Origin of the sequence: Bacillus stratosphericus, from assembly GCF_020524495.1 — a bacterium.
Taxonomy (GTDB): domain Bacteria; phylum Bacillota; class Bacilli; order Bacillales; family Bacillaceae; genus Bacillus; species Bacillus stratosphericus_B.
Window position 1 is genome coordinate 1 of the sequence record NZ_JAIVLB010000006.1, and the last position, 57,671, is coordinate 57,671.

Annotated in this window: 54 protein-coding genes and 1 riboswitch (1 of these 55 running past the window's edge); of the genes, 3 read left to right on the forward strand and 51 right to left on the reverse strand. The window is 42.6% G+C overall.

The features are described from left to right. On the forward strand, positions 1-79 hold a 79-nt coding region (locus LC033_RS17155), incomplete at its 5' end, for an IS3 family transposase (protein WP_326849188.1). A gap of 58 nt (positions 80-137) precedes the next feature. Here the strand turns inward: LC033_RS17155 and ftsY are convergent. The 13 genes from ftsY to LC033_RS03490 all read right to left on the reverse strand — a co-directional run bounded on the left by ftsY (position 138) and on the right by LC033_RS03490 (position 15,262). After that, positions 138-1,124, reverse strand: a complete 987-nt coding sequence (ftsY, locus tag LC033_RS03430; protein ID WP_226566871.1) for a signal recognition particle-docking protein FtsY — start codon at positions 1,122-1,124, stop codon at positions 138-140. Between the two features lie 21 nt (positions 1,125-1,145). Then, positions 1,146-4,706, reverse strand: coding sequence for a chromosome segregation protein SMC (gene smc / locus LC033_RS03435; RefSeq protein WP_226566872.1), 3,561 nt, complete (start codon positions 4,704-4,706; stop codon positions 1,146-1,148). 105 nt (positions 4,707-4,811) lie between these two features. After that, the gene (rnc, locus tag LC033_RS03440) at positions 4,812-5,555 is read right to left on the reverse strand and encodes a ribonuclease III (protein WP_226566873.1); all 744 of its coding nucleotides are present in this window, start codon (positions 5,553-5,555) and stop codon (positions 4,812-4,814) included. Between the two features lie 183 nt (positions 5,556-5,738). Further along, positions 5,739-5,972, reverse strand: a complete 234-nt coding sequence (gene acpP, locus LC033_RS03445; RefSeq protein WP_003212028.1) for an acyl carrier protein — start codon at positions 5,970-5,972, stop codon at positions 5,739-5,741. 81 nt (positions 5,973-6,053) lie between these two features. Beyond that, on the reverse strand, positions 6,054-6,797 hold the full coding sequence (gene fabG / locus LC033_RS03450; protein ID WP_226566874.1) for a 3-oxoacyl-[acyl-carrier-protein] reductase: 744 nt from the start codon (positions 6,795-6,797) through the stop codon (positions 6,054-6,056). Next, positions 6,797-7,741, reverse strand: a complete 945-nt coding sequence (gene fabD / locus LC033_RS03455; protein WP_226566875.1) for an ACP S-malonyltransferase — start codon at positions 7,739-7,741, stop codon at positions 6,797-6,799. Before fabD ends, fabG begins: the two co-directional genes overlap by 1 nt. Before the next feature lie 15 nt (positions 7,742-7,756). Next, complete coding sequence (gene plsX, locus LC033_RS03460) at positions 7,757-8,755, reverse strand: phosphate acyltransferase PlsX (protein ID WP_226566876.1); 999 nt, start codon at positions 8,753-8,755, stop codon at positions 7,757-7,759. Positions 8,756-8,770: 15 nt separating this feature from the next. Then, positions 8,771-9,337, reverse strand: a complete 567-nt coding sequence (fapR, locus tag LC033_RS03465) for a transcription factor FapR (protein WP_226566877.1) — start codon at positions 9,335-9,337, stop codon at positions 8,771-8,773. A gap of 112 nt (positions 9,338-9,449) precedes the next feature. Beyond that, a complete protein-coding gene (recG, locus tag LC033_RS03470; RefSeq protein WP_226566878.1) occupies positions 9,450-11,498 on the reverse strand; it encodes an ATP-dependent DNA helicase RecG in 2,049 nt (682 codons plus the stop codon). Then, the gene (sdaAA, locus tag LC033_RS03475; protein WP_226566966.1) at positions 11,476-12,378 is read right to left on the reverse strand and encodes an L-serine ammonia-lyase, iron-sulfur-dependent, subunit alpha; all 903 of its coding nucleotides are present in this window, start codon (positions 12,376-12,378) and stop codon (positions 11,476-11,478) included. The genes recG and sdaAA overlap by 23 nt, the downstream gene beginning before the upstream one ends. A gap of 20 nt (positions 12,379-12,398) precedes the next feature. Beyond that, on the reverse strand, positions 12,399-13,061 hold the full coding sequence (sdaAB, locus tag LC033_RS03480; protein ID WP_226566879.1) for an L-serine ammonia-lyase, iron-sulfur-dependent subunit beta: 663 nt from the start codon (positions 13,059-13,061) through the stop codon (positions 12,399-12,401). Positions 13,062-13,210: 149 nt separating this feature from the next. Continuing rightward, on the reverse strand, positions 13,211-14,884 hold the full coding sequence (locus LC033_RS03485) for a fatty acid kinase ATP-binding subunit FakA (RefSeq protein WP_226566880.1): 1,674 nt from the start codon (positions 14,882-14,884) through the stop codon (positions 13,211-13,213). Between the two features lie 15 nt (positions 14,885-14,899). Next, the gene (locus LC033_RS03490) at positions 14,900-15,262 is read right to left on the reverse strand and encodes an Asp23/Gls24 family envelope stress response protein (RefSeq protein WP_226566881.1); all 363 of its coding nucleotides are present in this window, start codon (positions 15,260-15,262) and stop codon (positions 14,900-14,902) included. Between the two features lie 243 nt (positions 15,263-15,505). Here LC033_RS03490 and rpmB point away from each other — a divergent pair, with 243 nt between their 5' ends. Then, on the forward strand, positions 15,506-15,694 hold the full coding sequence (gene rpmB, locus LC033_RS03495; protein ID WP_226566882.1) for a 50S ribosomal protein L28: 189 nt from the start codon (positions 15,506-15,508) through the stop codon (positions 15,692-15,694). A gap of 69 nt (positions 15,695-15,763) precedes the next feature. Here rpmB and spoVM read toward each other — a convergent pair whose 3' ends face one another. The 17 genes from spoVM to LC033_RS03580 all read right to left on the reverse strand — a co-directional run bounded on the left by spoVM (position 15,764) and on the right by LC033_RS03580 (position 33,328). Beyond that, the gene (gene spoVM / locus LC033_RS03500; protein ID WP_008354550.1) at positions 15,764-15,844 is read right to left on the reverse strand and encodes a stage V sporulation protein SpoVM; all 81 of its coding nucleotides are present in this window, start codon (positions 15,842-15,844) and stop codon (positions 15,764-15,766) included. Between the two features lie 71 nt (positions 15,845-15,915). Next, positions 15,916-16,560 carry a thiamine diphosphokinase gene (locus LC033_RS03505; protein ID WP_226566883.1) on the reverse strand — a complete coding sequence of 215 codons (645 nt, stop codon included), beginning with the start codon at positions 16,558-16,560 and terminating at the stop codon, positions 15,916-15,918. 60 nt (positions 16,561-16,620) lie between these two features. Further along, positions 16,621-17,271: a ribulose-phosphate 3-epimerase gene (gene rpe, locus LC033_RS03510; protein ID WP_226566884.1), complete on the reverse strand. Its 651-nt coding sequence runs from the start codon at positions 17,269-17,271 to the stop codon at positions 16,621-16,623. Between the two features lie 3 nt (positions 17,272-17,274). Beyond that, entirely contained in the window at positions 17,275-18,165 is an 891-nt protein-coding gene (rsgA, locus tag LC033_RS03515; protein ID WP_226566885.1) for a ribosome small subunit-dependent GTPase A, read from the reverse strand. Between the two features lie 12 nt (positions 18,166-18,177). After that, on the reverse strand, positions 18,178-20,133 hold the full coding sequence (gene pknB, locus LC033_RS03520) for a Stk1 family PASTA domain-containing Ser/Thr kinase (RefSeq protein WP_226566886.1): 1,956 nt from the start codon (positions 20,131-20,133) through the stop codon (positions 18,178-18,180). Next, entirely contained in the window at positions 20,127-20,897 is a 771-nt protein-coding gene (locus LC033_RS03525) for a Stp1/IreP family PP2C-type Ser/Thr phosphatase (RefSeq protein WP_264188623.1), read from the reverse strand. The genes pknB and LC033_RS03525 overlap by 7 nt, the downstream gene beginning before the upstream one ends. Positions 20,898-20,900: 3 nt before the next feature. Further along, the gene (rlmN, locus tag LC033_RS03530; RefSeq protein WP_226566887.1) at positions 20,901-21,989 is read right to left on the reverse strand and encodes a dual-specificity RNA methyltransferase RlmN; all 1,089 of its coding nucleotides are present in this window, start codon (positions 21,987-21,989) and stop codon (positions 20,901-20,903) included. Between the two features lie 3 nt (positions 21,990-21,992). Then, complete coding sequence (gene rsmB, locus LC033_RS03535; RefSeq protein WP_226566888.1) at positions 21,993-23,336, reverse strand: 16S rRNA (cytosine(967)-C(5))-methyltransferase RsmB; 1,344 nt, start codon at positions 23,334-23,336, stop codon at positions 21,993-21,995. Further along, complete coding sequence (gene fmt, locus LC033_RS03540; protein WP_226566889.1) at positions 23,323-24,273, reverse strand: methionyl-tRNA formyltransferase; 951 nt, start codon at positions 24,271-24,273, stop codon at positions 23,323-23,325. Before fmt ends, rsmB begins: the two co-directional genes overlap by 14 nt. Positions 24,274-24,278: 5 nt before the next feature. Then, entirely contained in the window at positions 24,279-24,761 is a 483-nt protein-coding gene (gene def / locus LC033_RS03545; protein WP_226566890.1) for a peptide deformylase, read from the reverse strand. A 15-nt stretch (positions 24,762-24,776) separates the two neighbouring features. After that, positions 24,777-27,185, reverse strand: a complete 2,409-nt coding sequence (priA, locus tag LC033_RS03550) for a primosomal protein N' (protein ID WP_226566891.1) — start codon at positions 27,183-27,185, stop codon at positions 24,777-24,779. Then, positions 27,182-28,399, reverse strand: coding sequence for a bifunctional phosphopantothenoylcysteine decarboxylase/phosphopantothenate--cysteine ligase CoaBC (gene coaBC, locus LC033_RS03555; protein ID WP_226566892.1), 1,218 nt, complete (start codon positions 28,397-28,399; stop codon positions 27,182-27,184). The genes priA and coaBC overlap by 4 nt, the downstream gene beginning before the upstream one ends. A gap of 117 nt (positions 28,400-28,516) precedes the next feature. Further along, on the reverse strand, positions 28,517-28,720 hold the full coding sequence (rpoZ, locus tag LC033_RS03560; RefSeq protein ID WP_226566893.1) for a DNA-directed RNA polymerase subunit omega: 204 nt from the start codon (positions 28,718-28,720) through the stop codon (positions 28,517-28,519). A gap of 3 nt (positions 28,721-28,723) precedes the next feature. Continuing rightward, positions 28,724-29,338: a guanylate kinase gene (gene gmk, locus LC033_RS03565; RefSeq protein WP_226566894.1), complete on the reverse strand. Its 615-nt coding sequence runs from the start codon at positions 29,336-29,338 to the stop codon at positions 28,724-28,726. 9 nt (positions 29,339-29,347) lie between these two features. Continuing rightward, entirely contained in the window at positions 29,348-29,617 is a 270-nt protein-coding gene (gene remA, locus LC033_RS03570; RefSeq protein WP_008344898.1) for an extracellular matrix/biofilm regulator RemA, read from the reverse strand. A gap of 76 nt (positions 29,618-29,693) precedes the next feature. Continuing rightward, positions 29,694-30,569, reverse strand: coding sequence for a YicC/YloC family endoribonuclease (locus tag LC033_RS03575; protein ID WP_226566895.1), 876 nt, complete (start codon positions 30,567-30,569; stop codon positions 29,694-29,696). Between the two features lie 83 nt (positions 30,570-30,652). Further along, positions 30,653-33,328, reverse strand: a complete 2,676-nt coding sequence (locus tag LC033_RS03580) for a calcium-translocating P-type ATPase, SERCA-type (protein ID WP_226566896.1) — start codon at positions 33,326-33,328, stop codon at positions 30,653-30,655. 165 nt (positions 33,329-33,493) lie between these two features. Here LC033_RS03580 and LC033_RS03585 point away from each other — a divergent pair, with 165 nt between their 5' ends. After that, entirely contained in the window at positions 33,494-35,203 is a 1,710-nt protein-coding gene (locus LC033_RS03585) for an Rqc2 family fibronectin-binding protein (protein ID WP_226566897.1), read from the forward strand. Positions 35,204-35,232: 29 nt separating this feature from the next. Here the strand turns inward: LC033_RS03585 and LC033_RS03590 are convergent, their stop codons facing one another. From LC033_RS03590 to ileS, 21 genes are all read right to left on the reverse strand, one after another. Continuing rightward, on the reverse strand, positions 35,233-35,736 hold the full coding sequence (locus tag LC033_RS03590; protein WP_226566898.1) for a precorrin-2 dehydrogenase/sirohydrochlorin ferrochelatase family protein: 504 nt from the start codon (positions 35,734-35,736) through the stop codon (positions 35,233-35,235). After that, the gene (locus LC033_RS03595; RefSeq protein ID WP_226566899.1) at positions 35,717-36,502 is read right to left on the reverse strand and encodes a sirohydrochlorin chelatase; all 786 of its coding nucleotides are present in this window, start codon (positions 36,500-36,502) and stop codon (positions 35,717-35,719) included. Before LC033_RS03595 ends, LC033_RS03590 begins: the two co-directional genes overlap by 20 nt. Positions 36,503-36,568: 66 nt before the next feature. Beyond that, positions 36,569-37,324 (reverse strand): uroporphyrinogen-III C-methyltransferase, encoded by a 756-nt coding sequence (cobA, locus tag LC033_RS03600; protein ID WP_226566968.1) that lies wholly within the window; start codon positions 37,322-37,324, stop codon positions 36,569-36,571. A 28-nt stretch (positions 37,325-37,352) separates the two neighbouring features. Continuing rightward, positions 37,353-37,946 (reverse strand): adenylyl-sulfate kinase, encoded by a 594-nt coding sequence (cysC, locus tag LC033_RS03605; RefSeq protein WP_226566900.1) that lies wholly within the window; start codon positions 37,944-37,946, stop codon positions 37,353-37,355. Between the two features lie 13 nt (positions 37,947-37,959). After that, positions 37,960-39,096, reverse strand: coding sequence for a sulfate adenylyltransferase (gene sat / locus LC033_RS03610; RefSeq protein WP_226566901.1), 1,137 nt, complete (start codon positions 39,094-39,096; stop codon positions 37,960-37,962). 57 nt (positions 39,097-39,153) lie between these two features. Next, on the reverse strand, positions 39,154-40,218 hold the full coding sequence (gene cysP / locus LC033_RS03615) for a sulfate permease (protein WP_226566902.1): 1,065 nt from the start codon (positions 40,216-40,218) through the stop codon (positions 39,154-39,156). Positions 40,219-40,231: 13 nt separating this feature from the next. Beyond that, positions 40,232-40,933 (reverse strand): phosphoadenylyl-sulfate reductase, encoded by a 702-nt coding sequence (locus LC033_RS03620; protein ID WP_226566903.1) that lies wholly within the window; start codon positions 40,931-40,933, stop codon positions 40,232-40,234. Positions 40,934-41,093: 160 nt separating this feature from the next. Further along, a riboswitch (SAM riboswitch) is annotated at positions 41,094-41,196 on the reverse strand. Between the two features lie 137 nt (positions 41,197-41,333). Next, a complete protein-coding gene (gene pyrE, locus LC033_RS03625) occupies positions 41,334-41,972 on the reverse strand; it encodes an orotate phosphoribosyltransferase (protein WP_226566904.1) in 639 nt (212 codons plus the stop codon). A 7-nt stretch (positions 41,973-41,979) separates the two neighbouring features. Then, a complete protein-coding gene (gene pyrF, locus LC033_RS03630) occupies positions 41,980-42,684 on the reverse strand; it encodes an orotidine-5'-phosphate decarboxylase (RefSeq protein WP_226566905.1) in 705 nt (234 codons plus the stop codon). Then, positions 42,656-43,588: a dihydroorotate dehydrogenase gene (locus LC033_RS03635; RefSeq protein WP_226566906.1), complete on the reverse strand. Its 933-nt coding sequence runs from the start codon at positions 43,586-43,588 to the stop codon at positions 42,656-42,658. The genes pyrF and LC033_RS03635 overlap by 29 nt, the downstream gene beginning before the upstream one ends. Continuing rightward, a complete protein-coding gene (locus tag LC033_RS03640) occupies positions 43,582-44,358 on the reverse strand; it encodes a dihydroorotate dehydrogenase electron transfer subunit (protein WP_226566907.1) in 777 nt (258 codons plus the stop codon). Before LC033_RS03640 ends, LC033_RS03635 begins: the two co-directional genes overlap by 7 nt. Then, the gene (carB, locus tag LC033_RS03645; RefSeq protein ID WP_226566908.1) at positions 44,355-47,570 is read right to left on the reverse strand and encodes a carbamoyl-phosphate synthase (glutamine-hydrolyzing) large subunit; all 3,216 of its coding nucleotides are present in this window, start codon (positions 47,568-47,570) and stop codon (positions 44,355-44,357) included. Before carB ends, LC033_RS03640 begins: the two co-directional genes overlap by 4 nt. Further along, entirely contained in the window at positions 47,555-48,649 is a 1,095-nt protein-coding gene (locus LC033_RS03650) for a carbamoyl phosphate synthase small subunit (protein WP_226566909.1), read from the reverse strand. Before LC033_RS03650 ends, carB begins: the two co-directional genes overlap by 16 nt. After that, positions 48,646-49,932, reverse strand: coding sequence for a dihydroorotase (pyrC, locus tag LC033_RS03655; RefSeq protein ID WP_226566910.1), 1,287 nt, complete (start codon positions 49,930-49,932; stop codon positions 48,646-48,648). Before pyrC ends, LC033_RS03650 begins: the two co-directional genes overlap by 4 nt. Next, positions 49,916-50,839, reverse strand: coding sequence for an aspartate carbamoyltransferase catalytic subunit (locus tag LC033_RS03660; RefSeq protein ID WP_226566911.1), 924 nt, complete (start codon positions 50,837-50,839; stop codon positions 49,916-49,918). The genes pyrC and LC033_RS03660 overlap by 17 nt, the downstream gene beginning before the upstream one ends. A 130-nt stretch (positions 50,840-50,969) precedes the next feature. Further along, positions 50,970-52,289, reverse strand: a complete 1,320-nt coding sequence (locus LC033_RS03665; protein ID WP_226566912.1) for a solute carrier family 23 protein — start codon at positions 52,287-52,289, stop codon at positions 50,970-50,972. A gap of 159 nt (positions 52,290-52,448) precedes the next feature. Further along, the gene (pyrR, locus tag LC033_RS03670) at positions 52,449-52,991 is read right to left on the reverse strand and encodes a bifunctional pyr operon transcriptional regulator/uracil phosphoribosyltransferase PyrR (protein WP_226566913.1); all 543 of its coding nucleotides are present in this window, start codon (positions 52,989-52,991) and stop codon (positions 52,449-52,451) included. 170 nt (positions 52,992-53,161) lie between these two features. Continuing rightward, positions 53,162-54,076, reverse strand: coding sequence for an RluA family pseudouridine synthase (locus tag LC033_RS03675; protein ID WP_226566914.1), 915 nt, complete (start codon positions 54,074-54,076; stop codon positions 53,162-53,164). Continuing rightward, a complete protein-coding gene (gene lspA / locus LC033_RS03680; RefSeq protein ID WP_226566915.1) occupies positions 54,073-54,540 on the reverse strand; it encodes a signal peptidase II in 468 nt (155 codons plus the stop codon). Before lspA ends, LC033_RS03675 begins: the two co-directional genes overlap by 4 nt. 94 nt (positions 54,541-54,634) lie before the next feature. Then, positions 54,635-55,009: a TraR/DksA family transcriptional regulator gene (locus tag LC033_RS03685; RefSeq protein WP_226566916.1), complete on the reverse strand. Its 375-nt coding sequence runs from the start codon at positions 55,007-55,009 to the stop codon at positions 54,635-54,637. Between the two features lie 159 nt (positions 55,010-55,168). Beyond that, a protein-coding gene (ileS, locus tag LC033_RS03690) for an isoleucine--tRNA ligase (protein WP_226566917.1) crosses the window boundary here: on the reverse strand, positions 55,169-57,671 show its 3' portion. Its footprint extends 263 nt past the window's final position; the window shows 2,503 of its 2,766 coding nt (coding positions 264-2,766); the start codon falls outside the window, past its right edge — the gene reads right to left on this strand; its stop codon occupies positions 55,169-55,171.

Here is a 57,671-nt window from a genome sequence, read left to right on the forward strand (position 1 = left end):
TTATTATTATAACAACATTCGTATTCAAACAAAACTAAACAACCAATCACCGATAAACTATCGGCAATTGGCTGTATAAAGGTGTTTTGATCCCTGTCTCAAAAACGGGGGTCAGTCCCCTTAGCCTGCATTTTTTGTTAGTCTTCTTTATCAATGACATCTGAAAATAAACCGTACACATACGATTCAGCATCGAACTCTTGTAGGTCGTCAACCTTTTCACCTAAACCGACGAGCTTCACGGGGATGTTGAGTTCATTTCTAATCGCAAGAACAATCCCGCCTTTTGCAGTGCCGTCAAGCTTTGTTAAAGCGATCCCTGTCACATTTGTGGCTTTGGAGAATTCCTTTGCTTGTGCCATGGAGTTTTGTCCCGTCGTCGCATCAAGAGCAAGGAGTACTTCGTGCGGTGCATCTGGGGCTTCGCGCTCAATGACTCTCTTGACCTTTTCCAGTTCTTTCATCAAATTGACTTTGTTTTGAAGTCTTCCTGCAGTATCACAGATGAGGACATCCGCTTTTTTCGCTTTAGCTGATTGAACGGCATCATAGATGACCGCTGCTGGATCAGAGCCTGCTGTTTGTTTGACGACAGGAACGCCAGAGCGCTCTCCCCATACTTCAAGCTGCTCAATCGCCCCAGCACGGAACGTATCACCTGCTGCTAAAATAACGGATTTCCCTTCATTTTTCAGCTTGTTTGCCAGCTTACCAATTGTCGTGGTTTTCCCAACACCGTTGACGCCGACAAATAAAATGATATTTAAACGGCCGTTTTTGATATTCAGCTCAGAGATTTGTTCCTCTCCGCTATTGTAAATTTCAACAAGTTTTTCGGAGATGACCGCCTGTACTTCACTTGGATCTTGAATATTTCTTAATTTCACTTCTTTTTTCAGCTCATCAATCAGTTCCATCACAGTTGTGAAACCGACATCAGCACCGATTAAAACTTCTTCTAGTTCTTCAAAAAAGTCTTCATCGACCTTACGGTAGCGAGAAATTAGGTCGTTTACTTTCCCTTGAAATGAGTTTCTCGTTTTTTCAAGTCCATCTTTAAACTTTTCTGATACTGAATCGGTTTGCTGCGTAAATTTTTCTTTTAATTTCTTAAAAAAGCTCATTGGTTCAAAAACCTCCTTTAATTACTGAACAAGCTCTTTCGTTTCCTCTAATTTGACGGATACAAGTTTGGAGACACCTGATTCCTGCATTGTGACACCATACAAGACGTCTGCTTCTTCCATTGTTCCTTTACGGTGAGTAATGACAATGAACTGCGTTTCTTGGCTGTATTTCTTTAAATATTGTGCAAAGCGGAAGACATTGGCTTCATCAAGCGCTGCTTCTACCTCATCTAACACACAGAATGGAACAGGTCTGACTTTTAAGATAGAGAATAGTAAAGCGATCGCTGTTAATGCCCTCTCTCCGCCTGAAAGCAGGCTTAGGTTTTGCAGTTTTTTCCCTGGCGGCTGTGCAACAATATCGACTCCAGAGTTTAATAAATCGTTTGAATCTGTCAGCTTAAGGTCTGCTCTTCCCCCGCCAAATAATGCTTGGAAAACCGATTCAAAATGCCCACGGATTTGAGAGAATGTCTCAGAGAAGCGCTTTGTCATCTCTTGATCCATTTCTTCGATGACTTGGAATAACGTATTTTTCGCTTCTGTCAAATCATTTCGCTGTTCTGTTAAGAAGAGGTAACGTTCATTCACGCGTTCATACTCATCAATACTGCCTAAGTTCACTGTTCCAAGCTCTTCAATGGCTAGTTTGATCAGTTTCACTCGTTTTCTTGCTTCATCTGGTGTTAAGGTCAGATGATACATTTCTTTTGCTCCTTCAAACGAAAGCGCGTATTCTTCATTTAAATAGGCGATGAGGTTATCGAGCTCGACCTCCATTCGGCCCAGCTTAACCTCTTCATCTTTTAGGATTGTGGTGATCTGCTTGTAAAGTCTTTTTTGCTCTTTGAGTTCACGTTCAGCAAATTCTAATGTTTCAGAAAGTGACAGACGCTGTTTACGGCGCTCTGAAATGAGCGCTGTCGTTTTATTTTTATTTTCCAGCTTCTCTTTTGCAGCTTCTTCTAGCTGTTCTGCTCCGCTTGAGCTAGATGACATTTCACTTGTTAAAAGGGACAGATCTTCTTTTGTTTCCACCATCGTCTTTTCAGCCTCTTTTAATTCAGCCGTTAAGCTGGAAAGCTTTTCTTGTTCATTTGCTAAAGACTGCTCTTTTTTGGCAAGGGAGATTTTCAGCTCTGTTAATTTGGCAGAAATGGTTTCTTTCGTTGAGCTTTGGGTCTGCTTACGCTTGGTTAACGTGTTGATCTCTTCATCAAGAGACGTCAACTTCTCACCTATAGAAGCTTCAAGGGTTACCTGCTCTTTGTCCTTGCTCGCAAGTTCAGTAGAACGCTGCTGCAATTCTTCTTTTTCTTGATCATAGAGCTCGAGATGAGAATTAATATTTTTTTCTGCTACTTGCAATTCATATAGTTTCCCTTTCATCTCTTGCTGCTTTTCTCGAAGCGTTTCGCCGCGCTGACGCAACTCATTTAATTGGGTTTCGCTTGCTGCAATTGATTGCTTCGTTTCTTTTGTTTCTTTTTCAAGGATCGTTGTTTTTTCTTCCATTTCAAGGAGCTGCTTTGTTAATGTTTCGATCTCTCGGTTTCTTGAGAGGAGGGAGTTGTTCTTTTTTTTCACGTCGCCCCCAGTCATTGAACCACCTGGGTTAACGACATCTCCATCAAGGGTCACGATGCGATAACGATGTCCGAGCATTTTCGCCAGCTCATTTGCGCCTTTTAAGTCTCTGACGATAAGGACCGTTCCAAGCAAGCTTTGAATGACCTTTTGATACTTTTCATCAAAGGAAACGAGATGACTCGCTACGCCGATAAATGCAGCATGCTGCTCAGCTATTTGGACATCTCTAAACTGAATGGTTCTTTCTTTGATCACGTTTATTGGCAGGAAGGTAGCACGTCCAAAGGATTGCTGCTTTAAGTATCCAATGGCCTGTCTGGCTGCTGCTTCATGTTCAGTAACTATGTGCTGCGTGGCTCCACCTAGCGCAATTTCAATCGCTGTCTCGTGCTGTTGATCGGTTTGAATCAGCTCTGCAATGGCACCGTGAATACCGCCTAACCGATCCTTTGCCTTTAAGACCTCTTTGACTCCTTGGAAAAAGCCGGAGAAGTCTTCCTGCATTGATTCAAGCATCTCTTTTTTTGATTTTGCTTGCTGTACATATTGATAGGCTTGGTAAAGAGCCGTTTCTTTTTTCTCGTATTGACGTTTTATTTGCTCAAGCTTTTGTTCAGCCTCTTTAAATCGTTTCACCTGAGCCAAAATATCTTCTTCCAGTTTTGAAAGCTGCTTCTCAGCTTCCGTCTTCTTCTTTTTGACAGACACACGTTCTTCTATGTGTTTCTGGTTATTTTGCGTCAGACGCTGTAGCTGCATGGCCGCTTGGCGCTGCTGCTCTTCTAGAAATTTACGTTCATTGCGGATTGAAGCCTGCTCATTGAGTAGATCAAAATAGTCACTTTTCAGCTGTTCAATTTGACCTTCTACATCTTCACTATGAAGCGAAAGTTGATGCTGTCTTGTTTTCACTTCTTCTTTTAGCTGCTGCACTTCTTTTTGTAGGCTGTCCCGTGTGATTTTCTGTTGGGCAATCTTTTCGGTTAATAGTGCCTGCTTTTCGGTTAAACGAACGAGCGCTTCTTCCAACTGACTTTGGTTTGCTGTTGCATTTTTTTTTCGTTCTTTTAGAACTTCTTTTTTCCCTTCAAGCTTTTCTAATTCCTCACTTGTGAAAAGCAGAACTTCTTGCAGGTCATGTATCGATTCATCAAGCACCTGAATTCGGTCTCTGGATTCCTCGTTTTTGGCTTCTTTTGCTTGAATGTCTGTGGACTGCTTCATTTCATCTTGTTTGAATCGCTCGACAGCTTCGCCTAGTGTTGTCCATTTTTCGTGAAGTACTTCGATATCATAGACAGTTAAAGCAATTTCTACATGTTCAAGCTCTTCTTTTTTTTGTAAATAGTCCTTTGCAATCGATGCTTGCATCCTTAATGGTTCTACTTGATCTTCTAATTCATGCAGAATATCTTCCACCCGGTTTAAGTTGTCCTGCGTTTCAATTAGTTTATTCTCGGCTTTTTTCTTTCTTGTTTTATATTTCAAGACACCTGCCGCTTCTTCAAAGATACTTCTTCTTTCTTCTGCCTTACTCGATAGAATCTCCTCTACCTTCCCTTGACTGATGATAGAAAAAGCTTCCTTGCCAAGGCCTGAATCCATGAAAAGATCGATAATATCCTTTAAGCGAACAGATTGATTGTTTATGAGAAATTCACTTTCTCCTGAACGATACACCCTTCTTGTCACACTGACTTCGTGAAAATCGATCGGTAAAAAGTGATCTTCATTATCTAACGTTAATGTCACCTCTGCTAAGTTGACTCTTTTTCTTGAGTCACTTCCTGCAAAAATGATGTCTTCCATTTTTCCTCCGCGGAGGCTTTTTGCTGATTGTTCTCCAAGTACCCAGCGGATGGCATCGGTAATATTACTTTTGCCACTTCCGTTTGGTCCAACAACAGAGGTGACACCTTTCACAAAGTCCACGGTCACTCGCTGTGCAAAAGATTTGAATCCTATCACGTCTAAGCGTTTGAGGAACATGAGAGTGATCCTCCTTATGTATTTAAAGTACTATCATCTTACCATATGAAGTGAGAAAAGATGATAGAAAACAGAGTGAAATCCCCCTGATTGACGAGGGGGATTTTATTGGTTCATATGATGTTTCTGCAATCTAGCAAGTGCTTCCTGTGCAGCGTGCTGTTCTGCTTCTTTTTTAGAGCGGCCGTTTCCAATTCCGAGCACTTCTCCGTGAATGGATACATTTGCTTCAAATTCCCTGTTATGTGCTGGTCCTTTTTCATGCAGGATTCGGTATTCTAGCACACCTTTTCCATCGCGCTGAACAAATTCTTGAAGTTGGCTTTTAAAATCCATCACATGTGAGAAGGCTCCGTCGTTAATTTTCGGATACACATAGGCTTCTAAGAATTGTTCAACAGGCTCCAGCCCCTGATCTAAATAAAGTGCTCCGATAAACGCCTCGAATACGTCAGCTAAAAGTGCTGGCCGCTTTCTACCACCTGTCATTTCTTCACCTTTTCCTAAAAGAACAAGGTCTCCGAAGGACAGCTCATGTGCTAGTGACACAAGTGACGGTTCACACACGATCGCCGCTCTCAGTTTTGTTAAATCTCCCTCGCTCATCGCTGGATATTTCGCAAATAAGAACTGGGAGATGGTCAATTCCAAAACAGCATCTCCTAAAAATTCAAGTCTTTCATTGTCCTCGTAAGGTTTTTTTCGGTGCTCATTCACATAAGAGGAATGTGTAAAGGCTTGATAGAGAAGTTTTTCATTTTTAAAGTGTACTGAAATGCGATGCTGGAATTCTCTAAATTGCTCTAGTTTCTTGCTCTGTTTTTGTTTGTCTTTATAGTGTTTTGGCATAGCAACCTCCAGGTAGGCTTAATTGCCTTTAAGGATACTGATTATATGGAGTCTCTCTTTCTACATGCAAGGAAACATTGCTCCCAGCATCTGAAAAAGGCTGACAATTGATCAGCTGAATGTGTTGAAACTAACATAAATTTTCAAAGTCCCGTCATGATAGTAGACGGGACTTTGTTACGCTTATTGCTGGCTATTTATGTAGTTCACAGCGTCACCGACTGTTGCAATTTTTTCAGCATCTTCGTCAGAAATTTCCATATCGAACTCATCTTCCAGTTCCATAACTAGCTCAACTACATCAAGGGAATCAGCGCCTAAATCTTCTTTAAATGAAGCTTCCATTTTCACGTCAGCCTCATCAACGCCAAGGCGGTCTACAATAATTTTTGATACACGCTCTAATACGTCTGCCATTGCCTTTCACCTCCCCTCAAAGTATTATAGTTGATTCGTTTTTAAAAAACTAGAGAAAACATAACGAAATTTTGATATTTCTTAGGACATGACCATTCCGCCATCTACTTGGATGGTTTGGCCTGTCATATAACCTGATCCCTCTGAAGCTAAAAAGACAACGACGTTGCTAATATCTTCTGGTGCACCAAAGCGTGCGAGTGGGATTTGCTTTAACATTTCTGATTGTACATTGTCATCAAGCTTGTCTGTCATATCTGTCGAAATAAAGCCGGGTGCTACTGCATTGACTGTAATATGACGGCTTGCCAGCTCTTTTGCAGTTGTTTTCGTTAAACCAATAACGCCAGCTTTTGCTGCGACGTAGTTCGCTTGTCCAGGATTTCCGCATACGCCGACCACTGATGCCAAGTTGATGATTCTTCCGCTTCGCTGCTTCATCATTTGGCGTGTCACGGCTTTTGTACAGTTAAAGACACCCTTTAAATTTATGTTAATGACATCATCCCATTCATTTTCTTTCATTCTCATGAGCAGGTTATCCTTTGTAATACCAGCATTATTCACAAGAATGTCGATTGAACCAAATGTATCAATCGTTTGTTTCATTAATGCTTGTACTTCTTCAGCATTCGAGACATCAGCTTTGACAGCAAAAGCCTGTTGACCAAGTGCTTTGATTTCATCCACTACTTCATTTGCTTTCACTTCGTTTCCTGAATAGTTCACCACCACATTTGCACCATTTTTCGCTAAATCAATCGCAATGGAGCGGCCAATTCCGCGTGATGCACCTGTTACAATGGCTGTTTTATTTGTAAGCATCAAGAATCCCCCTTCAATGTTTGAATTGCTGCTTCAATTGTTTCTTGATCTGAAACGGAAATAGTCGTCAGACGGCGATTGACCTTCTTTACAAGTCCTGAAAGCACTTTACCAGGTCCAATTTCAATAAACGTTGTCACACCTAAATCGATAAGGCGTTCCACACTTTCTTCAAAACGAACTGGAGAATACAGTTGTTCAATGAGCTTTGTCTCAATTTCATCACGAGATGTCACGATGTCTGCTGTTACGTTTGAAATAACTGGCGTCTCGGCATCTGAAATGTCTAATTTTGATAAAACGTCTGTGAATTTTTCAGCCGCAGGTTTCATTAATGCAGAATGGAAAGGCCCGCTCACTTCAAGTGGAATCGCACGTTTTGCGCCCTTTTCTTTCGCTTTCTCTGATGCAAGTTCTACACCTTTTGCTGTACCAGAGATCACGATTTGACCAAAACAGTTTAAGTTAGCGAGTTCTACAAGATGACCGCTTCCTGTCACTTCTTTTGTCACTTCTAAAAGTGCCGCTTGGTCTAAGCCGAGAATCGCTGCCATAGCGCCTTCTCCTGCTGGAACGGCTTCATTCATTAATTCGCCGCGTTTTTTTACTGCATAAACGGCATCTTTAAACGAAAGAGCGCCTGCTGCAACAAGAGCTGTATATTCACCAAGACTGTGTCCTGCTGCATAATCTGCTTTGATTCCGCTCTCTTCAAATTTCTTTAAGATGGCGATGCTTGTCGTTAAAAGAGCTGGCTGCGCATTATATGTCAGCGTCAGTTCTTCTGCATCTCCTTCAAAAATCATAGAAGATAAATCAAAACCGAGGGTCTTGTCTGCTTCTTCAAACACAGCTTTAGATGCTGCTTCTTGGTCAAATAAATCTTTCCCCATGCCAATTTTTTGAGAGCCTTGGCCAGGGAATAAAAATGCGATTTTACTCATGCTGCTCTACCTCCATTAAGACTCATTCGTGTTTTCTTTTTGAACTTCTTGATAAATGATGGCTGAAACATCTTTTTCAACGATATCGCGTGCCTGACGAATTGCATGGAAGATGGCATTTTCATCAGAGGAGCCATGCGCTTTAATGACAGGTGCTTTTAAACCAAATAAAGCGGCACCGCCATATTCGGAGTAATCCATTTTTGATTTCATCTGCATTAATTTCGGCTTCATCATGCCTGCTGCTATTTTTGCTGTGAAGCTGGATGTTAATGTTTCTTTCAGCATTTTAAATATGGAAAGGGCTGTGCCTTCAATCGTTTTAAGGGCGATATTCCCTGTAAAACCATCTGTTACTACGACATCAGCTACACCTTCTAATAAGTCACGAGACTCGACATTTCCTACAAAATTTAAGTCTGATGCTTTTAGTAATTCAAAGGTTTTTTTTGTTAAATCGTTGCCTTTTTTATCTTCTGTCCCTACATTTAAAAGTCCAACGCGCGGATTACTTTTCGGAAAGACACGCTCTACGTATATAGATCCCATCTCGGCATATTGCACAAGATGTTCGGGTTTGGCATCGACATTTGCGCCGACATCTAGCAGTAAGAATCCGCTGCCATCAAGTGTTGGCAAAGTTGGTGCAAGTGCTGGCCTGTCAATTCCATCGATTCTGCCTACGATAAACAGTCCTGCTGTCATAAGAGCTCCTGTATTTCCAGCTGAAATGCAGGCATCCGCTCTTCCTTCGCAAACTTCTCGCGCCATTTTCACCATGGATGAATCCTTTTTGCGTCTGACTGCTCGTACTGGCTCATCTGTCGGTTCAATGATTTCTTTGGCATCTAAAATCGTGATGCGCTCATGATTTGTTATGTATGGTTTGATTTTGTTTTCATCGCCGACAAGTGTAATGTCGATATCTGAAAATGCTACTAAGCTTTTTTGCACACCGTCAATAATGGCTTTAGGGGAATGATCTCCCCCCATTGCATCGACTGCAATTCTCATGTTATGTGCCACCTTTTACTTTTGTTTTGAGCGATACATGACGAAGTCACCTGAGAAGACAACTTCCTCACCCACATAGCTGTTTACTGCAACTACGGTTCTGCCTTTTTCTTTATTATGTGAGGCTACTTTGGCTTTTGAGACAACTCTTTCGCCTTGTTTGACCTGCCTTGTGAACTTGATATTCGCTTTTGCTGTTAAAGCCAGTTCATCGTCGATGACGGCAACTGCAAGCGAATTTGCCTGGGCAAAAAGATGATGTCCCCTGGCAATTTGGTTACGGCTAAATACATGTTCTTTTCTCACTTCAAAAATCGAAATGGCTTGATCATCAAGCTCTACATCAATCATTTCTCCAATCACCTCATCCAGCGGAAGTGACTTTACTTCATCCCCTAATGTCTTTTCGGCAACATGCTTAATTCTTTCGCGTAATTCAGGGATTGACAGCTCCAAACGATCAAGACGAACCGTTTGAATGCTTACACCGAATTTACCTGCCAATTCTTCATCAGTAATGAACGGAGTCGAGCTGATCGTTTGCTGGAGAAGCCTTTGACGTTCTTTTTTATTTAGTTTCATATGCAGACACCATCCGTACATTTATGACTAGGTACTAATAGTAGTATATAATCTCATAGATGATAAATCAATCCTTGTTTCAAAAAGACAAGAAAATTCCTCCAGCTCTTGATCAGCTTAATTTCTCTCCGCCTAGGACACCGCTATCTACTAGCATCTGCCGAAGTTCTTTGTATTCAGGCTCTGTCCAAAAGGAGTCAGATTGCACAAGGTCTGCCGCATCTTTTCTAGCGGTTTCAAGCGCTCTATAGTCATGGACCATATCTGCCACTTTAAATTCAGGCATTCCACTTTGCTTTTTGCCAAAGAAATCGCCAGGCCCTCGAAGTTCTAAGTCCTTTTCAGACAGCTCAAAGCCATCGGTTGTTTCGGACATGATCCGCATCCGCTCTTTCCCCGTCTCTGATTTCGGATCAGCCATTAAAATACAAAATGACTGATGCTCCCCGCGTCCGACTCGGCCTCTTAGCTGATGAAGCTGAGACAGTCCGAAGCGGTCCGCATCATAAATGACCATAATGGTGGCATTCGGCACGTTTACCCCAACTTCAACGACTGTAGTCGAAACGAGAATTTGGACTTCATTTGCGGTAAAGGCTCTCATCACCTGATCTTTTTCATCATTAGCGAGTTTCCCGTGCATTAAGCCAATCGACCATTTTCCGGGATACGCCTCCGTCAACATGTTATAAACATCAATCGCATTTTGAACATCCAGCTTGTCTGATTCTTCAATAAGCGGACAAATAATATACGCCTGTCTTCCCTTTCTCAGCTCTTTATCCACAAAAACAAGAATCCTCTCGAGCATGTCATGCTTCACCCAATACGTTTCGATTTGCTTTCGTCCGGCTGGCAATTCATCAATGACAGATACGTCCATTTCTCCAAATACAGTAATTGCGAGTGTTCTTGGAATTGGTGTTGCGGTCATAAACAAGACGTCTGGATCCTGCCCTTTACTTCTCAGTTTTTTTCGTTGTTCCACACCAAACCGGTGCTGTTCATCTGTGATAACAAGACCGAGCTGCTGAAATTCTACTTCATCTTGAATAAGAGCATGCGTCCCGACTAATACATCAATCTCGCCCTTCTTTAAACGTTCCAGCAATTCTCTGCGGTGCTTTCCTTTCACAGAACTAGTCAATAGAGCAATGTTCAAATCCCATTTTTCAAACAGCTGGTAAAGTGAATCTGCATGCTGCTCTGCCAAAATTTCTGTTGGCACCATCAGTGCACCTTGAAAACCGGATAAATGAGCGGCATAAAGCGCAATGGCGGCAACCGCGGTTTTCCCCGATCCAACATCTCCTTGGAGCAGCCGGTTCATGCGATACGGCGACACCATATCGGACATAATTTCATCAAGAACTCTTGATTGTGCTTTTGTGAGCGGGAAAGGCAGGTTATGAACAAATTCAAAGACAGCCTCTTTTGAAAATGGATGCTGGATGCCTGATGTTTTTTCTCGTTCTTTCTTTCTAATCGCCTGCATCTTCAGCTGAAAAATCAGAAATTCCTCGTAAACGAAGCGGCGTCTGGCTTGCTTGAGCGAGTCTCTTGTTTCAGGGAGATGAATGGTCTTTAATGCGTCTTGATAGGACATGAGTTTATAGGCAGATACAAGCTCCTTTGGCAGTGGTTCTTCGGCTTTGTCTACATAAAGTGACAGAGCTTGCTTTACAAAGCGTCTCATCATCTTCACTGTCACATTTTCTTTTACAGAATAGATAGGTTCTATGCTGCCATCTTGTTCGCGCGTGCCTTTTTTAAATTCCTGTACCATAATGGATTGACGGTTTTTATCCCATTTTCCTGTTATTGATACTGTATCACCTAAAACAAGACTCCGTTTTAAATAGGGGCGATTGAAGCATATGGCTGTAATCAAAAAACGACCGACAAGCAGCCTGAATGTCAGCCTGCTTCGTTTTTTTCCATAATAGGTGAGAACGGGCTCACTGTGCACTTTGCCTTCAACTGTGACACGTTCGTCATTCCTTACTTCTTCTAAGTTTCTAAGCTCATAGTCATCATATCGATAAGGAAAGTAGCCGAGTAAATCGGATACTGTATGGATTCCAAGTTCGTTTAATGTTTTTTCTGTTTCTTCTCCAATCCCTTTTAGGACAGAGACATTATCTTTCAGTTTCTGTATCACGAGATGAGGTCACACCTCCGAAAATCTTCTTTTCAAGCTCTCTTGCTGTCGGTGTTGCAGCGAGTCCGCCTTGCGCTGTCTCACGAAGAGCTGTTGGCATCGTTTGACCAATTTTATACATGGCATCAATGACCTCATCACATGGAATACGGCTTGTAATGCCGGCAAGTGCCATATCTGCTGCAATCATTGCATTTGAGGCACCCATTGCGTTTCGTTTCACACATGGCACCTCGACAAGTCCTGCTACTGGATCGCAAACAAGACCAAGCATATTTTTCAGTGTAATGGCCATTGCTTCAGCCGATTGCTGCGGCGTGCCGCCTGCCATTTCTACAATCGCTGCTGCTGCCATACCTGATGCTGAGCCTACCTCTGCCTGACAGCCGCCTGCTGCACCAGAGATACTTGCGTTATTTGCCACAACAAAACCAAATGCGCCAGAAGTAAATAAGAATCTAACCATTTGTTCCTTTGTTGGCTTTAATGTTTCTTTTACTGCAAACAGCGTTCCTGGCACAACACCTGCTGAGCCTGCTGTAGGTGTTGCACAGATGGTACCCATCGCTGCATTGACCTCGTTTGTGGCAACTGCCTTACTGACAGCATCTAAGATGGTATGACCAGACAATGTTTTGCCTGATGCGATATATGCTTGAAGTTTTACGGCATCTCCGCCTGTTAAACCTGATAATGATTTGACACCTTTTAGTCCGTTTTCAACCGCCTGCTCCATCACTTCTAAATTGCGATACATCTGCGAGAAAATCTCTTCGCATGACTTCCCTGTCACTTCCATTTCTTGTGAAATCATAATTTCTGAAATGGAGGTATTCCGTTCTTCTGTAAGCTGCACGAGTTCTTTGACGTTTTTAAACATCATACATAACCTCCTTGTTGTTACTCTGCAATTTGTGTGACTTGAATAATGTTAGGCAGCGTTTCAAGCTCTAAAAGGACATTAGGGTCAATATTTTGGTCCACTTCAATTGTCATCAATGCCTCTTGCCCGACATCTTTACGCGCCACTTCCATATGACCGATGTTAATAGCGAATTTTGCTAATACATTGGCGACTGCCGCAATCGTTCCGTAGCGATCGTTATGAACCACAAGAATGGCAGGGTGGTTTCCTGAAAGTCTGAGTTCAAAGCCATTTAATTCTGTGATTTCAATTTTACCTCCACCGATGGAAATCCCGATTAATTCAAGCTTTCCGTTCGCATCTGAAATCTCTACTTTTGCTGTATTCGGATGCGCTGGTACTGCATCTTCTTCTTTAAATTCGATGTCAATTTCCTTACTTTTTGCAATATCAATCGCTGTTTTGATTCGTTCATCAAATGTATCAAAGTCAAGAACACCCCCTATAATGGCTACATCTGTACCGTGCCCTTTATACGTATCTTTAAAAGAACCATAAAATGAAACGACAATTCGTTTCGGTTCTCTTCCGAATAAGCTACGAGCCACTCTTCCTATACGAGCCGCACCCGCTGTGTGCGAACTTGATGGACCAATCATAACGGGTCCAATAATATCAAACACACTTCTAAATTTCATAGGTCTTCCCCTCTCATAACCACTCACGTATTGGTTTGTTTCTTCCTTTAGACTAATGGATTCATTTGTTTCCCGCAACTCATTTCACCGATGAATCCTTCGTAAAAAATTGCAAAAGAAGAAGAAGAGCTTTATGTGCCCTTCTTTCATTATTCAACAGCAAAAATATATGAATAAAGCGGCTGTCTTCCATCGTGGACTTCAACTTCTACATCTTCAAATGTTTCCTCAATAAATGCTTCTAACGCTTCCATCTCCTCAGATGATGCGTCTTCTCCTTTAATAATCGTGACAATCTCATCGTCTTCTGTCACCATTTGGCTTAACAGCTCTTTGGCTGCATCCAATTGATTTTTAGCCGTTAAAGTGATTTTCCCATTGAATAGACCCATATAATCGTCTTTGGCAATGTCGATCCCATCTATTTGGGTATCTCTCACTGCAAAGGTAATCTGGCCGCTTTTTACATAATCAATCGCTTCTAACATTGCTGCTTCGTTGTCTTTGTTTGAAGCTGTTTCATTTAGAGAAAGAATTGCCGACATTCCTTGTGGTACGGTCTTCGTCGGAATCACTATGACCTCACGACTTGAGACAGTTGCCGCCTGTTTAGCTGCCATGACAATATTAGAATTATTAGGTAAGATAAAAACGGTTTCGGCATGTATGTTTTCAATTGCTTTGACAATGTCTTCAGTGCTCGGATTCATCGTTTGTCCACCTTCGATGACGACGGAAGCCCCGATACTTTTAAACAAATCAGCAATTCCTTCTCCCATTGCGACACTCACTACTCCAAAGCGCTGCTTTTCAGCAGCAGGCGCTTTTGGTGCAGCAGACGAGTGATCTTTTTCTTCATTCACGATCGAGCTATGCTGGTCTCTCATGTTTTCTATTTTCATATTGATCAAGCTGCCGTAGCGCTGTGCATATGTTAAGACTTCTCCTGGCTGCTCTGCATGAATATGAACCTTCGCTAGCGTCTCATCAGATACCACAAGAAGGGAATCTCCAAATTCGCTTAAGTTTTCTCTGAAGGCATTTTCTTCAAAGGACTGTTTGTCATCTTCAAATTTCACCATAAATTCTGTACAATAGCCAAATTCAATATCTTCTGTGTTCATATGACTTTGTGCACTTTTATGATGCTCTGCACTGACTAGTTCTTTTAATGTTGGCAAAGAAGCTGTTTTAGGAGGGAGCTCTTCCCCTCTTAACGAAGCAAGGAAACCTTCATATACGCATAGAAGTCCTTTACCTCCACTATCTACAACGCCCACTTCTTTTAAGACAGGTAGCAGATCTGGTGTTCGATCAAGGGACGCTTTTGCCTCTTCAATCGTTAATTCAAGAACATGATCAATTTGATCTTCTGTCGCTGAAACAGCAACCGCTTTCTTTGCTGCATCCTTTGCAACCGTTAAGATCGTCCCTTCAATCGGTTTCATCACGGCTTTATATGCTGTATCAACACCCGCCTGTAAGGCAAGGGCAAATTCTTTGGCATCAATCGCCTCTTTTTGTTCTATATTTTTGCTGAAACCTCTGAAGAGCTGAGACAGGATCACACCTGAGTTTCCTCTTGCCCCCATCAATAGCCCTTTCGACAGAGCCACCCCGACCTTACCAATGTGATCGGTATTTGTTTCTTCAACTGCTTTTGCTCCTGAAGTCATCGACAAATTCATATTTGTCCCCGTGTCTCCGTCTGGCACTGGAAAAACATTTAACGCATCAACAATTTGTGCGTTTTGAGAAAGATGGTGAGCACCTGCAAGAATCATTTTTGCAAATGAGCGGCCATCAAGATTTCTAATAGACAATATAGTTCCTCCTTACTACGGGTTCGTAACTTTTACTCCTTGTACATAAATGTTGACTGAGTCAACAGAAAGTCCCATCGTGTGATGAATCGTATATTTGACTTTCGTTTGAACATTATGTGCGACTTCTGATATTTTTGTACCGTAGCTGACGATGATGTACATATCAATATGAATGCGGTCTTCTTTTTGACGCACAAGAACACCCCGGCTGAAGTTCTCTTTGCGGAGAATATCCGTCAAGCCGTCCTTCATTTGATTTTTGGACGCCATGCCAACAATACCATAGCAATCGATCGCAGCGCCTCCTGCCACCATTGCAATGACTTCATTTGATATATCAATTTGTCCGTATTTCGTTCTAAGTTCAATGGACACATTGGTTCCCCCTTTTTGAGAAATTGCCCTGAGTTATCACTATTTTACTATAAGACCCTTCTTTTTAAAAGAAATCATTAGTCTCGATTTTTTATCAAGTTGTCAAGGTATTTTTCTTGAAAGAGGAGTAAACAATCCTTGCAAACCCCTTGAAGCTGTGGTAAATTATTAAAGTATCTTGAGGCATCTCTAAGTACGTATATGAAGAATATGATGATGTTTTCGCAGTTAGGAGGGAAACAAATGGCACGTAAATGCGTTATTACAGGCAGAAAAACAAAAGCTGGGAACAACCGTTCTCACGCAATGAACTCTACAAAACGTACATGGGGCGCGAACCTTCAAAAAGTTCGTATTTTAGTGAACGGTAAGCCTAAAAGAGTATATGTATCAGCTCGAGCTTTGAAATCTGGTAAAGTTGAGCGTGTATAAGCAAGAGTAAACGCCTGCTACAGTTAATTGTAGCAGGCGTTTTTATGTGGAAATAAAGGAGATTACTCATTAATCTTTCTTAAATGAACCAAGCATCGCACGGACAATGCCGCCAAGAAATCTAGGCAGTTTGATTGTATAAAATTTCATTTTGTCCCCCTCCTAAAAGTACCGCTACCAGCACAATTGAGCTTAATCAGCCATCCACATTGATAGGTTGGTCAATCTTTGCTTCTTACCATTAATAATATGCCTTCATGAAAAGAAAAAGTACCATTTGAGTGGATGAGTTCGTTACTAATACATAGTGTGGAACCAGGCTCAATATGACAATTTTTCAGTGGATATTTGAAACCTTTTAATGTCAGCTTTTCAACTGGTGTACCAAAGGAAAGAAACGATACATATTTTTTGTCTGAGTCTTGTTTGATTTCATATGTACCAGGTCCAAACATCTGAATGATATTTTGTTTGTCCACTAGGGTGATGTTCTGCTTGTGCTGAATGCCTTGGTAAAGGAGATGGATATTCCCCAGAAAATGATCAGCTCTTCCACCTGTGATGCCGTAAATTTGAATATGCGCCGGGTGCTGGTCCAAGGCCCAATGAAGCGCAAGCTCTAAATCGGTTTCATTTTTTTCTGCCTGAAATACATTCAGGGTAGGCAATGTCTTTTTTAGCTCGCGAAGCTCTTCTTCTGTCACACTATCAAAATCACCAAATGCTCTCGCAGGAACAATGCCGTGCTCTAGTAAGAAGAGGGTTCCTCGGTCTACACCGACCCAGAGAATGTCATCCTTTGATGCCTCATGTTCAAAGGCCGGGATATATTTAAAAGGACCGCCGGCTACAATATGTATGTTCATGTTATACGCTCCTCTCTATTTAAAAAGAACCAAAGATCACAATGACTTTGGTTCCTTTCTTTACGCTTCTCGAATCGCCTGAATGGCTGCTGCGCGGTTGTCTTTTCCATATACCGCTGAGCCGGCCACAAGTAAATTAGCGCCTGCTTCTTTACAGCTCTTTGCTGTTTCTACATTGACACCGCCGTCTATTTCAATGAGTAAGTCGGTTAATCCCTTTTGTTCACTAAGTACCTTGACCTCTTTTACCTTAGAGAGTACGGATGAAATAAACGCCTGTCCACCAAAACCAGGATTCACCGTCATGAATAACACCAGGTCCACATCCTCTAATACATGCTCAATTTGAGAAACGGGTGTATGCGGGTTGAGGACGACCCCTGCTTTTACACCTTGTTCTTTGATGTGCTGTATCGTCCGGTGTAAGTGCGGACACGCCTCAACATGAACAGAAATGATGTCAGCGCCCGCTTTTGCGAAGGCAGGGATATACCGGTCTGGCTGTTCAATCATTAAATGAACATCCAGCGGAAGACCTGTATGCGGCCTGATCGCCTCTACTACATTTGATCCAAATGTGATATTCGGTACGAAATGACCGTCCATGACATCGATATGAATATAATCCGCTCCGCCTTGTTCCACATCACGGATATCTCTCTCCAAATTGGCGAAATCTGCTGATAGAATGGATGGGGCAATATAAACCATGATTTAGTACCTCGGCTTTCTGTCTTTGATTTCAGTTAAAAACTCTAAATAATGCTGATAGCGATACTCTCTGATTTGCTCATGCTTTACCGCATCTTTGACGGCACAGCCAGGCTCTTTCACGTGTAAACAGCATCTAAACTTACAATCCGTACTCCGCTCTCTGATTTCTAAAAAGTACAGCCCTAAATCTTCCGCTTCGATACCGGCAAATTCGAGTGAGCTAAAGCCGGGTGTATCTGCAATGAGCCCTTCAGCTGTACGAATGAGTTCCACATGTCTTGTCGTATGTTTCCCCCTGCCAAGATGGGATGAAATATCATTTGTTTTCAGTGCCAAATCAGGGCTCATCGCATTTAAAAGGGAGGACTTTCCTACACCAGACTGACCTGCAAACACGGTGATTTTATTATGAAAATGCGGGATCAGCTTTTCAATTCCGTCCCCTACAATTGTAGAGGTTAAATGTACGTCATATCCAATTTGTCGATAGTCCTCTGCATATGCTTGTATTGTTTCACGCTCTTGCTCTGTCTTCAGCAAATCAATTTTTGTGATACAGATAATCGGCTCTATATGATTAGCTTCAACAAGCACTAGGAACCTGTCTAAAAGCGATGTGCTAAAGGTAGGCTCTGTCGCTGAGAACACAAGTACCGCTTGAGCGACGTTACTGATAGGTGGCCGAACAAGTTCATTTGTCCGCTCTTTTACTTCCAATAAGTAGCCTTCCTTATCGTTGTCTGCTTGATAGACGACATAATCTCCAACAAGAGGTGTAATTTTGTTTTTTCGAAAAATACCTCTTGCTCTGCACTGAATCACTTTTTCTTCAGACTGATCCAGTACATAATAAAAGCCGCTTAATGCTTTAATAATTTTGCCCTCAGGCATAAAGTCCCTCCTTTATTCATCATCAGGATATTCGATCGTTTTGGAGCTCACCACTTTATCATCAACCGTCACCTGATAATATCCTTTTTGACCTGGTTCAATTTTAAATTTTATGGTTCGTTTGGTTGGTGCAGTGATTTTAAAGGTTTCATATAAATCAGAAATGCTATGCTCTGCATCGTCAATGGAGATTTGGACATTCATTACTTGCCCTTCCGTTTCTGGTTCATATGGGATCGAAATCTTTTCCGTCACTGTTTTGGCCGGCTTTTTCTTCGGTCCAAGTGAAAATGTGATCTTGACTGTATCACCTATTTTGACAGTAGTTCCCGCACTTGGTTCCTGCTTCATGACCTCGCCTTTTGGAACATCATCAGAATACGCTTCTTTTTCATCAAGCTTGAGTCCATTGTCCTCTAAATAATTCGATGCAGCCTGTTTACTATATGTCGTTAAATCCCGCAATGTAATATCGGCAGGTCCTATGCTGACTGTCAAAGTCACTTCCTCATCAGCTGCGACAAGCTCTGTATTTGCTGAAGGTTTCTGTTCCAAGACAAGCCCTGATTCGGTGTCATTATCATTCACTTCCTCCACGACGACCTGTTTAAACCCTTTTTTCTCTAATAATTCTTTTGCCTTCTCAACCTTTTCGCCTGTTACATCAGGTAATTCGGTCTTTTCTTTGCCTGTACTTTGATAAAGCTGAATCTCCGTTCCTTCTTTTACCTTTGTGCCGATTTTCGGATCTGTTTTGACAACAAGTCCTTTTTCAACCTTCTCATCTGCTATATCAATGGGTCCAGAAACGACGGTCAATCCGGCTTTTTTCAAGGTATCTTCTGCTTTTTCAAACGTCATACCAGATACATCGACGACCTCAACATCTTTTGGAAAGAGCAATCCAGGAAACACAGTGATGGCTAAAATTGTTGCAGCTGTCAAAACAAATAAGATCGACGCCAAAATCCGCGGCCATTTTTTTCGTTTCTTTTTCGGTTTTTGTTTCTCTTTTTTCTTCGGTTTTTGAGGCGGATGGACGGCTGCTTTTTCATTGTGTTGGTCTACTTGATGATCTTTTATAATTGGGATGGCTTTCGTTGCTTCATGATCTTCTTCAATGACAAAACGCTTTTCTTTTAGTCTCGAAGGGTCGAAGGCTGTTTTTAAGTCTTTTTGCATTTCAGACGCATCTTCATATCGATAAAATGGATCCTTGGCCATCGCCTTTAAAATGATGTTTTCCACACTTTGTGGAACAGAAGGATTCCATCTTCTCACAGATGGCGGTTCTGATTGCAAATGCTTTAGCGCCACACTGACAGCTGATTCTCCTTCAAACGGCATGCATCCTGAGATGAGTTCATAAAGCACAATGCCTAGTGAATAGATGTCTGATTTTTTCGTTGCAAGACCTCCGCGTGCTTGTTCTGGAGATAAATAGTGCACGGAGCCTAGGACAGAATTTGTATGGGTGATGGTCGTTGAGCTGAGTGCCATAGCAATCCCAAAATCAGTCACTTTGATGTTCCCCATGTTGTCTATTAATATATTGTGAGGCTTAATGTCCCGATGGACGAGCTGTTTCGCATGGGCTTCTTCCATTGCCGCAACGATTTGCTCCATGATGCGAACGGCTTCTTTTGGATGAAGCGGTCCGTTGGCGTGTATGTATTCCTTCAGCGTCATCCCCTCGACATATTCCATGACAATATAATAAATGTCATCTTCTTCCCCTACATCGTAGATACTAACAATATTTGGATGATCTAAACTTGCCGCTGATTGCGCTTCTCGCCGAAACCGTCTAATTAAATCATCATCACTTGCAAAGTCAAACCGCAAAATTTTAATCGCTACTTCGCGATCTAAAATCATATCTTCTGCCAAATAAACGTTTGCCATTCCGCCTCCGCCTATGACGCGAAGAATATGATAACGGCCGCTGATCCTTTTTCCGATCAACACTTGCTGTCACCCTCCTCTGTTTGGGAGGAGATTTCTAACAGTACTGCTGTAATGTTATCTTCACCGCCGTTGTCATTCGCTGTCTGAATTAACTCTGTTACTTTTTCATCAGGTGCAGTCGTTTGCGTTAAAATATGAACCAATATCTCTTCTTCTATTTTATTCGATAACCCATCTGAGCAAAGCAAAATTTGATCTCCTAGGTCAACTTCAAAGGTACGTGCATCGATTTGAACGTACTTGTCTGTGCCTAAGGCTTTTGTCAGTACATTTTTTCTTGGATGATACTCCGCATCTGCTTTTGAGATCTCACCCGTTTTCACAAGCTCATTGACAAGCGAGTGGTCATCCGTTAATTGGGTTAGCACTCCTTCTCTTAGTAAGTAGCAGCGGCTGTCTCCAATATGGGCAATAGTGACCGTTTGCAAATGAACAAGCGCACAAACAATGGTCGTTCCCATTCCTTGACACGCCTCATTGTTTTTCGCATGTTCATGTACTTGGTCATTAATTTCACTAATTTTTGAAATTAACCAGCTTTCTTGATCGGCTGGTTTATTTGGAATTGAAGATGTTTCCTCCCAGTGTTCTTTTAATGAAGAGACTACCATCTTGCTGGCTACATCACCAGCAAGATGACCTCCCATTCCATCTGCTACAACAGCGAGAAGTGTGTCTTCTTTTGCTTCAAAAATACCTGCATCATCTTCATTATGCTGACGGACTTTTCCTGTATCGGTTTGAAAGGCTGCCCTTATCAACATTCGTCACCTCGTCTCTTCCTGACGCTCCTTCGCTCTTAGCTGACCGCAAGCAGCATCAATATCATGTCCTTGCTCTCGTCTAATCGTTACATTTACGCCTCGTTCTTTCAGTGTTTTTTCAAATAGGAAGATTTGTTCTCTTGGTGTTCTGACATAATCTCTCTCCGGTACATAGTTCACCGGAATCAGGTTCACGTGGCATTTGATTCCTTTTAATAAGTCAGCAAGCTCTTCAGCGTGATGAACTTGATCATTTACTCCGCCAAACAGGCCATATTCAAAGCTCACACGTCTGCCTGTTTTTTGAATGTAGTATTCAATGGCTTCCATTAATTTTGGCAGCTTATACGCTTTATTGATCGGCATCAGGCGGCTTCTAATCTCTGTATTTGGTGCATGCAGTGAGACAGCAAAGTTGATTTGCATTTGCTCATCGGCAAATTGATAGATCTTTGGAATGATCCCGCTTGTAGAAACCGTAATATGACGCGCGCCAATATTTAAGCCATTGTCATGGTTAATGATTTTAAGGAATGCAAGCATTTCGTCAAAGTTATCAAACGGTTCACCAATTCCCATGATCACAACAGAGCTGACTCTTTCATCTGTTTCATCAAGTGCCTGCTGTACTTTTAATACTTGGGCAACGATCTCACCTGCTTCAAGGTTTCGTTTCAACCCGCCAAGTGTAGAAGCACAGAACGTACAGCCAATTCTACAGCCGACCTGTGTTGTGACACAAACAGAGTTGCCGTATTCATGACGCATGAGAACTGTTTCAATTGTATAGCCGTCGTGCAGTTCAAATAAAAATTTAATCGTTCCATCTTGAGATGTTTGTTTGATCACTGTTTTTAATGTGGTGATTGCAAATTGGCCCTTTAATTTTTCCCTTAAAGCCTTTGAAAGGTTAGACATTTGATCGTAGGATGTGACACGTTTCTCATAAAGCCACTCAAAAATTTGGGTTGCACGGAAAGGCTTTTCACCATGTTCTTTTAACCATTCTTTGATTTCATGAAGCTCAAATGAGTAGATCGACGGCATGTCTGTTTTCAGTTCTTTTCTTACTTTTTGTTTTTGTTCAGTCATTTTTTATCCCTTCTTTCTCATGCTGCAAATAAAGAAACCATCTGTTCCGAAATAATGAGGAAGAATTTGCACACTTCCGTTTTGAACAAACGGAGCAACCTGCTCAGGCAGCCGTTCATTAAGAGATAGATCGGGTTCGAATTCTTGGTGTTTCTGTAAAAACGCATGAATCACTTGTTGATTTTCTATTGGATCCATTGTACATGTACTGTATACAAGGATTCCCCTGGGTTTTAGAAGCGGGGCTGCTTCGTGTAGTATCGCTTGCTGAATTGTCGCAAGCCTTGCTGAGTCTTCTTTAGACTTTGTATATTTCATGTCTGGTTTTCTTCTGATGACGCCAAAACCTGAACATGGTGCATCAATTAGTATACGGTCAAACGAAGCTTCGCTATAATGTTCCGTTGCTTTCCTTGCATCAAGCGCTTTTGCCTCAATGTGAGTCAGGTTCAGCCGCTTTGCTGCTTGTTTAATGAGTTTCACTTTGTGTTCATGTAAATCAAGTGAAACAATTTTCCCCTCATCGTTCATTCGCTCTGCGATATGTGTTGATTTGCCGCCAGGCGCCGCGCAGGCGTCAAGTACCGTTTCTCCCGGTTGAGGGTCCAGCGCTCTTGCAACAAGCATTGAGCTTTCATCTTGAATGGTCACATAGCCTTTTTGAAAGGAAGGAGTTGATACAATGGATCCTTTCATAAGCTTCAGTGCATCCTCAGATAAGTCGCCAAGCTCTGTTTCAATCCCTCCATCCATCAGTTCATGCTGTAATGTCACTCGATCAGTTTTCATTCGATTCACACGAAGGGCTTGCTTTGGCGGTACTAAATGAATGCGACACATGCTTTCTGCTTCTTCAAAGCCATAAGCTTGAACCCACTCCTTTACGAGCCATAATGGGTGGCTTGTTTCAATCGAGAGTCGCTTTACCGGTTCTTTGATTGCATCAAAAGACGGAACGCCTTCTCTTTGTACAGAACGAAGAACGCCGTTGACAAGTGATGAAATGCCTTTATGCCCGCCCTTTTTCGTTAGTTCGACTGCTTCATGGATGGCTGCACGATCTGGGATTTTTTTAAGGTAGACCATTTGATAAAGGGACATACGTAATAGCTGCATGACCCACGGGGCCACCTTTTGTGGTTTTTTCACAAAGGGAGCCAGCATATAGTCAAGTGCTAGCTTATTTTGCAGTGTACCGTACACAAGCTCCGTTAACAGTGGTTTGTCCTGATCTGCCAGCTCTTGATCTTTCATGACTGACTGCAAAAGCAAATTACTGTAAGCTTGGTTTTGTTCGAGTTTGATTAAAGCGTTTAGCGCTATTTCTCTCACATTACTTTTCTTCATTCATTAACCCTAATTTCTGTCCAATTTCGATATTTGCGCCTCTTAAGAAGTTTTCCCCGCTCATTTTTTTCTTTCCAGCTGGCTGTACACTTGTTAACAAAAGACCTTGATTCCCAGTCGCAATAACTGGTCCTTGTTTTTGAAGCTCGATCACTTCTCCAGGCTCTCTTTGCACTTGAAGCGCAACTTTTTTCGCTTCCCAAATTTTCAAATTAGCACCGTTCCATTCAGTATAGGCAACTGGCCATGGATTTAAGCCGCGAACTTGGTTGTAAAGCTCTTCTCCAGGTTTTGTCCAGTCTAATCTTTCTTGCTCTCGCTTAATATTTGGTGCATAGGTTGCCGCCTCTTCATTTTGCGGGATCGGAGAGATGGATCGACTTAGAACGTTTGGAACAGTATCCTTTAGTAACGCTGCGCCTGCTATACTTAATTTATCATGCAATGTCCCCACGTTGTCTAATTCATCAATTTCTACTTCTACTTTGCTAATCATGTCACCTGCATCGAGCTTTTCAACCATGTACATGATCGTTATGCCTGTTTTCTTTTTACCTTGTAGGATCGCATAATGGATTGGCGCACCGCCTCTTAGCTCTGGCAGCAATGAGGCATGAACATTAATACAGCCAAATTCAGGCTCATCCAGTAATCTTTTTGGCAAAATTTGTCCAAATGCTGCTGTCACGATTAAATCCGGCTTTAGCACAAGCACTTTATCGATTTCTTCATCAAGACGTACCTTTTCAGGCTGTAAAACAGGAATGCCATGTTTTAGGGCTTCTACTTTCACAGGAGGCGGTGTCAGCACTCGTTTTCTGCCTTTCGGGCGATCTGGCTGTGTGACGACCCCTACGACTTCGTATCCGTCTGTAATTAGTGTTTCTAGCATAGGTACTGAGAAATCAGGGGTTCCCATAAATACAATACGTGCCATTTTCTTCACCCTTCCATTTCCGCAAGTTCTTTTTCTGTATAGGTTTGAATGATTTTCGACGTGAATAATACGCCGTCTAAATGATCAATTTCGTGCAATAATGCTCTTGCTAAAAATCCTTCTGCTTCTATTGTAAATGGTTTGCCTTTCTTATCAAAGGCTTTCACCTTCACATAACTTGGTCTTTCTACAGTGCCGTATAAGGATGGAAAGCTCAGGCAGCCTTCAATGTCTGTTTGGCTTCCTTTCACTTCAAGAATCTCGGGATTCACTAAGTCAATTCTGTCAGATTCTTCTCCTATATCTACAACTGCGATTCTTTTTGAGATGCCAATTTGCGGAGCTGCAAGTCCCACTCCATCTAGCTCAAGCATTGTATCGTACATATCATCTAGCAGTTTTTTGAGCTTTTTATCATAAGTATCGACAAGCGCTGTCTTTTGTTCAAGCACTTCTGCAGGATGTATGACTATTGGTTTTACTGCCACTGAAAGCCCTCCGTTTTACATCATCATATATGGATTCATATCTATTGAAATCATCAACTGTTTTTGTTCCATTTCTTTTTGATAATGATCTTGTATTTTCCGTAATAAACTTGCCAGTTCATTTTCCCTTTTGTATTTTATCACGCATTGATATCGATATCTATCTTTGATCTTAGCGATTGGAGATGCAGCCGGTCCAAGGATTCTTGTGTTCGGTGCACAGTTGATTTTCAGGAACTGAACAATGCTATCAGCGACATGTGCTGCCTTCTTCGCTTCTTCATGTGATACAGTTACCATTGCCAAAAAGTAAAATGGCGGATAGGACTGCTGACGACGATGCAGCATCTCCTGCTCATAAAAGGCTTCATAGTCATGGTGCTTTGTTAATTCAATGCTATAGTGCGAAGGCGTATACGATTGAATAATAACTGAGCCCACTTTTTCATGACGTCCCGCCCTTCCGCTGACTTGCGTGAGAAGCTGAAATGTTTTTTCACTTGCACGAAAATCAGGGATATGAAGGGACGTATCCGCACTCAGTACACCGACAAGTGTGACATCTGGAAAATCTAGGCCTTTTGCAATCATCTGCGTCCCTAGCAAAATATCCGCTTCTTTGTTGCCAAAAGAGGTTAAAAGCTTTTCATGCGCGCCTTTTCGAGAGGTTGTATCCACATCCATTCGGATCACCCTCGCTTCAGGCAATACCTTTGTGAGCTCTTCTTCAACACGCTGCGTGCCTGTACCAAAATAGCGAATATGTTCACTATGGCATTCTGGACATTCAACGGGTACAGGGGCTTCATGACCGCAATAATGACACTTTAGTCGTTTTTGATAGCGGTGATAGGTGAGAGAAATCTCGCAATGAGGACATTGCTCCACATATCCGCAATCACGGCACATCACAAAGGATGAATAACCTCTTTTATTCAAAAATAAGACAGCTTGTTCTTTCCTTTCAAGAACCTCTTTTAATCGGTTCATTAATTCTTCTGAAAACATGGACCGGTTGCCATTCCTTAATTCTTCTCTCATATCAATTAACGACACGTGCGGCAATTGCTGCTGGTTTACGCGGTGCTTTAGTGTTAGCAATGTATACACACCTTTTTTGGCACGCACATATGACTCAAGCGATGGTGTTGCACTTCCTAATACTACTGGACATTGATGCCGTCTTGCTCGTTCAATCGCCACATCCTTGGCATGGTAACGAGGCATTTCTTCTTGTTTATAGGAAGATTCATGCTCTTCATCTATGATAATCATTCCTAGATTTTCAAACGGCGCAAAAATAGCTGATCTTGCCCCTACGACAAGCTTGACTTCCTTGCGGTGAATTTTCCGCCATTCATCATATTTTTCCCCTGTCGATAATCCGCTATGAAGTACAGCCACATTTGAGCCAAATCGTTCTTTAAACCGCTGGACCATTTGAGGGGTTAAGGAGATTTCAGGAACTAATACGATCGCTTCTTTTCCTTTTTGAAGGACATGATCAATGGTTTGTAAATAAATCTCCGTTTTCCCGCTACCTGTCACCCCGTGAAGCAGAAAGGTTTTGTGCTTATGATCACTCACTGCTTGATGAATGTGTTTCGCCGCTTCTGCTTGCTCTGTAGTGAGATCGAGTGATTCAGATTGTGTAAACTCTCGGTCTTTATAAGGATCTCGATAGATCTCTTCATAGCTTTCTGTAAACAGACCTTCTTTAATAAAGGTTTTTAGCGTTTGAGAACTCACCCCTGTTTGCTGCTGTAAGTCTTTTGCTAAAAAGGTGGTCTCCTTCGAATGAAGTAAAAAGGACAGCAATTCTTTTTGTTTCACCGCATTTTTCTTTAGCTGCTGTTGCTTTTCTTCAAGCCTTTCTTTTGATAATGCGACCTGAAGCGTACGAACCTTTTTCTTTCCAGATTTTTGAGAGACATGATATCTCATTTCTAGATGGCCTTTTTGGACATGCTTTTGAACCTGTTTTAGTTGTTCAGGCGGGATGTCAGCGTAAAGAATACTTTCTTGCTGACCGAAAAGCTCTTTCAATGACTGCGGAAGTTCTTCATCTGCTAACATCTGAATTTCTTTTTCATATTTGGCCTTCATTGCTGCTGGCAGCATTGATTGAAGAGCCGTATTATGATAGGACAATGTTTTTTCCGTCAGCCAGTGGGAAAGCTCCAATAGCTCATCTGTCAGAACAGGAGATAAATCAAATAAATCCACAATGTCCTTGATGTTTCCTGTTTTTACGTCTGTTACATCTTTGACTTTTGTCACAAACCCTTGAATCTTTCTCGGACCAAAAGGAACGACGACCCTCATTCCTGCCTTAACGAGGTCTTTGAACCGATCTGGCACACGATAATCAAATGGCCGATCAACGGCTTTTGTCGTGACATCCACTATGACTTCAGTAATCATGCTCGATCACGCTCTTCTGGCAACAGCTGCTTTGCCTCCTTTAATATCTCAAAAGCGAGGTCTTTTTTGCTCATCATCGGCAGTTCTCTTTTTGTTCCGTCTGCTTTGATGATTGCAGCTACATTTGTATCCGTGCCAAAGCCTGCACCCTCTGCTGTTACATTGTTCGCGACAATCATATCTAAATGCTTGGATTGGATTTTCTTTTTTGCGTAATATTCTACGTCCTGCGTTTCAGCTGCAAAACCGACAAGCACTTGATGCTCTTTTCTTTCCCCTAGCTCTTTTAAAATATCTTTTGTCCGCATGAATTCAATCTCCAGTGCGCCATCCTGTTTTTTTATTTTGTGAGAATAATTCGTTACAGGGGTGTAATCGGCAACTGCTGCTGATTTAATCACAATGTCTGCTTCCTCGTACACATCTATTGCAGCCTGATACATGTCCTCAGCCGATTCAACGCGCACCACGTCTACATGGTCAGGAGCAGTCAAAGAAACAGGTCCTGAAATAAGCGTCACATCAGCTCCTATTTGCTGGGCAGCTTCTGCAATGGCATAGCCCATTTTGCCGGTAGATCGATTTGTAAAGAAACGGACAGGATCGATCACCTCTCGAGTAGGACCTGCTGTCACCACGACTTTTTTCCCTGAAAACGGCAAGCTTTTTGGCTCTTCGAAAAACGCACGAATATGCTCAACGATCTTCTCAGGCTCCTCTAATCTCCCTTTTCCAATGTATCCACAGGCTAAATAGCCTTCACTGGGCTCAATAAACCGGTATCCATCTTCATATAATGTGCGAATGTTCCGCTTCACAGCTGGGTGATCATACATATGCACATTCATCGCCGGTGCGATCCATACAGGTGCTGTTGAAGCAAGCAAGGTGGTTGTCAGCATATCATCTGCGAGTCCTGCAGCCATTTTTCCAATCGTATGTGCTGTTGCAGGGGCAACGAGAATGAGATCGGCCCAGTCAGCGACATCAATATGTGCAATGACTTTTGGATTGTTCTCTTTAAACGTATCGACATAGACCTCATTCCGAGATAGGGCTTGAAAGGTGAGCGGAGACACAAACTCACGGGCAGACTCCGTCATAATCACTCTTACATTTGCGCCTGCCTGTATGAGTTTACTAGTTAGTGCTGCTGTTTTATATACGGCAATTCCTCCACTGACGCCGAGCAAAATATTTTTTGACTGTAACATTTGTTTGTCCCCCTTAACGTCCTCTTTCACAAATTCGGTTACAATTCAAAAAAGTCAAAACCAATCGTAGTTTTGACTTTTTTGAACGTACCCTATCTGCGTTGCAGAAGCGATGGATTATTCTTGATCTTCTTTTTCAAATGTCAAAAGACCAGCGTCGATTTCTTCAAGTGCTTTCCCTACACATTTGTAAGACTTTGTATTTTCGATTTGTTGATCTTGAAGGATTTGCATTTCACGTGCCCGACGTGCAGACACTGTCACAAGCGTATATTTTGAATCAAGTTTGTTCATCAAAGAGTCAATTGAAGGATCTAACATGGTTTATTCTACCCCCAGCATTTTTTTATATCTTGGTGCGACTCTGTCTCTTCGCAAGTGCTCTGCAAGGACGATCGCTTTGATTCTTTCACAAGCAAGCTCGACATCATCGTTTTCAACGACATAGTCGTAAGCATCCATCATTTCAATCTCTTCTTTCGCAGCTGCCATTCGGTTTCGAATGAGGTCCTCAGACTCTGTACCACGTGTAATGATGCGGTTTTGAAGCTCTGAAAGACTAGGCGGTGCAAGGAAGATAAAAAGTCCTTCTGGGAATGCCTCTCTTACTTGAAGTGCACCCTGCACTTCGATCTCAAGGAAAACATCTTTTCCTTCGCTTAGTGTCTGTTCAACATAGTCAACAGGCGTACCGTAGTAATTCTCTACATATTCTGCCCATTCTAACAGCTTTTTGTTTTTAATCATATCTTCAAATTCTTCCCTGGTTTTAAAAAAATAATCGACACCATTTCTTTCACCTTCACGCGGTTTGCGCGTCGTCACAGAAATAGAGTATTCAAATTTCGTATCTTCTTGGGAGAAAATGGCTTGTCTGACCGTTCCTTTTCCAACTCCCGAAGGTCCAGAGAGAACGATTAAAAGTCCTCTTTCTTTCATAATGGCGTATTACCCCTGCCCTTCATCTATGATTTCTTCTTTTACAGAAAGTCTTTGCGCAACAGTCTCAGGCTGAACGGCAGATAAAATGACATGGTCACTGTCCATAATGACAACAGCACGGGTTCTTCTTCCGTATGTAGCATCTATGAGCATGCCTCGATCTCTTGCGTCTTGTATCATTCGTTTAATCGGTGCTGATTCTGGACTGACGATCGAAATCATCCGGTTCGCTGAAATGATGTTTCCAAATCCGATATTGATCAACTTTATGGTCATCTTCTTTCGTCCCCCTGTAATATAAACGTCTCTAGTCTCCCCGAAAGAGACGCACTGTAAACAGCATACACAATGACTATTCTATATTTTGCACTTGTTCTTTTATTTTTTCAATAGCACTTTTCATTTCAACCACCAGCTTTGTTAAATGGTGATGGTTCGCTTTTGATCCAATGGTGTTCACTTCACGGTTGAGCTCCTGTACAAGAAAGTCAAGTTTCCGGCCGACAGCGCCGCCTTGCGTCAGGATTTGCTGAAATTGCTGGAAATGACTTTTTAATCTCGTGATCTCTTCCGTAATGTCACATCGATCAGCAAAAATGGCAGCCTCTGTGACTAGCCGGTTTTCTTCAAGCGCCTCTCCGATCCATTCTTGCAATCTTTGATTCAATCGCTCTTTGTACTGACTCACAACCTCTGGTGCAAATTCTTTTATTTCTTCTGTATAGGCCTCTAGTTCAGATAGTCTGAGCTCACAATCTTTTTGAAGAGATGTCCCCTCTTGCTCCCTCATGAAGCAAAGCTCCTCGACAGCAGTTTCACAGGCTTCTATCAGCAAATGCTCCAGCTGCTCATTTCGGCTGACCGACTCTTCTACCTGAACGGCATGTTCCAGCTCAAGTAAGTCATGTGCATGCTTGATGCCAGAAATGTGATAGCGGTCCGCGAGGTCCTTTGCGGCTTTCATGTATTCATCAAGAAGCGACCAGTCAATCTGAAGAGACCGGCTTGCTAGTTTACCGCCTTCAATCGTAACAAACAGCTCAATTCTACCACGCTGAACGTGACGAAGAATGATTTTTTTCAATGTATCTTCTAAATATAAAAGCGGCCTCGGCAAACGGGCATGAACCTCTTTAAAACGGTGATTGACCGATTTTAGCTCGACTGACACTGTCAGTTCTTCATCGGTTTTACTCGCTTGGCCGAATCCCGTCATACTGCGTATCATGTCAAAACACCCAATTCTTTCATAAGAATAAAATGAAAAAGGTAATAGAAGACACTATTACCTCAAAATTATACCATAACGAATTATTTTTTTCTTGTCAAAAGTGATCCTGCCAGTAAAAAAGTTGGCAGTGCGGACATACCGATAATCAGCAGCCAATCAAATGGTGCAATTGCCACCGTTTTGAAAATTGGCTGAAGAGGCGGATAATAAATAACCACAAACATCAGAAGAAGAGATGACAAAACAGCTCCGATTAAGTATATATTCCCAAATGGATTACGTTCAAAAATAGATCGTTCACTGCGGCAGTCAAATACATGAATGAGCTGCGCCAACACAAGCGTGCTAAATGCGACAGTCTGTGCATATTGCAGTTCGTTTGGATCGCGGTAATATACAAACATAAATGCTAATAGGGTGGCTAGCCCGATGAGGAAGCCCCTTGATATGACCTTCCAGCCAAGCCCCCTCGCAAAAATTCCCTCTTTCATGTTCCGCGGCTTTCTCTTCATCACATCGCCTTCTGGCTTATCCATTCCAAGTGCCATAGCTGGTAGACCGTCTGTCACAAGGTTTACCCATAGAATTTGAATGGGAACGAGAGGAAGCGGAAGCGCAAGGAGCATCGCAAACAGCATAACCAAAATTTCTCCAACATTTGAGGCAAGCAAATAGCGGACAAATTTGCGAATGTTTTCGTAAATATTCCGTCCCTCTTTAATGGCGGATTTAATGGTCGCAAAATTGTCATCAAGTAAAATGAGGGAGGAAGCTTCTTTGGCTACGTCTGTTCCGGTGATGCCCATTGATATTCCGATATCTGCCTGTTTAATCGCGGGCGCATCATTGACTCCATCACCTGTCATCGCCACAATATGGCCATTTTTTTGGTAGGCCTTCACAATTCTCAGCTTATGCTCTGGAGATACCCGGGCAAAGACGTATACATTTTCAGCCATTTGCTCAAGCTTTTTGTCACTAAGCTGATCCAACGCTTTCCCGTCAAGCACCTTTCCTTGCTTTGGTAAAAGGCTCAAGTCCTTTGCAATGGCTTTGGCTGTTTCTACGTGATCTCCTGTAATCATAACGGTTTTAATTCCAGCATCCCGGCATTCTTTGATGGCTCGCCTAACTTCAGGACGAGGTGGATCGATCATGCCCTCTAACCCGATAAACGTTAAATCCATTTCAGCCTGCTGAACAGATGTGATTTTTTCTTTCAGACCAACTTTTTTATACGCAATGGCTATGGTTCTCAGTGCTTGCCTTGCTAAGCCTTGAATGGCGGCTTCTGTTTCTTGTCGATGGGTTTGAGTGAAAGAGGCTGTGCGTCCTCCGTGCATGATATGACTTGAACGGTTCATCAGCACATCTGGCGCACCTTTTGCAATAACATACCGCTCTTTCTCATTGGTTTCTATGACGACTGACATCATTTTTCTTTCTGAGTCAAAAGGAAACTCCTCTACTACGTGAAACCCTGCTTCTATAAATTGCTCAGTAAACCCCGCTTTACGCGCTGCGGTTAGAAGTGCCCCTTCTGTTGGATCTCCATCAAGCCTCATCTCCCCATCTTTTTCAACGATGGTCGATGTATTACAAAGCGCTCCATATAATAAAACCTTTTGTAGGCTTGGGTGTTTGTCAACATGGACAAGTTCTCCATTTAAGGTGAAATCACCAGACGGCTCATAGCCTGTGCCAGAAATATTCCACGTTTTCCCCTCTGCCCACACATGTGTCACTGTCATTTTATTTTGCGTCATTGTTCCTGTTTTGTCAGAGCAAATGATAGAGGCGCAGCCGAGTGTTTCCACTGCAGGGAGCTTTCTGACAATTGATTTTTGTTTAATCATCCGCTGCACACCTAATGAAAGTGCGACGGTTACAATAGCCGGCAGTCCTTCTGGAATGGCAGCAACAGCGAGAGAGACACCCGCTAAGAACATATGATACAAATCATGTCCTTGCACCACGCCAAGAACAACAACGAGCACAGTTAAAAATAAAGCAGCAACAATCAGGATTTTCCCTAGCTGTTCGAGACGTCTTTGCAGCGGTGTTTCCATATTACCTGCGGTATCCAGCATACCCGCTATTTGTCCCATGGCTGTATTCATTCCTGTACCGATGACAATACCCACACCGCTTCCTCTAGTGACAAGCGTTCCCATAAAGGCCATGTTCGTCAAATCTCCAAGCGATACATGGACTCGTGAAAGTGGACTTGCATGTTTGACCGCTGGGATGGACTCTCCAGTGAGGGCTGATTCTTCGATCTCTAAACTCTTTGTTTCTAGTAATCTGATATCTGCCCCAATCCGGTCCCCGCTTGAAAACTTCACAATATCCCCTGGTACGAGGTGTTTCGACGGGATTTTGACCCACTCATTGTTTCTCCTTGCATACACATGCGGAGTTGATAATTCCTTTAGCGCTTGTAGGGATTTTTCCGCCCGGCGCTCCTGGTAAAAGCCGAGTACACCATTAATGAGAACAATCGCTATAATCGCCACAGCATCAATGTATTCACCTAAAAAAGCAGAAATGATCGTTGCCGCAAGCAAGATTAACACCATAAAGTCTTTAAATTGTGCTAAAAAGAGGATCAAAGCCGACGCCTTTTTCCCTTCCTGCAATTCATTTGGCCCGTGCTTTTCAAGCCGCTTTTGTACATCTTTTTCTGACAGTCCGTCACCTATCGATGTATTCATTGTTTTTAATAAATCGGTTTGGTTCAGTTCATGCCAATTCATTTGACCTCGCCCACTCCTCTTTTGTTCTCTCTCATATGCAGTGTTCTATAAGCCAGTTTATTCAGACTCGTCCTAAATCATGCTATAATAATAAGACTGCCTAAAGAACGAGAAAGCGTAAGGTTCTTTCAGTAGATTTGTGTGAAAGAAGAGGGTGTATCCAACATGTCATTTGACGGCATTTTTACATACGGTATGACAAATGAATTACAAGACACTTTAACTGGCGGGAGAATTTCAAAAATACATCAGCCATATAAGCACGAGCTCATTTTTCATATCCGAGCAAACGGGAGAAATCATAAGCTCCTTTTATCGGCTCATCCGAGCTATGCGAGAGTGCAGCTCACTGAGCATCATTACGATAATCCAAGTGAGCCTCCAATGTTTTGTATGCTCCTGCGAAAGCATCTTGAGGGCGGATTCATTGAACGTTTTGAACAGGTTGGATTTGACCGGGTCATCGTGCTTCACGTACGAAGCCGAAATGAAATTGGCGATGAACAGACCCGAAAGCTATATATTGAAATCATGGGCCGGCACAGTAATTTGATTCTTGTTGAGGACGAAACGCAGCAGATCATTGACGGTCTGAAACATCTTTCTCCATCCGTGAACAGCTATCGAACGGTGCTGCCAGGTCATGAATACCTTCTGCCGCCCGCACAGCAAAAATTGAATCCTTTTGAAGTGACGAAGGGTGATATTTTAAAGCATTTGCGTTTTCAAGAAGGGAAAATTGCCAATCAAATTGTCGACACATTCTCTGGAGTTTCTCCTCTGTTTGCAAAGGAAGCCGTTCACAGAGCTGGCCTTGCTAATCAGGAAACGATTCCAAATACACTGCTAGATATGTTCCAGCTTATACGGACTCAGTCCTTTATACCGCAGTTCACAAGAAAAAATGGCAAAGAGTACTTTTATTTATTAGAACTTCAGCATGTAAGTGGCGACATGAAGACGTTCGATTCTCTTAGCCAGCTGCTTGATCGCTTTTATTTTGGAAAAGCTGAGAGGGACAGAGTCAAACAGCAGGCGGCTGACCTGGAACGGTTTGTTGTGAATGAAAAGAAGAAAAATGAAAACAAGCTGAAAAAACTAAAAAGAACCTTTGAAGAATCCCAAAAGGCACATAAGTACCAGCTCTATGGTGAATTGTTAACAGCCAATTTATATGCCATTAAAAAAGGTGATAAAGAAGCGACTGTCATCAATTATTACGATGAAGAAGGCAGAGAGATCACGATACCGCTAAAAACAAACAAAACCCCTTCTGAAAATGCGCAGGCATATTTTACAAAATATCAAAAGGCAAAAAATGCAGTAGAGGCGGTAAATGAACAAATCGAGCGGACACATGAAGAAATTATTTATTTTGAAGAGCTGATCCAGCAGCTGTCCTCTGCCTCACCAAAAGATTTAGAGGAAATGAGAGAAGAGCTTGTTGAAGGAAAATATTTACGCCCCAAACAAAAACGTCACGCCAAAAAGAAAAAACCGTCGGCCATTCAACTGGAAACGTATGAATCTTCTCAAGGCATTCCAATTTTGGTGGGAAAAAACAACAAACAAAACGAGTATTTGACCACAAAGGCTGCTGCTCGTGATGACATTTGGCTGCACACAAAGGATATTCCTGGATCACATGTCGTCATACGCCATCAAGCACCTGACGAACAAACCTTGCTTGAAGCCGCTCAAATTGCTGCCTATTTCTCTAAGGCACAGGAGTCAAGCTCTGTCCCTGTGGATTATACGACCATTCGGCATGTGAAAAAACCAAACGGAGCAAAGCCTGGCTTTGTTACGTATGATCAGCAGCAAACATTATTTGTCACGCCTGATAAAGATGTTGTACTAAAGCTGCGAACATAAAAAAAGCCGATAAAATCTTAAATAAGATTTTATCGGCTTTTTCTCTGTCGTGTTTTCCTTTCCACATAGAGGGCATCAAGGGCATCTACATCTTCTTGTTCAAGCAGATTCTCAATCGCTGAAGCCAGCTGCTTTGTCCGAGTAGGGCTTGCCCCGCTCGTTGATACTGAAATCGTCACTTTTCCTGCTTTGACAACCTTTGGCATGATCACATTACCGAGCTCTGATTGACTGACACAATTGACAAGCTGATGAGGCTGCGCTGTTTGCGTGATCCATTCGTTCACTGCAGGGTCGTTTGTTGCAGCAACAATGAAGAATGCACCTTTTAGATCTTCAGCGCTCACCTTTTTTTCCTTCCAATTCAGCTCATATGTATCAATGATACGCGCCATCTCATCACAAATGTGAGGACTAACGACCGTGACGCTACAAGACTCTGTACCTAATGCATTCGCCCTTCTTGCCGCTACCGATCCGCCGCCAGCGATGAGCACTTGTTTATTAGTTAGATCAAGATTGATTGGAAGCATGGCCTTCTCCTTGAAAACGAAACACATCCTCTTTGTTTAAAATGGTTTCTTTCACGCGTTCCATATAAGCGGCTTTCACATGGGGATGAAATCCAATATACCGGCATAAACGGACATCCTGAAGCCGTTCTCTCGCCTGATCTACTTCACTTTCAATCTCTTTCATTAAAATGCCCGTAAACAAAAGGTAAGGAATGATATACACAGGCTTATGCTCATCTAACGTTAACTGCGCTAGAACGTCTCGATAATTTGGCTCACATGCCGTAATAAAACATGGGAGAACCTCTGTACGAGGCAGCATGCTTCGGACGTCGTCTGCAATGCCAAATACGTCCCGCTTCACATCCGGATCAGAGCTACCGCGGCCAACTAAGAGGATCCTTGCTCTCTCACCTCGATAACCTGCCTCTTCAATCCTTACTACAACGGCTTTTGTGACTTCTTGATTCACGCCAATTGGTCTTCCGTATGTCACCTTGACTTGGGGGAATCGTTTTTTTACTTTCTCAATCTCGACTGGGATATCTGATTTCGCATGAACGGCAGTTAATAAGAGGAGCGGGACTATCGCTATGTGTGTTGCTCCTTTTTTCACGCAGATTTCAAACCCTTCTTCTATATAAGGCTCATTCAACTCTAAAAAACAAATCTCTTGTATATCTGCTTCAACTAACGGCATACAGCTTCTCATAAAAGAAATAGCTTTATCTTGTGCTTCTTTTACCCTGCTTCCATGCCCAACATAAAGTACAGCTTGTTTCATTTGACCCCTCCTTAATTTTGATCAGACGAAAAGACAAGATATATCCACGTGTTTTTCCCCTTCATCTCATTTTTCAACCAGTGCAGGTTCAAACCAGCTGAGCTTTTGATGAAAATGAACAACTTCTCCTACAACAATCAAACTCGGATGCTCGATTCCTTCTTTTTCAACTGTTTCAGACAGCGTAGCCACCGTGCAGCAAGTCGTCTTTTGCCTAGTAGTGGTTCCCCAGTGAATGAAAGCAGCTGGTGTGTCAGGATTACGTCCATTTTTCAGCAGAAGCCGCTGCACTCTTTCCACGTTTTTGACTCCCATATAGATCACAAGAGTATCAATGCCTGTTGCCAGCGCCTCCCACTTTTCTTCAAATTGTTCATCCTTTTGATAATGTCCTGTGACAAAGGCGACATTTGAGCTGAATTCACGATGCGTCACAGGAATACCCGCATAAGCAGCCGCTGCAATACCAGATGTAATCCCTGGGATGACCTCATACATGATACCGTGCTCAGCTAAGCACTCTATTTCTTCACCGCCACGGCCAAATACAAAGGGGTCGCCGCCTTTCAAACGAACGACAACGTTCCCTTCTTTTGCATGAGCAACAATCGCTTCATTGATGGCTTCCTGTCTCATCGTATGGTGATTTGGCAGCTTTCCACAATATATCAATTCCGCCTCAGGTTTGGCGTGGGCGAGAATCTCTTGATTGACAAGACGATCATACAAAATGACATCTGCCTGCTGTATTGTTTTATGGGCCTTTAATGTAATTAAGTCTGGATCACCCGGTCCCGCACCAACAATGTATACTTTCCCCATCATGCTTTCTCCCCCTGCCATCAGGCGATTATTTCGTCGTTTCCTTTACATAATCAACAAGGTGCTGTTTGGATTCCTCGCGTGACAATTCACCTGTATCTAGGACAAGCTCAGGTGAAGCTGGTTCTTCGTACGGTGAATCAATTCCAGTGAAAAATAGAATTTCGCCGTTTCTTGCTTTTTTATATAACCCCTTTGGATCACGCTCTTCACACACATTGAGATCACATTTCAAAAACACTTCGTGAAATTCCCCATCTTCGACTAATTGTCGGACAATTTGGCGATCTTCTTGAAATGGTGAAATAAAGGCAGTGATGACAATTGTCCCTTGCGCAACAAATAGTTTCGCCACTTCTCCTATCCGCCGAATGTTCTCTTTTCTATCGTCATCTGAAAATCCTAAATCTTTATTGAGTCCATGTCGTACGTTGTCTCCATCAAGAACTGTGACTTGATAGCCCTGTTCAAACAGCTCTCTAGCCGCTGCGTTTGCGATCGTCGATTTACCTGAACCACTTAGACCAGTGAGCCAAATGATGCCGCTTGTATGATTATTTTTCTGTTGATATTCTTTTTTTGTAATAGATGAATCATGCCACACGATATGTTCGTTACTCATGTCATACACTCCTTTAAGATACCGTCTTTTTTAATCCTTTGATTAATGTTTCAATGACTTCTTTTCGGCTGAACGTACTCGGGGGTAATTCACCGTTTCTAAGCATTGTTCGAACCTTGGTACCTGAAAGAATGACATGCTCGCTTTTATCGTGCGGGCACGTTTTTGGCGTTGCCATCGCTTCACATGTATTGCAATAGAAGCTATGTTCAAATTTTAAAGGGGTGATACCGATCTCTTCACTCGTAAATTGATCAAATAGTTCCTGCGCCTCGTATGTGCCGTAATAATCGCCCACACCTGCATGATCTCTACCGACAATAAAGTGTGTGCAGCCATAATTTTTACGGACAAGCGCATGAAATATCGCTTCCTTTGGTCCAGCATAACGCATTGCAGCAGGAAAAACACCTAAAAAGACGCGATCTTTTGGATAATAACCGTTCAATAACACTTGATAGCTTTTCATCCTAACATCTGCTGGAATATCATCGGATTTTGTTTCACCAACAAGCGGATTTAAAAATAAGCCATCTACTGTTTCTAGTGCTGTTTTTTGAATATATTCATGGGCACGGTGGACTGGGTTTCTCGTTTGGAAACCAACAATCGTTTTCCATCCGTTTTCTTTAAAATGTCTTCTTGTTTCTTCTGGCTCATACGTAAACTGAGGGAATGGTTTTTCGCTTCGTTTCGTCAGTGTAATTTTACCACCAATATACGTGTCCCCGCGCTCAAATAATTTTTTCACCCCAGGATGATTCCGGTCATCGGTTTTATACACATTCACAGCTTCTTTTTCCTTATCTGGTGTATATTGATCTTCTACTTCAATGACCCCGTATACGGTTCCATTGTACGATAGACGTAAAATATCACCTTGATTGATCTCCTCTGCCTTTTCCTTTGTAACTGGCAGCGTAATAGGAAGAGACCAAACGACACCACTTGCAAGTCGCATACTGCTGACAACTGCTTCGTAATCTGCTTTTGTCAAAAACCCTTCAATTGGACTGTACCCACCAATTGCAATGAGTTCAAGGTCTGCAAAAGAGATGGCATCCAGTTCAATTTCTTTCGCAACTGTGCTGAGATCATATCCTTCATTTATTCGATTAATTAATACGCCACCATGTGGTGTTAAACTCATTTGTTCATCTTCCTCTCAATTTTCATATTTATTAGATGTTAATAGTCGGATTTGAGATTAAATCCCGCCGCCCTGTTCATGTATAGAGCTGCTTTCATTTTTGACTGCCTTCATCAGACTCAACGCACCGAGTGATGCAAGCAGTACACTTATCATGATAAAAATTGAATAGTAGTCTTCTTTTAAGAAAAGGCTTACCAGCAAATATGATAGGCTAAGTGATAAGAAGGGTGACACAACCCAGACCTTCAGCATTTTTTTCACGACATGCTTATGGAAAATGTTCGGTCCATCCTTAGCCATCCCGAGGCCAATAATGGACGAGGAGGTGATTTGGGTAAGTGGAACTGGCAACCCAAAAATAGAGCTGACGATCACAAGTCCAGCACCAGTACTAGATAACAAAATTCCTTCACCTGTTTGATAGCGGGTGATTTTCTTTCCGTTTGTTTCAAGTACTCTTCTACCAAGAAAAAGAGCACCTAGTGCAACGAAGGCCCCGCCATAAAGTGTCCCTTGACCAATGGACAAAACGCCTGAAGAAACAAGCGGACCTACAGCATTTGCAACGTTGTTCATCCCAGCTGAAAATGCCTCTAGAAACCCACTGATGATTAACACGATCGATAAAACCACTGTGCCTTTTTTTGATAATGGGCGTTTAGGGAACATTTTGATGATTTTGACCACAGCAAATGTAAACGCAAAAGCAACAATTGGAATGATGACCCAAAATGACACAATGACTAAAATAAATTTCACATATAATACTTTATATGCGACCGCAACACCAACGACAGCCCCTACTGTGACCTCACTCGTTGATAAAGGGATGGCCAATAAGTTAGCTATGAAGAGTGATAATGCAGCGGAGCCAATGATAATACAAACGATTTCAAGTGTAATCACAGATTCTGGCATAATCCCAGAGCTGATTGTTTTGACGACCTCAACTCCGCCAATCACTGAACCTGCTAAAATTCCAGCTGCACAAACGCTAAGTGCATAAATCGGCTTTTGAATGGCACCCGATCCATACGCTATCCCCATAGAAGCAGCTGCTCCGCTTGCGCCAATATTTAAAGCAAAGAATAAGCTAAATAAAATTGCGGCGATTTCCATAGATTATGCTCCCTTACTCATGTAATCCGCACTCTGTCTTTGCTGTACCTGACCATCTTCCAGAACGCAAATCATCTGCAGTGAAGGCAGGCTGTGTACATGGTGCACAGCCAATACTAGGATATCCTTGGTCATGAAGCAGATTATAAGGAAGATTCTCTCTAGACGCATATCTCCATATGTCCTTCCACGTCCAATGAATGAGCGGGCATACTTTCACTGATTTAAATTTTTCATCCTTATTTAAAAATTTAGTACCAGCTCGTTTTGGTGATTGCTCTCTTCTTAAGCCAGAAAGCCATGCCGGAAAGTCAGATAGTGCTCCTTGCAAAGGAATGACCTTCCGCATATGGCAGCAGCTTTGAGGATTTGTTTCCCATAATTTATCACCATGCTGCTCGTTTTGCTGTTCAACCGTCAGCTCAGGTGTTTTCAGCACGATGTCTAAACCGGAGTATCTTTCCATAATTGCATCAATTGTGTCGTATGTTTCCTTGAAATGTAGACCTGTATCTAAAAAGACAATTCTCGCATCCTTTTTGACTTTCGCAATTAAATCGATTAGGACAATGCCCTCAATGCCAAAACTGCATGCATAAACAAGTTGATCACCATAATGACCGTACGCCCATTTCAGCACGGATAGGGTTTCTTTATACAAATCTTCCTCTTGAAACGTAATGGACGGCTCTTGCCAATTTTCATAAGTTAACATTGTTTCTCCCCTTCCGGAGTACTCGTCATCTTGAATCGCTCGCACTACTTTCATCTAACTTTTTCATTTTTCTCTACTTACATCAATTGTTCTTCCACCTCATTGTTAAAATAAAAAAACTTTCTTTCAGTCCGAAAGAAAGATGAGGAAGCTTACGGTTTCCTTATCTTTCAAAACAGAATCATTTTGCAGGAAGTAGCACCTTGCTAATTGCAGGTTGCCGGGCTTCATCGGGCCAGTCCCTCCACCTCTCTGGATAAGAGTTTTAATTTGTATTAAATATTAACACAATTCCAATAAAAGTCAACCCGACTTTATTGATAGGATTAGTTTTCATTGGAATTTGAGTCTATTTTACTATTTTAACCAAATGAAAAAGCTATGCAGCTAGGCACAGCTTTTAGACCGTTTCTTCCATCCAAGATGCAGAGGAAGGATCTTGTCTCCAGCGTTTTAATTTATTCATAGCCGAAGGATCGATTGCTTTTAGCTCTAGAGCCACTTCTATCAGTGTGTCATAGTCTGTTAGTGTGACATATGGAATGTTTTTTTTCTGAAAAGCAGCAACTGCCTTTGGCAGTCCGTATGTGAAAATAGCCACAACGCCAAGTACGTCACAGCCTTCTTCTTGAAGTGCAGCGACAACTTCAAGGACACTGCCCCCAGTTGAAATGAGGTCTTCTACAACGACAACCTTTTGGCCAAACGATACGGCCCCTTCAATTTGATTCCCTTTACCGTGTGCCTTTGGCTTACTTCTGACATAACACATCGGAACGTTCAGACGGTCTGCCGCTAATGCCGCATGCGGAATGCCTGCTGTTGCAGTACCTGAGACCACCTCCGCTCCCTCGAAATGAGTAAGAATCAGATTTTTTAGTCCATCAGCAATGTCCTGTCTCACTTCTGGGTACGACAAGGTCAGGCGATTGTCACAGTAAATCGGTGATTTGATGCCGCTAGCCCATGTAAACGGTTCGTCTGGTTTTAATGCGACAGCTTTGATTTGCAATAGATGTTGAGCAATTTTCGTTTTCATCCGGCAGTCACTCCCACTCTTTCTTAATTTGATAATAAGCTTCCAAAGGGTTTGCGGCTTTCGTGATGGATCTTCCAACAACAATTTGTGAAACACCTTGCTCTTTTGCAAAGGCAGGTGTCGCCACACGCTTTTGGTCATCGGTTTGATCATTCGTTAAACGAATCCCTGGTGTCACAGTGAGAAAGGAAGGTGAGATTTGCTCATGTAGCGATTTTGACTCATGAACAGAACATACAACACCGTCGAGTCCGCTCTCGTACGCCATTTGCCCGTAATGCAGCACAGTCTCTTGCAGTGGCCGGTCAATGAGTAATTCTTTTTTCATGATGTCTTCAGACGTACTTGTGAGCTGAGTCACAGCAATAATGACTGGTCTGCTTTGTCCAGCAGGCGTTCCGCTTTCAAGCCCCTCTACCGCAGTTTGCATCATTCTTTTCCCGCCAGATGCATGCACATTGACCATATCAACGCCAAGCGTGGCAAGCCGGTTCATTGCTTTTTGCACCGTTGTTGGAATGTCATGTAACTTCAAGTCAAGGAAAATACGACAATTTTTTTCTTTCAGTGTTTCAAGGATAGCAGGTCCTTCTTGGTAAAAAAGCTCCATGCCGACCTTCACAAATAATGGTGTCCCTTCAAAGGGATCTAAAAAGGCAAGCGCCTCACGCCCTGATGGAAAATCAAGCGCGATGATGGGCAAGTGCTTCATTCTTCCAGCTCCTTCCAATACATTCCTCTACAGATGAATAACCATAAGCCGCTAACACATTCGGCAGCTCTTCAATGATTTCTGGGCAAATAAATGGGTTCACAAAATTAGCTGTCCCGACAGCTACTGCACTGGCACCTGCTAATAAAAATTCAAGTACATCTTCAGCACTTTGCACCCCTCCCATCCCGATAATCGGAATAGAAACCGCTTGACTGACCTCATGCACCATTCGAACTGCGACAGGTTTTACAGCCGGGCCTGATAATCCGCCTGTTTTATTGGCCAAAATGGGTTTCCCTGTTTTTAAATCAAGACGCATGCCAATTAAGGTGTTAATCATAGTGAGCCCATCCGCTCCAGCAGCTTCAATCGCTCTAGCAATCTCAACAATATTGGCTACATTAGGAGACAGTTTCACATAGACAGGAACGGAAGAGACTTCCTTGACCTCTTTTGTCAATGTCGCGGCCATCTGCTGATCCGTACCAAATGCGATCCCGCCTGTTTTGACATTCGGACAGGAGATATTCAGTTCGAGGGCATGGACATTCTTTGCTTGACTGATTTGTTTTGCTACTTCGACATAATCATCAACCTGCGAACCTGCAACGTTTGCAATAATCGGTGTATCAAACCGTTCAAGCCAAGGCAATTCATTTTCAAGCACCCCGTTCAGACCTGGGTTTTGAAGGCCGATCGCATTCAGCATACCGGCTCCAGTCTCGGCTACCCTCGGTGTTGGGTTGCCAAATCTCGGTTCAAGGGTGGTGGCTTTGATCATGATGCCGCCAAGCATAGATAAATCATATAATGAAGCAAATTCTCTTCCGAATCCAAAGCATCCTGATGCAGGAATAATTGGGTTCTTTAAAGATAAACCGGGTAATTCAACGCTTAGCATGACAATGCCACCTCCCCTGCTTTAAAGACAGGTCCATCAAGACAAACTTTGACGTAAGGCTTTTCGTGCTGATCGGTATGACAAACACAAGCAAAGCATGCACCAATGCCGCAGCCCATTCGTTCTTCCATTGAAATATAGACTGGCTTATCCGGATATGTGTCCTTTAGTGCTTTTAGCATAGGTGTCGGTCCGCATGAAAGCAGCACATCAAAGCTTAAGTTCTTCTCTTCGATGACACTTGTCACGAAGCCTTTTGAACCGTACGTTCCATCAACAGTCGCGATAAAAGTATCTCCGAGTGCTTGAAATGTCTCCTCGTAAAATACGTCCTTTTTCGATTGAAAGCCGAGGACATGTTTCACGATAACGCCTTTTTTCTTTAAACGCTTCGATAGCTCATATAGCGGCGGCACACCAATTCCTCCACCGACCAGTAATGCCGTCTGCCCGGGCTGAACGACTGAAGGATCGTATCCGTTCCCAAGCGGCCCTAATACATCAACTGATTCTCCCGCTCGCTTTTGGGAAAGGAGCTTTGTGCCCTCTCCCTCTGCGCGGAAAATGATGGTTGCTTCTTTTTTCTCGGCATGAATGTTGGCAATACTGATCGGTCTTCTCAGTAGCGGTGTCATGGATTCGCTGACCTTTATATGAAGAAACTGTCCAGCCGTTTGAAATGATTCCACAAGGTCACCTTTTAATGTCATTTCGTAAATATGATCAGCGATCTCTCGGTTAGAGACGACCGTCAAGTATGCTTTTTTCATATTGTTACTGTCACCTCAGCATTCGTTTTCACTTCTGGCATTTCGTCTGCTCTAAATGTCATGCTCTCCAGCACTCTTAAAATGGCTTCTGCCGTATCTAGTGACGTTAAGCAAGCCACTCCATTTTCAACAGATTCACGTCTGATTTTAAAGCCATCTCTTGCCGGCTGTTTTCCTTTTGTCAGTGTGTTGATGACAAATTGGGCTTCACCGTTTCGAATGACATCGAGAAGATTCTTTCCTTCTTCTCCTATTTTGCCGACAACACTTGATGGGATGGATGCTCGTTTTAAGTATTTAGCTGTTCCTTCTGTCGCTAAAATATGATAGCCGATGGAATGGAACCTTCTTGCAATCTCAAGTCCTTCTTCTTTATCCTTGTCAGCGACTGTCAAGAGAACCGTTCCGTCATTTGGAATTTGAATCCCTGATGCAATCAATCCTTTATAGAGGGCTTTTTCGATTGTGACATCTTTCCCCATGACTTCACCTGTTGATTTCATCTCAGGCCCAAGTGTAATATCCACTCTTCTTAGTTTTGCAAAAGAGAAGACTGGGACTTTCACGTACACCCCATCTTGCTCTGCGCGAAGTCCTTCTTGATAGCCATAGTTTTTGAGCTTGTCACCTAAAATGACTTTTGTTGCTAGATTCGCCATAGGAATGCCCGTAATTTTACTTAGGAATGGGACCGTCCGGCTTGAACGCGGATTCACTTCAAGCACGTACACTTCTCCTTTTGATAGAACAAATTGAATGTTAAGCAGCCCAATAATGTTGAGTCCTTTTGCGAGTTTCATTGTGTATTCTGCGATCTTCGCTTTGATGTCTTCAGATAATGTCTGCGGCGGATAGACCGCAATGGAGTCACCAGAGTGAACCCCTGCTCTTTCAATATGTTCCATAATGCCTGGGATCACGACAGTTTCTCCGTCAGATACTGCATCTACTTCAATTTCTTTTCCTGTCAAATACTTGTCAATTAAAACTGGGTGTTGCGGATTAACTTTCACCGCATTCTCCATATAATGAAGGAGCTCGGCTTCTTGGTACACAATTTCCATCGCCCGACCGCCTAACACATAGGAAGGACGGACAAGGACTGGGTAGCCGATCTGATTTGCAATCGATACGGCCTCTGGCACAGAAGTGGCTGTTTTTCCTTTTGGCTGAGGAACGCCGAGTGTTTCTAATGTTTGTTCAAACTTGTCACGGTTTTCCGCCCGGTCAAGGTCTTCAAGAGAAGTCCCAAGAATCTTAACCCCTCTATTTGATAATTCATCTGCTAAGTTGATTGCTGTTTGTCCGCCAAACTGAACGACGACACCTTCTGGTTTTTCAAGGTCGATGATGTGCATCACATCTTCTACAGTGAGTGGTTCAAAGTAGAGTTTATCTGAAATACTGAAATCTGTTGAGACTGTTTCAGGGTTGTTGTTAATAATAATGGCTTCATACCCTGCTTGTTTGATCGCCCACACAGAATGGACGGTCGCATAATCAAATTCAACCCCTTGTCCAATTCGGATTGGACCTGAGCCTAGTACGATGACACTTTTCTTGTCTGTTTGTTCTGATTCATTTTCATCTTCATATGTGCTGTAGAAATATGGTGTTTCTGATTCAAATTCAGCCGCACATGTATCAACCATTTTATAAACTGGAACGATGCCTGCTTCTTGTCTTAGATTATAGACATCTGCTTCGTTCATGTTCCACTCGCGGCTAATATAGATGTCTGAGAAACCTTTATGTTTCGCTTCTTTTAATACGTCTACATTGCCTTTCTTTTCTTTTAACGTCTTTTCAAATGCGATGATGCCTTCTAGTTTATGAAGGAAGAAATAATCAATTTTTGAGAATTCATGAATCTGTTCGACTGTATAGCCCCTTCTAAGCGCCTCAGCGATATAAAATAGTCGCTCGTCTCCTGCTTTGATAATTCGCTTTTCGAGTACTTCGTTTGTGATGTCAGCTTCATCTTTTAATTCAATATGATGCACATCCGCTTCAAGTGAGCGTACAGCCTTTAAAAGAGACTCCTCTAATGTACGGCCGATCGCCATGACTTCACCCGTTGCTTTCATTTGAGTACCAAGACGTCTGTTGGCAGATTCAAATTTATCGAACGGCCAGCGCGGGATTTTTGAAACGATATAGTCAAGTGCTGGCTCGAAAGCGGCATATGTTTTACCTGTGACTGGGTTCATCATTTCATCAAGCGTTAGGCCGACAGCAATTTTCGCTGCAAGTTTTGCAATTGGATATCCTGTCGCTTTAGATGCAAGCGCAGAAGAACGGCTTACGCGCGGGTTTACTTCGATGATATAGTATTGAAAGCTGCTCGGGTCAAGCGCCAGCTGTACGTTACAGCCGCCTTCAATGCCAAGTGCGCGGATCAGCTTGAGGGAGACATTACGAAGCAGCTGATATTCACGGTCACTTAAGGTTTGGCTTGGCGCAACGACAATACTATCACCTGTGTGGATGCCGACAGGATCAAAGTTTTCCATGTTGCAAACAACGATCGCATGGTCACCACTGTCACGCATGACTTCATATTCAATTTCTTTAAAGCCTGCAATACTCTTTTCAAGTAAGCATTGTGTGACCGGGCTTAGCTTAAGACCGTTCTCGACGATTTCTTTCAGTTCTTGCTCGTTTGTACAAATTCCGCCGCCCGTTCCGCCTAATGTATAGGCTGGTCTTACAATGACAGGGAAGCCGATTTGATTCGTAAACGCCATCGCTTCTTCAAGATTATGAATGATTTCACTTTCTGGTACAGGTTCATTTAGTTCGTTCATCAGATTACGGAATAAATCTCTGTCCTCTGCTTTTTGAATAGCTGAGAGCTTTGTTCCAAGTACTTCAACGCCGCATTCAGCTAATACGCCAAGGTCTGATAATTCAACGGCAAGGTTCAGCCCAGTTTGTCCGCCAAGTGTAGGTAAGATCGCATCAGGACGTTCTTTTCGAATGATTCGTGTTAAAAATTCTGGTGTCAGTGGTTCAATGTATACCTTGTCCGCCATTTCTGTATCTGTCATGATCGTCGCAGGATTGGAATTGACAAGAACGACTTCATAGCCCTCTTCTTTTAGTGCTAAGCAAGCCTGTGTGCCTGCATAGTCAAACTCCGCTGCCTGACCGATGATGATGGGACCTGATCCGATAACTAAAATCTTTTTGATGTCTAAGCGTTTTGGCATACTTCTTCCCCTTCTTTCTCAGTCGTATGAATCATTTCCATGAATTGATCAAATAAGTAATTGGCATCTTCTGGACCAGGTGACGCTTCTGGGTGATACTGTACAGTGAATGCTGGTGCTTCTTTATGCTTTAATCCTTCAACCGTATTGTCATTTAGTGCAATATGAGTGACTTCGAGTAAGTCTTCGTTAATCGCACTTACCGTGTAGCCATGGTTTTGAGACGTCAAGGTCACCTTTCCAGTGGCTAGTTCTTTGACTGGGTGATTTGATCCTCTATGGCCAAACTTCATTTTTTCTGTACTAGCACCGCAAGCAAGAGCGAATAACTGGTGTCCTAAACAAATACCAAAGAGTGGTACCTTTCCAATGAGCTGTTTAATCATTTCAACCGCTTCTGGTACATCGACTGGGTCCCCAGGTCCGTTTGAAAGCATGATGCCGTCAGGCTTTAACTGCAGCACTTCATCTGCAGTGATATTGTATGGCACCACAACGACATCACAGTCACGCTTATTGAGCTCGCGCAAAATGCCGTGCTTCATGCCGAAATCCACAAGCACAATTCTTTTTCCTCTTCCTGGGCTTGGGTACGCATTTTTCACAGATACTTGACTCACTTGATCTGTTGGCATCTGCATCGTTTGAAGGCGGCGCACAACATCATCCACTTGTTCACCCGGTCCTGCAAAAGCCCCTCTTAATGCCCCTGCACTTCGAATCATTCTTGTCAGCTTTCGTGTGTCGATTCCGCTAAGACCCGGAATGTTTTTCATTTTTAAGTATTCATCGAGTGAATATGAAGAGCGCCAGTTTGAGGGCTTTTCACAAAGCTCTTTCACAATCAGCCCTTTCACAAACGGTGTGATCGATTCAAAATCATCACGGTTAATGCCATAGTTGCCGATAAGCGGGTAAGTGAGTGTGACAATTTGTCCGCAGTATGATGGGTCAGACAAAATCTCTTGATAGCCCGTCATCCCTGTGTTAAAGACGACTTCTCCGACTGACGCTTTTAAGCTGCCAAAGCCTGTCCCTTCGAATACTGTTCCGTTTTCTAGCACTAAGCGTCTCTTCATTTTACTAGTCTCCCCTCTTCATAAACGACTTTCCCAGATGCAAGTGTCATGACCGGCCATCCTGATACAGTCAATTTGTCAAACGGTGTATTTTGTCCTTTAGATAAGAAGCTTTTTTTATCGATTTCCATTTCTTTGTTTAAATCAATCAGTGTGATATCAGCTACTTGGCCCTCTTCTAGCTTTCCGTATGGAAGAGAAAAGGCTTTTGCTGGTTTGATGGTCATATAATCAACGAGTTCTTTTAAAGTCCATTCGCCTGTTTTCACAAAGCGTGTGTACAGAAGCGGGAAGGCTGTTTCAAGGCCTACAATCCCAAAAGGTGCACGCTGCATCGTTTCATGTTTTTCTTCTTCTGTATGCGGCGCATGGTCTGTCGCGATGAAATCAATCGTGCCATCTAAAAGTCCCTCGATGAGTGCCTCGCGATCCTCTATCCCTCTTAGCGGCGGGTTCATTTTATAGTTTGTATCAAGACCCGGGATGTCCGTATCACATAAAAGCAAATGATGGGGCGAAACCTCAGCCGTCACACGAATGCCTGCTTTTTTTGCATCACGAACGACTCGCACAGATTCTTTCGTACTGATATGACATACATGATAATGACAGTTCGCTGCTTCTGCTAAGAGAACATCTCTTGCAATATGCACCGATTCACAAATGGACGGTATTCCGTTTAACCCATTTACTTGTGAAAATTCCCCTTCATGAACGCACCCTCGGTAAATAAGCGAGTTATCTTCACAGTGCGCCACAATCGCTTGATCAAGGCTAGCTGCCTTTTTCATGGATTCGTACATCATACCCGCTGTTTGGATGCCAACTCCGTCATCCGTAAAGGCAAAGGCACCTGCTTCTTTTAACGCTGCAAAGTCCGTCATTTCTTCTCCAATTTGTCTAGTGGTAATAGAGGCGTATGGCAGCACTCTTACAGATGAGGTCTCTTCGATTCGATTCATGAGCCATTCCATTTGCTCTTTTGTATCTGGAACTGGTCGTGTATTAGGCATAGCAGCAATCGTCGTATACCCGCCTCTTGCCGCTGCCTTAGAACCTGTTTCAATGGTTTCCTTTTTCTCTCCGCCTGGCTCTCTTAAATGCACATGCAGATCAATCAAACCTGGTGACACAAATAGCCCTGCTGCATCAATGACCTCTTCTCCGTCTTCTCTTTCTAAGTGACCAATTGCTTGAATCACTTCTCCTTCTACCCTAATATCCTGCTGCACTCTTTTCCCTGTGCTTGTTAAGATAAAACCGTTTTTAATGAGATATGACATAGACAGAATCTCTCCCTTTTTGATGTAGTCTGCTATTTTGAAAAGCTCTTTTTAAAACAGCCATTCGGATATACACACCATTTTCCATTTGTTTGAAAATCCTTGACTGCTTTGATTCCACTAAAGAATCATCGATTTCAACACCTCTGTTCACAGGTGCTGGATGCATAATAATGGCTCGTTCTTTCATTTTGCTTGCCCTATCTACTGTTAATCCATAGGTAGATAAGTAATCCTCACTGCCCATCTTTTCTGTATGCCTTTCATGCTGAATTCTCAGCAGCATCACCACATCAGAGCGTTTGATGGCTTCATCAACTTCGACATACGTTCCGTGAGGGTTTTGTTTAACTAGGAAGGAAGTTGGTCCTGAAAAGAGCACTGTTGCTCCTAGTCTTGAGAGGACCTCAGCATTCGACCTTGCCACCCGGCTATGTTTGATATCTCCATGAATCGAAATCGTTAAGCCTTCAAAACCGCCAAACTCTTCGAAGATCGTCATTAGGTCAAGCAGTGATTGTGTAGGGTGCTGTCCGCATCCATCTCCAGCATTGATGATTGGAATCCCTACCTTCCCAATTAGCTCGTTGTAATATTCGTCGGTGCTGTCCCGGATGACACAAGCCTTGACTCCTATGGATTCTAGCGTTTTAACAGTATCGTAAAGCGTCTCTCCCTTTTGAACAGAGGTACTTGCCGCATCTAGGCTAAGCACATTCATTCCAAGCTTCTTTTCCGCTACTTCGAAGCTAAAGCGTGTTCTTGTACTTGGTTCAAAGAAAAGGTTCGCCACAAATTCTCCTGCCAATCCATGTTCCTGTTTCCCATTTTTCAGCGCAGCTGCTTCCTCAATTAGCTGTAAAATCTCTTCCTTAGACAAACTGCTCATTGTCGATAGATCATTCATTTTTCTTCCCCCTCTAGTTTTTCATCACTTTCAGGTTCAAAAAAACCCTAAGCCTTGGCAGCTTAGGGTTCTCCAAAAGAAGCAGCAGCACATTCTGCTCATTTTAGAACCCTTGTCAGCCTCACTGGACTTATTTTAAAAGGTTTTCTGTATTCGATTCATTTGACTCGTCTCCCTCTACCTTTTGATGCGGTAGCATCAGGTTTAACAGGACGCCCGTAATCGCAGCGAATGCCATTCCGGATAATGTGAGATTGATTTGTTTCACCTCAATGAATGCCCCGCCAATTCCAATAACTAAGATGACAGATGCGATAATGAGATTGCGCTTTTCTTCAAAGTTCACTTTATGATCAATCAGGATTCTCAGGCCGCTCGAGGCAATGATTCCAAAGAGAAGGAACGAAACACCTCCCATGACTGCGGACGGAACTGTACTGATTAATGCTGAAATTTTCCCAACAAAGCCGAAGCAGATCGCAAACACTGCTGCTCCTGCGATGACGAAGATACTAAACACTCTGGTGATGGCAAGTACGCCAATGTTCTCCCCATAAGTCGTTGTTGGTGGTCCGCCAATGAGTGAAGCGAAGATGGTCGCCGCACTGTCTCCTAAAATGGAGCGGTGAAGTCCTGGCTTTTGAATAAAATCTTGCCCTACGACCTTGCTTAATACCACTTGGTGGCCAATGTGCTCAGACATGGTCACAAAGGCAACCGGCACCATCACTGTGAGAATGCTCAAGGTGACAGCAGGTGTATAGTCGACAAATGGTACGACAAATTCTGGTACAGCAAACCATTTTGCGTCAATGACCGGCTGGAAATTCACGATGCCTTGTGTTAAGGCAAAGAGATAGCCGCTGATAATACCGATTAATACTGGAATCAGGCTAAGGAACCCTCTGAGAAAAATCATGCTGATAATGGTGACAGCCAGTGTAAAGCCGGCTACCATTAAGTGCTTTAGGCTGTAAACAAGCTCAGTCGCATTCGGATCAACATACATTGCCATGTTGACAGCTGTTCCAGCTAATCCGAGTCCAATAACCATAATAACTGGTCCGACAACGACCGGCGGCAGAAGCTTCATCAGCCAGCCTGTGCCTAACCATTTAATGAATAATGCAATGAGGGCATAAGCCACACCCGCCATGAAGGCACCAACCATTGCAGCTCCTGGGCCACCTGAGGCTTTGACATTCAGTATGGGGGCGATAAAGGCAAAGGACGATCCAAGATACGCCGGAATTTGTCCTCTAGTGATGATTAAGTAAACAATGGTTCCAACACCACTTGAGATGAGCGCAACGGCTGGACTCATGTCAATGATTTTTGGTACAAGAATGGTCGCACCAAACATGGCAAACAAATGCTGGAGGCTAAGTGATAGCCATGTGAACGGTTTTGGGATATCTCGAATGCCTAAATTGGCTTTTTGCTGACTCATGATTTTTCCTCCTAGATGTGTCCTTTTTCATTAAAAAAGCCTCTTTGCGAGTATGCGCAAAGAGGCTGGCCTAGAAAAACCATACACGCCATGTAGCCGTGTGAGTGGTGTCTCTGTTATTGTCCTCTTTGCAAACTCTCTGGAATGCATTTAAAAAGGTTATTTTTCATATATAGCGACAAGATCGTTTTGATCTACTTCAACGAGCTGAACCATGACCTTTTCTGCTTTTGATGTCGGAATATTTTTCCCAATATAATCCGCTCGAATGGGCAACTCACGGTGTCCTCGATCGACTAGAACAGCAAGCTGAATGGAAGACGGTCTGCCTACATCCACGAGCGCATCCATTGCTGCTCTTACGGTTCTTCCCGTGAACAGAACATCATCCACGACAATCAGTGTTTTGTCATTAATATCAGCTGGGATGTCTGCACCCTTTACAAGCGGGTCTTGATTGTCTGTCTTTTTTGTCAGGTCATCACGGTATAGTGTAATATCAAGTTCACCTACAGTAACTGGATTTCCTTCAATTTGCTCGATGCGCTCTGCAAGGCGCTTTGCAAGATGAATGCCTCTTGTCTTGATTCCCGCAAGGATGACATCCTTCATCCCTTTGTTGCGCTCAATCATTTCATGTGCAATTCGGGTAAGCGCTCGTCTTATCGCTTGTTCATCAAGAATGACTGCTTTTTGTTCCATCTTTCACACCTCTTTTTGACAAATAAAAAGCCCCTTCTGCAAAGGGCAGAGAGGGGCTTTCATTTGTGCATACACGTGTACAAATGAATCCGTTATCCTTCTCAGCCTCTCTGGACTGTTTTAAAGAATCTCCATTTCTTCGTTTATTATTTCAGAAAAAGAACTGCCTGTCAATCGTTATTTCTTAACGAATCGATAAAAGTTTGCATATCAGCTGGAATTGGTGCTGTGAACTCCATGTATTCTCCTGTTCTAGGATGATCAAATCCTAAAACCCCTGCATGCAGCAGCTGTCCATTGAAATCGACTGTTTTTCTTGGACCATATTTCGGGTCTCCTGCAAGAGGATAGCCAATATATTTCATATGGACACGAATTTGGTGTGTTCTTCCTGTTTCAAGACGGCATTCTACAAGGGTGAAATCTTGAAAGCGTTCAATCACGTCAAAATGAGTGACCGCCTGCTTTGCGTTTCCTTTTGTAACGGTCATGCTTTGGCGGTCTTTTTTGTCTCTACCAATTGGTGCGTCAATTGTTCCTGTATCATGCTGGATGATGCCATGGACAACTGCGGTGTATTTTCTTGTCACACTCTTGGCAACCAATTGATTGACGAGTGATTCGTGCGCCACATCATTTTTAGCAACCATTAAGAGACCAGACGTATCCTTATCAATCCGGTGGACAATTCCAGGTCTCATGACGCCATTAATGCCTGATAAGTCATTGCAATGTGCCATGAGACCATTGACAAGCGTTCCTGACACATGACCTGGTGCTGGATGAACGACCATACCTCGTGGTTTATTCACCACTAGTACGTCTTCATCCTCATAATAAATATCAAGATCCATCGGTTCTGCTTCTACATCAAGTGCTTCTGGATCTGGAATCTCCACTTTGATTTGATCTTCAGCCTGGACTTTATAATTGGCTTTTACTTGCTTCCCATTTACTTCGATCTGCCCGTCCTTGACCCACTGCTGGACTTGGGTTCTTGACCATTCTGGTTTTGTCGTGCTTAAAAATTTATCAAGCCGTTCACTCGTATGTTCTTCTGAAACGGCAATGTTTATTTGATTCATGTAGTTGACTCCTTATTTTTCTTTCCATCTAACAGCATTTGAATGAAGAGGAGAATAACCCCTACACATAAAGAAGAATCTGCAATGTTAAAAATCGGGTAATGATAATCCCAAAATACGAAGTGAGCGAAATCAACCACTTCCTGACGGAAAATGCGGTCGATAAAGTTTCCAATCGCTCCGCCAAGCATTAAGGCTAACGCTACACCAAGCAGCTTATCCTTTTGTCCATGCTTTTGCAAGTAATAGATAATTCCCGTAATAACAACGAGTGTAATCACATAGAAAAACCACATTTGCCCTTGGAGAATGCCCCAGGCGGCTCCTGAATTTCGGTGAGACGTAATATAAAAAAATCCATCAATTACTGGAATAGAATCTCCAAGTATCATATTTTTGACAATGAGCCATTTTGTTAATTGATCTAAACAAATTATAACGAATGCGATTATGTAATAGAACACACACGTTCCTCCATCTTCATACTTTGATCTTTAAGCATTTTATCAAGAAAACAGGAAGGAGTAAAGAAACTTTCATTGACAGACAAAAACCTCCCTACATGTGGAAGGCTTCAAAATGAGAATCATTTGATTCATTAGGATAAGGGGTGAATGTTTTTTTCTCGTATTGCTTATAATATAAAAAGTCGTCAGTTGTGCGGGCTGTAGGAAGAATACGCATTTGTTCAAACGGAATTGTGTGACCTGTTATCTCACATATGCCATAGGTTCCTTGCTCTATTTTTGCAATAGCGAGTGAAACATCTTGCAGCTCTTCTTTTATGTGATAAAGAATCGTTGTCGTTTTCGCTTGATTTAATGTGATATGTTCAGCGGGTGAACGAAATGATGCATATTCAAACAATTTGGATTGCAGTTCTTCTTTCATTTGAAGGAGTTCCATGTAAATCGTGTCTAGATCGCCATTCATGTCGCTATTTCAACTCCTGCCCTGTCTTGATAATCATATTGTTGCCACGACTGTTCACTTTAAAGCCATAAGATTTTTCCTTTCGTTCTAAACACTGTCATTTTCTTAAATAAAAAACGCCCCACGTATTGCGGGGCGCTAGTTGGTGTTGTCACACTGTTAATTCTGGTAATATTTCTCCACGATTTCAGCATTTTTAAGCGACAATGTTGGGTATTTTGGATTTGCACCAACATCTTTTGAAATAATGCGAGAACGTTCGCACAGTTCTCCTTCTGCTTTTTGAACAACAATACGTCCTGATGTGTATTCATGCGCTGATGCATCTGCATTCTGCTCATCTTCTACCGTTAATTCTGATATGATAAAAAGCTGCTTGACATCTTCTTTAATGGATGCAAGAAGGTCTTTTACTTCATCTGTCGCATAAATCGTCACACTTGCTTCAAGTGAACGTCCAATGACTTTCTCGTTACGCGCATTTTCTAGTGCTTTAAGAACATCATCACGTACTTCCATAAAGCGGTCGAACTTCGTTTCTGTCGCTTCTGCTTGAGGAACTGTTACACCTTTTGGCATATCTGTTAACTGAACACTTGGCTCTTCAACAAAGCTTAAGTGACTCCATAATTCATCAGCTGTGTGCGGAAGAATTGGTGCAGTCAGCTTCACTAACGCCATTATTGTTTCGTAGAAAACAGTTTGCATGCTGCGGCGGTCCGGATGATCAGCATGCTCAATGTACACCACATCTTTTGCAAAGTCGAGATAGAATGAGCTTAGCTCAATCGTACAGAAATTGTGAATTGCATGATACACGACAGCAAATTCATAATCATCAAATGCTTTTTTCACTTTATCAATCAATTTGTTTAATTTGATCAAGATATATTGATCCACTTCACGAAGCTCTTCTACTGGCACTGTATTGACAGCTGGATCAAAGTCAAATAAGTTACCATGCAGGAAGCGGAAGGTGTTACGAATTTTACGATATACTTCTGCTACTTGTTTTAAAATATCATCAGATACTGGGTGATCGGCTTGATAGTTAACAGAGGACACCCATAGTCTAAGAATCTCCGCACCTAGCTGCTTAGCCACCTTCGTCGGATCAATCGTATTGCCTAATGATTTACTCATCTTGCGCCCTTCTTTATCAAGCGTGAAGCCATGGCTTAGGACACCTTTATATGGTGCTTTTCCAGTGATAGCAACCGCTGTTGATAATGATGAGTTAAACCAGCCGCGATATTGGTCAGAGCCTTCAAGGTAAAGGTCTGCTGGACGGACAAGGTCATCTCTTTCTTCTAAAACGGCTTGGTGAGAAGAGCCTGAATCAAACCATACATCCATGATGTCTTGTTCTTTTGTGAATTCGCCATTTGGACTACCTGGATGCGTAAAGCCGTCTGGCAATAATTCCTTTGCTTCTTTTTCAAACCAAATATTTGAACCGTGTTCTCTAAATAATTGAGATACGTGCTGAATCGTTTCATCTGTGATAATTTGCTCACCATTTTCCGCATAAAAAACCGGAATTGGTACGCCCCATACACGCTGTCTTGAAATGCACCAGTCACCTCTGTCACGCACCATATTAAATAGGCGTGTTTCACCCCATGCTGGCATCCATTTCGTTTTTTTAATATTGTCTAATAAAGCTTCCCTGAAATCTTTAATGGAAGCAAACCACTGAGCGGTCGCACGATAAATTGTTGGCTTTTTCGTTCTCCAGTCATGCGGGTAGGAGTGTGTGATAAAGTCGAGCTTTTTCAGTGCGCCTTTTGCTTCAAGCTGTTCCGTGATGGCTTTATTAGCATCCTCGTAGATTAGCCCTTCAAAACCAGACGCTTCTTCTGTCATGACACCCTTTTCATCTACTGGACATAACACATCAAGACCGTATTTCATACTGACAATAAAGTCATCTTCCCCGTGACCTGGTGCTGTGTGAACACAGCCTGTTCCTGCATCAGTTGTCACGTGGTCGCCGAGCATAATGAGAGAATCTCTACCGTAAATTGGATGCTCTGCCACGATATTGTCTAATTCTTTTCCTTTTAGTGTTTTCACGACTTCGTATTCATCAAAGCCAATTGTTTTTACCACTTGTTCAACTAGCTCAGATGCGACGACATATCGCTCAACTCCGACTTTGAGCACACTGTACTCTAGGTTTGGATGAACACAGATACCAACGTTTGCAGGAATCGTCCAAGGTGTTGTTGTCCAGATGATGAATTGTTCACCATTTTTAAGTAAGCCTTTCCCATCTTTCACTTTAAATGATACGTAGATGGATGGTGAGCGCTTGTCTTTATATTCAATTTCCGCTTCTGCTAGTGCTGATTCACTTGAAGGTGACCAGTTAACAGGCTTTAGCCCTTTGTAAATATAGCCTCTTTTCGCCATTTCACCAAAGACAAGAATTTGCTGCGCTTCGTATTCAGGCTTTAATGTCACATATGGATTGTCCCAGTCTGCTCTTACGCCTAATCGTTTGAACTGATTGCGCTGACCTTCGATTTGTTTCCAAGCATACTCTTCGCATCGTTTGCGGAATTCTGCTGTAGACATTTCTTTTCGTTTCACTTTTTTATTTTTAGTGAGCGCTGTTTCGATAGGTAAACCGTGTGTATCCCAGCCCGGTACGTATGGT

Coding starts and splice junctions, on each gene's coding strand:
- carB (WP_226566908.1), bottom strand. CDS start 47,570: ATGCCAAAACGCTTAGACATCAAAAAGATTTTAGTTATCGGATCAGGT.
- coaBC (WP_226566892.1), bottom strand. CDS start 28,399: ATGTTACAGTCAAAAAATATTTTGCTCGGCGTCAGTGGAGGAATTGCC.
- acpP (WP_003212028.1), bottom strand. CDS start 5,972: ATGGCAGACGTATTAGAGCGTGTATCAAAAATTATTGTAGACCGCCTT.
- fabG (WP_226566874.1), bottom strand. CDS start 6,797: ATGCTTACAAATAAAACAGCCATTGTAACAGGTGCATCACGCGGAATT.
- LC033_RS03585 (WP_226566897.1), top strand. CDS start 33,494: ATGTCATTTGACGGCATTTTTACATACGGTATGACAAATGAATTACAA.
- LC033_RS03685 (WP_226566916.1), bottom strand. CDS start 55,009: ATGAATGGCGATCTAGACACGATTTACATGGAACTCCTTCAAATGAAA.
- sat (WP_226566901.1), bottom strand. CDS start 39,096: ATGAGTTTAACACCACATGGTGGCGTATTAATTAATCGAATAAATGAA.
- LC033_RS03665 (WP_226566912.1), bottom strand. CDS start 52,289: ATGAGTCAGCAAAAAGCCAATTTAGGCATTCGAGATATCCCAAAACCG.
- spoVM (WP_008354550.1), bottom strand. CDS start 15,844: ATGAAATTTTATACAATCAAACTGCCTAGATTTCTTGGCGGCATTGTC.
- sdaAA (WP_226566966.1), bottom strand. CDS start 12,378: ATGTTTAAAAACGTCAAAGAACTCGTGCAGCTTACAGAAGAACGGAAT.
- LC033_RS03640 (WP_226566907.1), bottom strand. CDS start 44,358: ATGAAAAAAGCATACTTGACGGTCGTCTCTAACCGAGAGATCGCTGAT.
- gmk (WP_226566894.1), bottom strand. CDS start 29,338: ATGAAAGAAAGAGGACTTTTAATCGTTCTCTCTGGACCTTCGGGAGTT.
- sdaAB (WP_226566879.1), bottom strand. CDS start 13,061: ATGAAATTTAGAAGTGTGTTTGATATTATTGGACCCGTTATGATTGGT.
- fapR (WP_226566877.1), bottom strand. CDS start 9,337: ATGAAACTAAATAAAAAAGAACGTCAAAGGCTTCTCCAGCAAACGATC.
- smc (WP_226566872.1), bottom strand. CDS start 4,706: ATGTTCCTCAAACGCTTAGACGTGATAGGATTCAAATCTTTTGCACAG.
- LC033_RS03525 (WP_264188623.1), bottom strand. CDS start 20,897: ATGTTGATAAGGGCAGCCTTTCAAACCGATACAGGAAAAGTCCGTCAG.
- fabD (WP_226566875.1), bottom strand. CDS start 7,741: ATGAGTAAAATCGCATTTTTATTCCCTGGCCAAGGCTCTCAAAAAATT.
- LC033_RS03675 (WP_226566914.1), bottom strand. CDS start 54,076: ATGAATCAAATAAACATTGCCGTTTCAGAAGAACATACGAGTGAACGG.
- pyrF (WP_226566905.1), bottom strand. CDS start 42,684: ATGAAGCACTTGCCCATCATCGCGCTTGATTTTCCATCAGGGCGTGAG.
- rpoZ (WP_226566893.1), bottom strand. CDS start 28,720: ATGTTAGATCCTTCAATTGACTCTTTGATGAACAAACTTGATTCAAAA.
- pyrE (WP_226566904.1), bottom strand. CDS start 41,972: ATGAAAACGAAAATTGCTCAACATCTATTGCAAATCAAAGCTGTCGCA.
- LC033_RS03580 (WP_226566896.1), bottom strand. CDS start 33,328: ATGAATTGGCATGAACTGAACCAAACCGATTTATTAAAAACAATGAAT.
- LC033_RS03595 (WP_226566899.1), bottom strand. CDS start 36,502: ATGAAACAAGCTGTACTTTATGTTGGGCATGGAAGCAGGGTAAAAGAA.
- LC033_RS03635 (WP_226566906.1), bottom strand. CDS start 43,588: ATGCTAAGCGTTGAATTACCCGGTTTATCTTTAAAGAACCCAATTATT.
- rpe (WP_226566884.1), bottom strand. CDS start 17,271: ATGGTTTATATTGCCCCATCCATTCTATCAGCAGATTTCGCCAATTTG.
- LC033_RS03660 (WP_226566911.1), bottom strand. CDS start 50,839: ATGAATGATCTATCGACAATGAGCAGTTTGTCTAAGGAAGAGATTTTA.
- rlmN (WP_226566887.1), bottom strand. CDS start 21,989: ATGACTGAACAAAAACAAAAAGTAAGAAAAGAACTGAAAACAGACATG.
- cobA (WP_226566968.1), bottom strand. CDS start 37,324: ATGGGGAAAGTATACATTGTTGGTGCGGGACCGGGTGATCCAGACTTA.
- rpmB (WP_226566882.1), top strand. CDS start 15,506: ATGGCACGTAAATGCGTTATTACAGGCAGAAAAACAAAAGCTGGGAAC.
- rsgA (WP_226566885.1), bottom strand. CDS start 18,165: ATGCCTGAGGGCAAAATTATTAAAGCATTAAGCGGCTTTTATTATGTA.
- pyrR (WP_226566913.1), bottom strand. CDS start 52,991: ATGGAACAAAAAGCAGTCATTCTTGATGAACAAGCGATAAGACGAGCG.
- LC033_RS03505 (WP_226566883.1), bottom strand. CDS start 16,560: ATGAACATACATATTGTAGCCGGCGGTCCTTTTAAATATATCCCGGCC.
- LC033_RS03620 (WP_226566903.1), bottom strand. CDS start 40,933: ATGTTAACTTATGAAAATTGGCAAGAGCCGTCCATTACGTTTCAAGAG.
- ftsY (WP_226566871.1), bottom strand. CDS start 1,124: ATGAGCTTTTTTAAGAAATTAAAAGAAAAATTTACGCAGCAAACCGAT.
- priA (WP_226566891.1), bottom strand. CDS start 27,185: ATGATTACTGAAGTCATAGTGGATGTCACGACAAAAGCCGTTGATCGG.
- fmt (WP_226566889.1), bottom strand. CDS start 24,273: ATGGCACGTATTGTATTTATGGGAACCCCTGATTTCTCAGTACCTATG.
- pyrC (WP_226566910.1), bottom strand. CDS start 49,932: ATGTCATATCTCATTAAAAACGGTTTTATCTTAACAAGCACAGGGAAA.
- cysP (WP_226566902.1), bottom strand. CDS start 40,218: ATGGAAATCGCCGCAATTTTATTTAGCTTATTCTTTGCTTTAAATATT.
- LC033_RS03590 (WP_226566898.1), bottom strand. CDS start 35,736: ATGCTTCCAATCAATCTTGATCTAACTAATAAACAAGTGCTCATCGCT.
- LC033_RS03575 (WP_226566895.1), bottom strand. CDS start 30,569: ATGATACGCAGTATGACGGGATTCGGCCAAGCGAGTAAAACCGATGAA.
- cysC (WP_226566900.1), bottom strand. CDS start 37,946: ATGAGTAACGAACATATCGTGTGGCATGATTCATCTATTACAAAAAAA.
- rsmB (WP_226566888.1), bottom strand. CDS start 23,336: ATGAAGAAAAGTAATGTGAGAGAAATAGCGCTAAACGCTTTAATCAAA.
- rnc (WP_226566873.1), bottom strand. CDS start 5,555: ATGCCAAAACACTATAAAGACAAACAAAAACAGAGCAAGAAACTAGAG.
- LC033_RS03650 (WP_226566909.1), bottom strand. CDS start 48,649: ATGAAGAGACGCTTAGTGCTAGAAAACGGAACAGTATTCGAAGGGACA.
- remA (WP_008344898.1), bottom strand. CDS start 29,617: ATGACCATAAAGTTGATCAATATCGGATTTGGAAACATCATTTCAGCG.
- plsX (WP_226566876.1), bottom strand. CDS start 8,755: ATGAGAATTGCAGTCGATGCAATGGGGGGAGATCATTCCCCTAAAGCC.